Consider the following 56,155-nt stretch of genomic DNA (forward strand, 5'->3'; position numbering starts at 1 on the left):
GAGTCCGATGACACGGCGCCGGATCCCCTCGGGCAACGGGCGGTCGAGCACCTCGCCGACGCCGCCGGCGCGGCCATCGTCGTCACCGGCCGTCTCCTCGCCGTCCGTGTGCTCCACCACGCGTGTCCGCTCCGTTCCTCAGCTCGTCCCCGGACGGTCCACCGGCCCGGTCTCCGGCCCCGCTTCCCGTCCCGCTCCGGCCGGGCGGCTCACGCGGGGGCGTGGGGGGTGCCCGCACGGGGTGCGGCGCCACCGGGCGGTGGCGGTCGGCCGGGGAACGTCCATGGTGCCGTCCGTCCTGTTCGTGGCGTGCGGGGTGCGGGGCGTTCGTCGTAACCCTACGGCCTGCCCGCCCCGTGGCGGGTTGGGACCGGCACGAGCCGGAACGACCGGCGAGGCTCTCCGTACCGCTTGCCCCGGTACGCCATGATCTGCCCATGATCGTAAAGGCAGTGCGGCGGGAGCGGCCCCGCACCCCCTGGGTCACCCGTACCGTTCTGGCCACCTGCTGCGCGGTCTTCCTGATCGGTCCGGCGTCCGGCCTCGATCCCTCGTACGGCACCGGCGCCGACCTGGTCGCCGCGCAGACGGCCTACTTCGAGCGGTGGGGAGTGGTGCCGGACGAGCTCTGGCACGGGCTGCCGGCGTCCCTCGCCACCCCGTTCACCGCCCTCTTCGTGCACGGCAACTGGCTGCATCTGCTCGGCAACATGCTCTTCCTCCACGTCTTCGGGGCGATGACGGAGGAGCGCATGGGCCGCCTCTCCTTCGCCCTGTGCTACGTCGTCACCGGCTTCCTCGCCCTGCTCGGCTACGCGGCCGTGCACGCCGGATCCACCCAGTCGCTCGTCGGTGCCTCCGGGGCCATTTCCGGGATCCTCGGAGCCTTCCTCCATCTCTTCCCACGGGCCCGGGTGACCAGCCTCTTCCCGTTCCTCTTCTTCCTCCCGCTGCGCTTCCCCGCCTGGGCCGTCCTCCTCTTCTGGTTCGCCCTCCAGTGGCCCGGCGTCGGCGCCCCCGACGACCGGCCCGGAGTCGCCTACCTCGCCCACGTCATGGGCTTCGCCCTCGGCTTCGGCTTCGCATGGGTGTGCCGGGAACGGCCGGTTAGAGTGAAATCCCCCGTGAACGACGCGGCCGGGTCCGCCGAAGGAGACAAACCGACGTGATCACCTCGATCGTGCTCATCAAGACCGACGTGGACCGGATCCCCGAGATCGCCGAACAGATCGCGGCTCTGGAGGGGGTGAGCGAGGTGTTCTCCGTGACCGGGGCCTACGACCTCATCGCGATGGTGCGGGTGGCTCGGCACGACGATCTCGCGGAGGTCATTCCGGGGCGGATCAGCAAGGTGCCCGGGGTCGCGTCGACCGAGACGCACATCGCGTTCCGCACGTACTCGCAGCACGATCTGGAGGCGGCGTTCGCGATCGGGCTGGACAGCTAGGCGCTCCGCAGGGGCGCCTGCGGCGGGGGTGTGCCCCGGTCCCGCCCCTTCGCCGATTCCTGGGGCTGCGCCCCAGACCCCCTTGTCGCGGCTCCGCCGCTTGTCCTCAAACGCCGGACGGGCTGAATTCAGCCCGTCCGGCGTTTGAGGACAAGGGGGTCCGGGGGCTTGCCCCCGGGAATCGGCGAAGGGGCGGGACCGGGGCAGACCCCCGGAGGGACTACCGCCGCACCAACTCCCCCACCGCCCCCGCAAACCGCTCGATGTGCTCATCAGGCGTCCCGACGCCAAAGCTCACCCGCACGGCCGAGCCCCCCGCGGGAAGCAGCGCCCGCACCAGGGGATGCGCGCAGAACAGCCCATCCCGCACCCCGATCCCGTACTCCGCCGAAAGAGCCGCGGCGAACGCCGAACTCTCCCACCCGTCGACGACGAACGACACCACCCCCACCCGCGGGGCGTCGTCCCCGAACAGGGACAGGACCCGCACCTCCGGCACCGCCGCGAGCCCCGCGCGCAACCGCGCGAGCAGCGCCTCCTCCCGTGCGGCGAGCCGCTCGAACCCCGCCTCGGTCAGCGCCCGGCACGCGGAGGCGACCGCGTGCGCGCCGATGACGTTCGGGGATCCGGCCTCGTGCCGGGCGACGGTGTCGAACCACTCGACCGCGGGCGCGCCGGACGCGTCCCGGATGACGCTGCGGGTGGCGCCGCCGCCCGCCAGATACGGCGCGGCCGCCCGCAGCCAGTCCGCGCGCCCCGCCAACACCCCCGCGCCGAACGGCGCGTACAGCTTGTGGCCGGAGAAGGCGACCCAGTCGACGTCCAGTTCGCCGATGTCCACCGCGCGGTGCGGCGCGAGCTGTGCCGCGTCGAGGACGACACGGGCGCCGTGCGCGTGCGCGGCGGCGGCGAGTTCGCGGACGGGCCATACCTCCCCGGTCACATTGGACGCGCCCGTCACGCACACCAGCGCGGGGCCGTACGGTTCCCGCGCCGCCAGCGCCCGTTCCAGCGTCTCGACGGCCTCCGCGGGGCTGCGCGGCGCGTCCAGCCAGGTGACGGGCGTCTCGCCGGTCCCGGCGCGGCGGGCCCAGGGCAGCAGGGCGGCGTGGTGCTCGGTCTCGAAGACGAACACCCGGGTGCCGGTGGGCAGGGCCGCGGCCAGGAGGTTGAGCGAGTCGGTGGTCGAGCGGGTGAAGACCACCTGGTCGTCCGCCCGGCAGCCGAGGAACGCCGCGACGGTCGCGCGGCTGTTCTCGAACAGCTCGGTGGAGAGCCGCGAGAGGTACCCGGCCCCCCGGTGCACGCTGCCGTAGTACGGCGCGTAGGCGGCGACGTCGTCCCACACCCGCTGCAGGGCGGGCGCGCTCGCCGCGTAGTCGAGGGCGGCGTAGGCGACTTCGCCACCCCCGGCGACGGGAACGCGGACGTCCCGCCCGAGGACGGGCAGCGGCAGGGACGGCGCGGGGCCGGCGGCGACGGCGGTGGGGGCGGGGGCTGAAACGGTGGAGGACATGACGAACTCCCGTGGAAGGCAGGCGAGATCACTGCGCGGCGGCACGGCGGCGGCGCAGGAGAAGGGGAACGTGCGGGCGCGGAGAAGGGGCTCTCGGCCCTAACGCATTCGCTGGATCACGGAAGGAACTCCCTCGACGACCAGGATCCCTGGCGAGGGATCCGCGCTTGCCGCAGACCTCGCTGCCTGCGGCCCGGTCATCACCCGGGGCACCCCGCCACGGAAGGAGGGTTGCCGGACAGCGGGCCGGGGCCTGTGTCGCTGTCACTCGTGACCTGGCGGCGAGTATGGCATAGCGGATCACGGCGGCGAAAGCGTGGTCCGTGATACGGACGGCTTACGGCCGGGGGGTGGTGCCCCGGTCCCGCCCTCTCACCGTTTCTCGCGGGGGCCGGCCCCCGCACCCCCGAAGCGCCCTGCGGGCGCTGTCCTCAAGCGCCGGACGGGCTGAATTCAGCCCGTCCGGCGCTTGAGGACAAGGGGGTCTGGGGCGCAGCCCCAGGAAACGGCGAAAGGGCGGGACCGGGGCACCCTCACCCCCCGTTGCTCACCCGCACCCACCGCTCCAACGCCCCCCGAGCAGCCCCGCTGTCGATCGACTCCGCCGCCCGCGCCATCCCCGCCGCGATCCGCCCGACGAGCGGCTCGTCGGAAGGCTCCAGAGCCACGAGAGCCGCCGCCGAGTTCAGCAGCACCGCATCCCGCACCGGCCCGGTCTCCCCCGCCAGTACCCGCCGCGCCACATCCGCGTTGTACGACGCGTCCGCACCCCGCAGCGCCTCCACCGGCACCAGGTCGATCCCGACGTCCCGGGGGTCGAAGTGCTCCTCCCGCACCACACCGTCCCGTACGACCCACACCCGCGACGTGGCCGTGGTCGTCAGCTCGTCCAGCCCGTCGTCGCCCCGGAACACCAGCGCGGACGAGCCCCGTTCGGCGAGGACCCCGGCCAGGATGGGTGCCATCCGCGCGTCGGCGACGCCGGTGGCCTGGGCGCGGACGCGGGCCGGGTTGGTGAGCGGGCCGAGGATGTTGAAGGTGGTGCGGACGCCGAGTTCGCGGCGGGCGGCGGCGACGTGCCGCAGCGCGGGGTGGAACTTCACGGCGAAGCAGAAGGTGATGCCGGCCTCGTGGGCGACCTCCACCACCCGCTCCGGGGAGAGGTCCAGGTTGACGCCCAGCTTCTCCAGGACGTCGGAGGCGCCGCTCGCGGAGGACGCGGCCCGGTTGCCGTGTTTGACGACCTTCACGCCCGTCCCCGCGACGACGATCGACGACATCGTCGAGATGTTCACCGTCTTGGCGCCGTCGCCGCCCGTGCCGACGATGTCCACGCTGGGGCCGGGCACCTCGATGAGGTTGGCGTGCGCGTACATGGCCCGCACGAGGCCGGAGATCTCGGCGACCGTCTCGCCCTTGGCGCGCAGGGCCACGGCGAAGCCGGCGATCTGGGCGTCGGTGGCGGCCCCGCGCATGATGCGGTCCATGGCCCAGGCGGTGTCGTCCGCGCCCAGGTCCCGTCCGCCGAGCAGCGCCTCCAGGATGCCGGGCCAGGACCGGGACACCGTGCCGTCGCCGCCTGTCGGGGTCGCAACGTTCATGGTCCACGCTCCTGGTGGTCGGTACGGGGCCCTGTCCTCGCAGGGCACGTGCCCAGCCTAACCAGGTCCCGGGACGGCGAAGAGCCCCGTCCATGCGTTGGACGGGGCTCCTGCCGTGGCGATCAGCTGTGATCAGTCTGCGGTGCTCAGGGGATCAGTGGTGGCCGTGGCCGCTCGTGATCTCCTGGAACTCCTCCGCCGTGGCCTTGGGGACGAACTTGTCCTCCCCGTACATGCTCTTGGAGAGCCGGACCTTCATCTTCTGGCCCATGGACGCCTTGCGCGCGACGCCGTTCTTGTCGACCTCGGGCTCCAGCTCCAGCGGCTTCGGCTGCTCGTGCGCGGTGAGCGTGTGCAGCTGCTCCTGCGTGAGGGGCTCGTGGACCTCCACGAACTCACCGTGCGGCAGGCGCTTGATGATGCCGGACTCGCGGCCGTGCAGGACCTTCTCCCGGTCGCGCCGCTGGAGACCCATGCAGATCCGGCGGGTGGCGATGAACGACAGCACGGGGACCGCGAAGAACCCGATGCGGACGAACCAGGTGATCGCGTTGAGCGACAGGTGGAAGTGCGTGGCCCAGAGGTCGTTTCCACCGCCGATCAGCATCACGAAGTACGCGGCGATCCAGGCGACACCGAAGGCGGTGCGCGTCGGAGCGTTGCGCGGACGGTCCAGCAGGTGGTGCTCCCGCTTGTCGCCGGTCGCCCAGGACTCCAGGAACGGCCAGAAGGCGATGGCGAAGAGCACCAGCGGGAAGATGACCAGCGGGATGAACACGCCCAGGACCAGGGTGTGGCCCCAGACGTTGATCTCCCAGCCCGGCATGACGCGGATCAGACCCTCGGCGAAGCCCATGTACCAGTCGGGCTGGGCGCCGGTGGACACCTGGTCCGGCCGGTAGGGGCCGATCTCCCAGATGGGGTTGATCGTGGCGATCGCCGCGATGGCCGCGATGGCACCGAAGACCAGGAAGAAGAAGCCTCCCGCCTTGGCCATGTAGACCGGCAGCAGCGGCATGCCGACGACGTTCTTCTCGGTGCGGCCCGGACCCGGGTACTGGGTGTGCTTGTGGTAGATGACCAGGATCAGGTGGGCCACCACGAGACCGAGCATGATGCCCGGCAGCAGCAGGATGTGGACCGAGTAGAACCGCGCCACGAAGTCCCCGCCGGGGAACTCCCCGCCGAACACGAACATCGACAGGTAGGTGCCGATGACCGGGACGGACAGGATCGCGCCGTCCACGAAGCGCACACCGGTGCCGGAGAGCAGGTCGTCCGGCAGCGAGTAACCGGTGAAGCCGGTGAACATGCCGAGGAAGAACAGCAGGAACCCGAACAGCCAGTTGATCTCACGCGGCTTGCGGAACGCGCCCGTGAAGAAGACGCGCATCATGTGCACGAACATGCCGGCGAGGAAGATCAGCGCGGCCCAGTGGTGGATCTGCCGGATGAGCAGACCACCGCGGACGTCGAAGCTGATGTGCAGCGTCGAGGAGAACGCCTCGGACATCCGCTGTCCCTGGAGCGGGACGTAGGAGCCGTGGTAGACGACCTCGTTCATGCTCGGGTGGAAGAACAGCGTCAGATACACACCCGTGAGGATGATGATCAGGAAGCTGTAGAGGCAGACCTCGCCCAGCATGAAGGACCAGTGGTCCGGGAAGATCTTCCGCATGTTGGCCTTGGCCAGGCTGTAGATCCCCAGCCGGCCGTCGGCCCAGTCGGCGACCCGCTCACCCGCGGGTGCCTTGCGGCCGGGCTTGCCGGCCGCGTTCGTCTCTGCAGTACTCATCCGCGCTCCCAGAAGGCAGGACCGACGGGCTCGGCGAAGTCGCCCATCGCCTCGAGGTAGCCCTTGTCATTGACCTTGATCCGCAGCTGCGGAAGGGCGTGCCCGGCCGGACCGAAGACCACGCGACCGCCGTCGGAGAGGTCGAAGGTGGACTGGTGGCACGGGCAGAGCACGTGGTGGGTCTGCTGCTCGTAGAGGCTGATCGGGCAGCCCACGTGCGTGCAGATCTTGGAGAACGCGACGATGCCGTCGACCGACCAGTCCAGTTCCTTCTTGTCCTTGATGTCCTCCGGACGGAGCCGGACGATCATCAGGGCCGCCTTGGCGATCTGGACCTGGAAGTCGTGGTCCTCCTCCGACATGCCCTGCGGCATGGCGAAGGTGAGGGAGCCGACCTGGACGTCCTCGGGACGCAGCGGCTGCATCGTGTTCTGGTTGACCAGCAGCTTGCCGGGCGCCCACTTGGACTTGCGGAGCTTGGTGCCCGGCTTGGGACCCAGGCCGCCGAAGAGGAAGAGAGCGGAGAGCGGCATCAGCGCCAGGGCGCCGAACATCGTGTTGCGGATCAGCGGGCGGCGGCCCATCGCCGACTCTTTGGCACCCTCGGCGAAGTCGGCCATGACCTTGGCCTTGACCTCGGGGGACGCCTGGATCGGGTGGCGCTCGTCGATGCGCTCCTCGTCGGACATCAGGGTGCGGGCCCAGTGGACCGCGCCCGCGCCGATGCAGAACAGGGCGACGCCGAGGGTGAGCCCCAGCGTGAAGTTCATGGCGCTGATGTGACCGAGCGGGAACACATAGATGTTCTTGTCGATCGGGATGGCCAGGTAGGCGGCGATGAAGCCGACGGTGGCCAGCATGGACAGCGTGAACATGAACGCCACGGCGCGCTCGGAGCGCCTGGCGGCCCGGTCGTCGACGTCCTGGATGCGGTGCTCGTGCGGCGGCAGGCCCGGGTCGGCGAAGGGGTCGCCCTTGACCGTCACCGCGCCCTCGCGCGTGTCGCCCTGCTTGCTCGGCAGGGTCTCTTCTGGAATGTCTTGGCTACTCATGACTTCTTGGCCTTTGCGGTCCGGGCGGCGACCCAGATGGCGAGGGCGATCAGCGCGCCGAGGCCGAAGATCCACCCGAACAGACCCTCACTGACCGGGCCGAGCCCGCCCAGGTTGAGGCCGCCCGGGCTCTCCGACTTGCTGGTGTTGACCTCGTCGAGGTACGCGATGATGTCCTTCTTGTTCTTCTGGGACATCGTGGTGTCGGGGAAGGACGGCATGTTCTGCGGGCCGGTCTGCATGGCCTCGTAGATGTGCTTGGGGTCGACGTCCTCCAGGCTGGGCGCGAACTTGCCGTTCGACAGCGCGCCGCCCTTGCCCGTGAAGTTGTGGCACTGGGCGCAGTTCGTACGGAACAGTTCGCCGCCCTTGGCGATGTCGCCGCCGTCGGGGCTGTACTGGTCCTTCGAGGGAACCGCCGGACCCGCGCCGAGCGAGGAGATGTACGCGGCGAGCTGGTCGATCTGCGCCTGCGTGTACACCGGCTTCTTGCGGGGCGCCTGGGCGCCCTGCTGCTGCATCGGCATACGGCCGGTGGCGACCTGGAAGTCCACGGCCGCGGAACCCACGCCGACCAGGCTCGGCCCGTCGGAGGTGCCCTGAGCGCCGGTGCCGTGGCAGCTGGCACAGCCGACGGAGTAGAGCTTCTTGCCCTCCTCGATGGCCAGGGACTGGGCGGTGTCATCGGCCTTGGCCGACTCGGCCGGCGCGAAAGCGGCGTACAGCCCCCCGGTTACCGCCAGCGCGAAGAGTAGGACGACGACCGCCGCCAGCGGATGGCGTCGTCGTGCGGAGAGCTTTTTCACGGATTACCCCGGTGTCAGGATCTTCTGCGTCGATGCTGGACTGTTGGTCCGGTGCGGGACGGGACCGATTACTTGATCAAGTAGATCGTGGCGAAGAGGCCGATCCACACCACGTCGACGAAGTGCCAGTAGTAGGAGACGACGATGGCCGCCGTCGCCTGGTGGTGGGTGAACCTCTTGGCCGCGTACGTCCTGCCCAGGACCAGCAGGAAGGCGATGAGTCCGCCCGTCACGTGCAGGCCGTGGAAGCCGGTCGTCAGGTAGAAGGCCGAGCCGTACGCGTCGGAAGACAGCGAGAGGCCCGCCTCCTTGACCAGGTCGGTGTACTCGAAGATCTGGCCACCGATGAAGATGGCACCCATCACGAAGGTGATCGTGAACCAGGTGCGCAGCTTCTTCACGTCACCGCGCTCGGCCGCGAACACGCCCAGCTGACAGGTGAGCGAGGAGAGCACCAGGATCGTGGTGTTCCCCGCCGAGAACGGGACGTTCAGATGCGACGCCATATCCGACCAGTGGTCGGTGCCCGTCACCGAACGCAGGGTGAAGTACATCGCGAAGAGGGCCGCGAAGAACATCAGCTCGGAACTCAGCCAGATGATGGTTCCGACGCTGGTGAGGTTCGGTCGGTTGACCGAGGGGTGCGCGTGCCCGGTATCTACTGCTGTTGCTGTCGCCACGACCGACATTATGTCGGTCGCTTATCTCGCGCTCACTCCGGGGGGTGCCGTTCGGTGTGTCAAGGACGTGTGCCCTGCTCGTACGGCCGAATCCGACAGTCACCCGACAAGCACCGAGTCGTCCCCCGAAGGGGGGAAGGAGTCCTTCCGCGGGGCTCCCGGGGCGGTGACGCACCGGGTGGTGACGGGCCGTCGGCGCCCGTACGGGACGGCCGGACGGTGTTCGCGGTGATCGCGCCCTCCTCCGCGGCCCCTCCCGCGGAGTAGCATCCGCGCCAGCGGTCCCCTCGTTCCACAGCTGTGCCCGAGACACCCCTGTCATGAGCGTGGAGGTAACGATGCAGCCGACGGCCACGGTGCTGGTCTACAGCGACGACGCGCGCACCCGCGAACAGGTGCGGCTGGCCGGCGGCCGGCGGCCGGCGGCGGACCTGCCGCCGGTGGAGTACCTGGAGTGCGCCACCCTTCCGGCGCTGCTGCGGACGCTGGCGGAACACCGCGTCGACGTCTGCGTCCTGGACGGCGAGACGGCCCCCGCGGGCGGCATGGGCGTCTGCCGGCAGCTCAAGGACGAGGTGTTCCGGTGCCCGCCGGTGCTGCTGCTGATGGGCCGCCCGCAGGACGCCTGGCTGGCCACCTGGAGCCGGGCGGACGCGGCGGTGACGCACCCGGTGGACCCGGTGGCCTTCGCCACCGCGCTGGCCGGTCTGCTGCGCGACCGGGCGGGGACGCAGGCCACCGCGGACGCCTGAGTCAGACGCGGGGCCGCAGCCGGGCCGCGTCGGCCGGGGTGGCCCCCTCGCGCGTCCCGGCCGCCAGGGCGCTGCCCTTGCGCCAGTCCTCCCACGACAGGTTCCAGTCGCCGAAGCCGTTGTCGAAGGGCGTCATGGTGGCGCCCGCGCTGCCGACGACCTTGACGATGTCACCCACCCGGACGGTGTCGAAGAACCATTTGGCGTTCTCGGTGGACATGCCGGTGCAGCCGTGGCTGACGTTGTCGGCGCCCTGCGAGCCGACGGACCAGGGCGCGGCGTGCACGTACTCGCCGCTCCAGGTCACCCGCGTGGCCCAGTAGACGGGCAGGTCGTAGGAGTCCGCGCTGCCCTCGGCGATGCCGATGGTGTCCCCGCGCATCCGTACGAAGGATTCCTGGCCCAGGATCACCTTGACCCCGTTGCGCGTGTCGTAGCCCGGTTTGCCGGTGGTGACCGGGATGGAGCGGATCTCCTGGCCGTTCTTCAGGACGCTCATGTAGTGCCCGGAGGCGTCCGTGACGGCCTCCACCCGGTCGCCCGTGTCGAGGTGCAGCGGCTTGGACGGGCCGCCGTACATGCCGCCGCCGACCTTGATGCCGTCGAGGGTGGCGTGGACGTCGATGGACGCGTGGGCGGGCCAGTACTCCTTGGGGCGGTAGTGCAGCACCCGGTTGTTCACCCAGTACCAGGAGCCCTGGACGGCGGGGCGCGACTCCACCCGCAGGGTGCGTTCGACGACGGCCCGCGCGGCGGGCGTCTGGACGGGGGTGCTCAGCTCCGCGGTGATGGGCTGTCCGACGCCGTAGGTGCCGGTCTTGGGGCCGAACGCGACGGTCAGCAGCCGGGTGGCCGGGCCGGTGTCGAAACCGATCGTACGGCGGCCCTGGGCCCCGTCCTCGTCCTCGGTGCTCACCCGGACGGTGTAGTGCGCGCCGGCCGCGAGGGAGCCGGTGCTGCGCCAGGACGAGCCGTCGGGGGCCAGTTCGCCGCCCACGTAGCGGCCGGCGGCGTCGGTGGCGATGACGTCGGTGATGCGGTCGTCGCCGGTGGCCGTCACTTCGAGGGGCACGCTCGGGTCGACCTTGCGGCCGTCCTCGGCGCCCTTCAGCACGACCTGGCCGGCGGCGTCGTAGGGCGCGTCGGCCAGCGGGTTGGACGAGCTGCACCCGGTGCCCCCCAGCGCCAGGGGGACCAGCAGCAGCGCGCCGCCGAGCACCGTGCGGCGTCGAGGAGAGTGGCTCATGGTCACACCGTAGGAAGAATCGCCTCCTTCGGCCCCCGGGGAGGGGCAAACGGGTGGGCGTGCACGAACCGCCGGCACGCCAAAGGCCGGGCCCCGCACACCGAGTGGTGTGCGGGGCCCGGCCCGTGCGACGGGGAACCTACTGGTTCTGGTTCTCGCCGCGGTAGAACTCGAACACCCAGCCGAAGAGGCCGACCGCGATCAGGGGGGCGGAGAAGTACATCAGCCACCAGCCGATCGCGATGGACGCGAAGGCGAGGGCGCCACCGACCGCCAGGGACAGCGGCTGCCAGCTGTGCGGGGCGAAGAAGCCCAGCTCACCGGCGTCGTCCGCGACGTCCGCGTTCTTGTTGTCCTGTGCCCCGGCGTCCACCCGGCGTGCGGTGAACGCCAGGTAGTAGCCGACCATGATGCACAGGCCGAAGGCGAGGAACAGCGCGGTCGTGCCCGCCGGCTCCTTCGACCACACGCCGTACACGACGGCCATGGCCAGGATGAAGACGGAGAGCCAGATGAACATCCGGCCTTGGATCTTCACTTGCCGGCCTCCTTGCCACCCACGAGGGCCTTGTCAGCGAGGTTCTCCTCCAGCTCCAGCGCCGCGATCTCCGGGTGGTGCAGGTCGAACGCCGGGGATTCGGAGCGGATGCGCGGCAGCGTGAGGAAGTTGTGCCGCGGCGGCGGGCAGGAGGTCGCCCACTCCAGGGAGCGGCCGTAGCCCCAGGGGTCGTCGACCTCGACCTTCTTGCCGTACTTGGCGGTCTTCCAGACGTTGTAGAAGAACGGCAGGATCGACAGGCCGAGCAGGAACGAGCTGATGGTGGAGATGGTGTTCAGCGTGGTCCAGCCGTCGGCCGCCAGGTAGTCGGCGTACCGGCGGGGCATGCCCTCCGCGCCCAGCCAGTGCTGGACGAGGAACGTGCCGTGGAAGCCCACGAACAGCGTCCAGAAGGTGATCTTGCCGAGCCGCTCGTCCAGCATCTTGCCGGTGAACTTCGGCCACCAGAAGTGGAATCCGGCGAACATCGCGAACACCACGGTGCCGAAGATGACGTAGTGGAAGTGCGCGACGACGAAGTACGAGTCGGAGACGTGGAAGTCCATCGGCGGCGAGGCCAGGATGACGCCGGTCAGACCACCGAAGGTGAAGGTGATCAGGAAGCCGACGGCCCAGAGCATCGGTGTCTCGAAGGACAGCGAGCCCTTCCACATGGTGCCGATCCAGTTGAAGAACTTCACACCGGTCGGGACCGCGATCAGGAAGGTCATGAAGGAGAAGAACGGCAGCAGCACACCGCCGGTCACGTACATGTGGTGCGCCCACACCGTCACCGAGAGGCCGGCGATGGAGATGGTGGCCGCGATCAGACCCCAGTAACCGAACATCGGCTTGCGGGAGAAGACCGGGATGACCTCGGAGATGATGCCGAAGAACGGCAGGGCGATGATGTACACCTCGGGGTGGCCGAAGAACCAGAAGAGGTGCTGCCACAGCAGGGCGCCGCCGTTGGCCGCGTCGAAGATGTGGGCCCCGAACTTGCGGTCCGCCTCCAGCGCGAAGAGCGCGGCGGCCAGCACCGGGAAGGCCAGCAGGACCAGGACACCGGTCAGCAGGACGTTCCAGGTGAAGATCGGCATCCGGAACATCGTCATGCCGGGCGCGCGCATGCAGATGATCGTGGTGATGAAGTTGACCGAGCCGAGGATCGTACCGAAGCCGGAGAAGGCCAGACCCATGATCCACAGGTCACCGCCGACGCCCGGGGAGTGGGCGGCGTCGGTCAGCGGCGCGTAGGCGAACCAGCCGAAGTCGGCCGCACCCTGCGGGGTGAGGAAGCCGGCCACGGCGATGAGCGAGCCGAACAGGTACAGCCAGTAGGCGAACATGTTCAGTCGCGGGAACGCCACGTCGGGCGCGCCGATCTGCAGCGGCATGATCCAGTTCGCGAAGCCCGCGAACAGCGGCGTCGCGAACATCAGCAGCATGATCGTGCCGTGCATCGTGAACGCCTGGTTGAACTGCTCGTTCGACATGATCTGCGTGCCGGGGCGAGCGAGTTCGGCGCGCATCAGCAGCGCCATGATGCCGCCGATGCAGAAGAACACGAACGACGTGACCAGGTACAGGGTCCCGATCGTCTTGTGGTCGGTGGTGGTCAGCCACTTGATCACCTGGTTGCCTGGCGCCTTGGCGCGAACAGGCGGTGCTGCCGGGGCTGATGCGGCGGCACCCTGGGGTTCGTTGAGGATGCTCACTTGTTCTTGGTCTCCGCGTTCTTCGCGTGATCCGTCTGCGCGATGCCCGCCGGCAGGTAGCCGGTCTGCCCCTTCTCGGCCAGCTCCTTGAGGTGCTTCTGGTACCGCTCAGGAGAGACGACCTTGACGTTGAAGAGCATCCGCGAGTGGTCCTGCCCACAGAGCTCAGCGCACTTGCCCCGGAAGGTGCCCTCCCGGTTGGGGGTCACCGTGAAGCTGTTGGTGTGGCCCGGGATGACGTCCTGCTTCATCAGGAACGGCAGCACCCAGAAGGAGTGGTTGACGTCGCGGGAGGTCAGGACGAACTCGACCGACTCCCCCTTGGGCAGCCACAGCGTGGGGCCGGGCATGCCGTTCTGCGGGTTCCGGGTGCCCGGGATGCCCGTGTCGTAGACGCCCGCCGCGTCCGCCGGAGCCTTCTTCAGGAACCGGTCGGGGATGGCGTCGAGCTCCTTGATGCCACGCAGCGCCTTGCCCGGCTTCTGGCCCTGGGCGGTCTCCATGTAGTTGAAGGCCCAGTTCCACTGGAAGCCGATCACGTTCACGACGTGCTTCGGCTTGTCCGGGTTGGCGATGAGCTTGTTCTCGTCACGGGCCGTGAAGTAGAAGAGCACCGAGACGATGATGATCGGGACCACGGTGTACAGCGCCTCGAGAGGCAAGTTGTACCGGGTCTGGTTAGGAACCTCGATCTTGCTCCGGCTGCGCCGGTGGAAGATGACGCTCCAGAGGATCAGGCCCCACACCAGGACACCGACCGCGAGGGCCGCGGCCCACGAGCCCTGCCACAGGGAGAGGATCCGCGGCGCCTCCTCCGTGACGGGAGTGGGCATTCCGAGGCGGGGAAAGTCCTTCGATGTGCAACCGGTGGCGGTCGCCAGAACAGCGCCCGCGGCCAGCGCCTGCAGCAGCTTCCGCCGCACCGGGCGCCGCGACGAGCGGTCGGAGCCGTTGGGACTCACGTAGCGCCTTCCCGAGAGTCTCGCCCGCGCGGCCGGCTGCGGCCGTCTCGGTCGGTCGCCGGCCCGCTGCGGGCAGGGTTTGGATGTTTATGCGGACCAAACCCTACTGGACGCTATTTGGGGCCGCGCGGGGAGGGTGCCCAACGCGCCGGGGGGCCGGGTCACAACTCACCGAAGGGATGGAACCACCGGCTCCGGGCGGGATCTGGGAGGGCGTCAGCCCAGGCCCGCGCGGGGGCGGGGCGCGCGCTAGGTTCGATGACGTGCCCTACTTCGACGCCGCCTCCGCCGCTCCCCCGCATCCCGTCGCCCGTCAGGCGCTGCTCGCCGCCCTCGACGAGGGCTGGGCCGACCCCGCCCGGCTCCACCGGGAGGGCCGACGGGCCCGGTTGCTGCTCGACGCGGCCCGGGAGACCGCGGCCGAGGCGGTCGGCTGCCGCCCGGACGAACTCTCCTTCACCCCTTCGGGTACCCGCGCGCTGCACGACGGCATCGCCGGCGCGCTCGGCGGCCGCCGCCGGACCGGCCGCCATCTGGTGGTGTCCTCCGTCGAGCACTCCGCCGTCCTCCACGCGGCCGACGCCCTGGAGGCGGACGGCGGGAACATCACCCGGGTGGGTGTGGACCGGACCGGTCTCGTCGACCCCGCCGAGTACGCGGCGGCCCTGCGCCCCGACACCGCGCTGGCCGCCCTCCAGTCGGCCAACCACGAGACCGGCACGGAACAGCCGCTGGCCGAGGTGGCGGCGGTGTGCCGGGCGGCGGGGGTGCCGCTGCTGGTGGACGCGGCGCAGTCGCTCGGCTGGGGGCCGGTCCCGGAGGGCTGGTCGCTGCTGACCGCGAGCGCGCACAAGTGGGGCGGCCCGGCGGGCGTCGGCCTGCTGGCCGTCCGCAAGGGCACGCGCTTCTCCCCGCCCGGCCCGGCGGACGAACGGGAGGCGGGGCGCGCGCCCGGCTTCCCCGCGCTCCCCGCGATCGTCGCCGCGGCGGCCTCCCTGCGGGCGGTACGGGCGGAGGCCGACGCGGAGGCGGCCCGGCTGCGCGCCCTCGTCGACCGGATCCGCGCCCGGGTCCCCGCCCTCGTCCCCGACGTCGAGGTCGTCGGCCACCCCGCCCGGCGCCTGCCGCACATCGTCACCTTCTCCTGTCTCTACGCCGACGGCGAGGCCCTCCTCCACGCCCTCGACCGCGAGGGCTTCTCCGTCTCCTCCGGCTCCTCCTGCACGTCCAGCACGCTGGAACCGAGCCATGTGCTGCGGGCGATGGGGGTGCTGTCGGAGGGGAACGTACGGGTTTCGCTGCCGCGGGGGGCTCTGGAAGCCGACGTGGAGCGGTTTCTGGAGGTGCTGCCGGGGGTGGTGGAGGGGGTGCGACGGCATCTCGGGGCGCCTTCGGAGGCGCCGGCCCCGGCCGAGGGGGCCCCTGAGGTCGTCGTGGACGCGCTCGGGAAACGGTGTCCGATTCCGGTGATCGAGCTGGCGAAGGTGTTCGACCGGGTACCGGTCGGGGGCTTGGTGACCGTGCTGTCGGATGACGAGGCTGCGCGGCTGGATGTTCCTGCTTGGTGCGATATGCGGGGGCAGGAGTATGTGGGGGAACGGGTGATGGAGGGTGGGGTGGGGTATACGGTGCGGCGGGTGTCGTAGGGGGTGGTGCCCCGGTCCCGCCCTTTCACCGTTTCTTGCGGGGGCTCCGCCCCCGCACCCCCGAAGCGCCCTGCGGGCGCTGTCCTCAAACGCCGGACGGGCTGACTGGTCAGCCCGTCCGGCGTTTGAGGACAAGGGGGGTCTGGGGCACAGCGCCCGCAGGGGTCACCCCAAGCTCACCCCAGGTGCGCCTGGACCTCCGCCGCCGCCTCATGCCCGTACGCCTTCGCGAACCGCTCCATGAAGTGCCCGCGCCGCAGCTCGTACTCCTGAGTGCCCAGCGTCTCGATCACGAGAGTGGCCAGCATGCACCCCAGCTGAGCGGACCGCTCCAGGGGCAGCTCCCAGGTCAGGCCTGCGAGGAAGCCCGCGCGGAAGGCGTCGCCGACGCCCGTCGGGTCGACCTTCGCCTGCTCCTCGGCGCAGCCGACCTCGATCACCGGCTCCCCGGTCCGCTCGATGCGCACCCCGCGGGAGCCGAGCGTGGTGACGCGGGTGCCGACCTTGGCGAGGATCTCGTCGCCGGTCCAGCCGGTCTTGGACTCGATGAGCGCCTTCTCGTACTCGTTGGTGAAGAGGTACGTGGCGCCCTCGACGAGCTGCCGGATGTCGTCGCCGTCCATGCGGGCGAGCTGCTGGGAGGGGTCGGCGGCGAAGGGGATGCCGCGGGTGCGGCACTCCTCCGTGTGGCGGAGCATCGCCTCGGGGTCGTCGGCGCCGATCAGCACCAGGTCGAGGCCGCCGACGCGGTCGGCGACCGGCTGGAGCTCGATGAGGCGGGCCTCGCTCATGGCGCCGGTGTAGAAGGACGCGATCTGGTTGTGGTCGGTGTCCGTGGTGCAGACGAAACGGGCGGTGTGCAGGACCTCGGAGATGTGCACCGACTCCGTGTCGACGCCGTGCCGGTCCAGCCAGGCCCGGTAGTCCGCGAAGTCCTCACCGGCCGCGCCGACGAGGATCGGGCGCAGGCCCAGGACGCCCATGCCGAAGCAGATGTTGGGGGCGACGCCGCCGCGGCGCACGTCGAGCTCGTCGACGAGGAAGGACAGGGAGACCGTGTGCAGCTGGTCCGCCACGAGCTGGTCGGCGAATCGGCCGGGGAACGTCATCAGGTGGTCGGTGGCGATGGAGCCGGTGACAGCGATACGCACGGCGAATCTGCTCCTTGCGGGGCGAGGCGGTGAAGGGTGATGGCGCTACGGGAGAAAGCGGGCCGAACAGTAAAAGGCCGTACCACGCTATCGGCTCCCGCTCGGGACGCCAGTCCCGATCTCGCCACGAGCGGCTGAATTTACCTGATGACCGGCCTTTCTCCGCGGCCGTGGCGGTCGGTACGGTGCCTGTATGGCGACTCCTGTGAACCACGTCACTCCGGTCGGCTCGTCCGCCGCCGACGGTGACACCCTCGCCGCGCTGCGCAGGGACTGCGCCGGGATGCTGCCGCACTGGCGGGTTCCGGTGGCCGACGGGCCGGCCGGTGAGGCGCCCGCGGCGCGGCCGCTGCACGGGGTGTCGGTGCCGGAGCGCACGGTGCGGCTGCTGCGCGGTATGTCCGAGTACGGGGACTGAGCCCCCGGGCCGCCGGCCCCCGCCGTGGAACCGCCCGCTCCCGTGCCCCGTCCCACCGGCGCCTCACCCCGGCCGGGGCGGGGACCGGATCACCGGTGGAAGCGGAGCGAAGGAGCGATGCGGTGGGCACCGAGGGCGACACCTCCGGCAAGCGGCGGCGGAAGCACTCGCCGCCGGTGGTCGCGTCGGTCGCGGCGGCCGTGCTGCTGGCCGGGGGCGGCGGCGCGTACTGGGCCGCGACGGCGGGCGGCGGTTCGTCCGGGCCGGCCGCGGAGGAGCGGGCGGTGCCCCCGCCGCCGCTGGCGCTGGACGACGACGGGAGCGCCGGCGGTTCGGGCGGGCCGCCGCCGGGCATCGCGGTGGGCGAGCCGGACCCCAACGGCGGCGGCACCCGCTACCGGGCCGAGGGCAGGCTGCCCGACGGCCCGGCCAAGGCCCCCGTGTACACGGCGGGCCGGGCGCCGACGGCCGCCGAGGTGGCGGCGCTGGCCCGGGCGCTGGGCGTCCAGGGCGAGCCGCGGAAGGCGGACGGCGTCTGGACCGTCGGGCCGGGGGCCGGGCCGACGCTGCGGGTGGGGGCGGACGCGCCCGGCGACTGGACGTACGCGCTGCACGGGATCGCCGGCGGGAAGCCGTGCGTCCACCCGCCGGGCGCGGGGCCGGAGAAAGACGGCCCGGACGACGCCCCCGCCTGCCCGTCCTTCCGGGACCGGCCCGGCGGTTCCGACCCGGCGGCGGCGCGCCCGGTGTCGGAGGAGCGCGCGCGGGCGGCGGCCCGGCCGGTGCTCGCGGCCCTGGGCCTGGGCGACGCGAAGGTGGACGCGAGCCGGGTGTTCGGTGCCGTACGGACGGTCGCGGCCGATCCCGTGCTGGGCGGAGTGCCCACGTACGGCCGGCAGACCGCCCTGCGGGTCGGCGCCGACGGCCGGGTGACGGACGGCGCGGGAGCGGTGGTGGCGCCGGTGAAGGGCGCGGAGTATCCGCTGGTCAGCGCCGCGCGGGCGCTCGACGGGCGCAACCGGCGGGCCGGGAAGGCCGGGGTGGGGATCGGGGGCTGTGCGACGCCGGTGCCGGCGGGCGAAGGGGCGGGGAGCGCCCCGGGGCCGGCCTCGCCCCCGTGCTCGGGCGGCACGCTGCCGCGCGCGTCGGTGCCGATACGCGGGGCCACGTTCGCGCTGGCCGCGCGGTCGGTGGGGGGCCGTCCCGCGCTGGTGCCGTCGTGGCTGTTCGAGGCGGCGGTGCCGGGCGGCGGGAAGGCGACGGTGACGGTCGTCGAGCCGGCGGTGGACCCGAAGTACCTGACCTCCGCGCGGGGCACGCGGCCGGCTCCGGGCGGCGGGCCGGGGCGGACGGTCCCCGCCCAGGTGACGTCGTACAGCGCCGACGGGACGCGGCTCACCCTGCACTTCTGGGGCGGGGTGTGCAGCGACTACGCGGCGTCGGCGCCGGGCCAGTCGTCGGCGGCGGTGACGGTGAAGATCACGGGCGTCGAGCGGGAGCCCGGTCGGCCGTGTGTGCTGATGGCCCGGCGGTTCGACCGGAAGGTGGCGCTGGACCGGCCGCTGGACGGGCGGAAGGTGGTGGACGTGGTGACGGGCGAGCCGGTGCCGCGGGGCTGACCGCGCCGGGATACGCGGAAGGCGGGCGCCCCTTTCGCGAGGGGTGCCCGCCTTCCGTACGCGGTGCCGGTGACCGTCAGCTGAAGGAGTCGCCGCAGGCGCAGGAGCCCGTGGCGTTGGGGTTGTCGATCGTGAAGCCCTGCTTCTCGATGGTGTCGACGAAGTCGATGGAGGCGCCGCCCAGGTACGGGGCGCTCATCCGGTCGGTGACGACCTTGACGCCGTCGAAGTCCTTCACGACATCGCCGTCGAGCGAGCGCTCGTCGAAGAAGAGCTGGTAGCGCAGGCCGGAGCAGCCGCCGGGCTGGACGGCGACGCGCAGCGCGAGGTCGTCCCGGCCTTCCTGCTCCAGCAGGCTCTTGACCTTCGCTGCCGCGGCGTCGGACAGGAGGATGCCGTCGCTCACAGTGGTCTTCTCGTCCTGAACGGACATCTGCTTCACTCCCGGGTTTTATGCGGACTGCTTGCCCTCGGCTGAACCGACGGAGCCCGGGATTCATTCCGGGTCCGGCCGTGTGTTCCTGGCTTTCATGCTCGCACATCCACCGCGCACCCGGGAATGCGTCACATCGACGCAATGGGCATCGTCAAAGTGACACGAAGCAGTTATGATAGATAGCGTCAAATTGACGACAAGGCCGGTGCAGCTCAGTCCGGTCGTCCGCAGAACAGAAAGGGTGCGTGTCGTGACCACCGCCCAGTCCCTGGATTTCCAGGACCCCGCCCCGTCGCCCCTCGCCCTGCTGCTGCTCGGCCGCGAGTCCGACCCGCGCAGCGAGCGCGGCGTCGAGTGCCCCGGCGACCTGCCCGCGCCCTCCGACCCGGACCTGGTGGAGCGGGCGCGTGCCGCGAAGGCGAAGCTGGGTGACCGGGTCTTCGTCCTCGGCCACCACTACCAGCGCGACGAGGTGATCGAGTTCGCGGACGTCACCGGCGACTCCTTCAAGCTCGCCCGGGACGCGGCGGCCCGTCCGGACGCGGAGTACATCGTCTTCTGCGGCGTGCACTTCATGGCCGAGTCGGCCGACATCCTCACCACCGACGCCCAGCAGGTCGTCCTTCCGGACCTGGCCGCCGGCTGCTCGATGGCCGACATGGCCACCGCCGAGCAGGTAGCCGAGTGCTGGGACGTGCTCACCGAGGCGGGCGTGGCCGAGACCACCGTCCCCGTCTCGTACATGAACTCCTCCGCCGACATCAAGGCCTTCACCGGCAAGCACGGCGGCACCATCTGCACCTCCTCCAACGCGGAGCGGGCGCTCAACTGGGCGTTCGAGCAGGGCGAGAAGGTCCTCTTCCTCCCGGACCAGCACCTGGGCCGCAACACCGCCGTCCGCGACCTCGGCATGTCCCTCGACGACTGCGTCCTCTACAACCCGCACAAGCCGAACGGCGGCCTCACCGCCGAGGAGCTGCGCGGCGCGAAGATGATCCTCTGGCGCGGGCACTGCTCCGTCCACGGCCGCTTCTCCCTGGACTCCGTCCGCGAGGTCCGCGAGCGCATCCCCGGCGTCAACGTGCTCGTGCACCCCGAGTGCAAGCACGAGGTCGTGGCCGCCGCCGACTACGTCGGCTCGACGGAGTACATCATCAAGACCCTGGAGGCCGCCCCGGCCGGGTCCAAGTGGGCCATCGGAACGGAACTCAACCTGGTCCGGCGGCTGGCGAACCGTTTCGCGGCGGACGGCAAGGAGATCGTCTTCCTGGACCGGACGGTGTGCTTCTGCTCGACCATGAACCGGATCGACCTCCCGCACCTGGTGTGGGCGCTGGAGTCGCTCGCCGAGGGCAAGGTCGTGAACCGGATCGAGGTGGATCCGGAGGTGGCGGCGTTCTCGAAGCTGGCGCTGGAACGGATGCTCGCGCTGCCGTAGGCAGCGGTTGGTTTGGGGGTGGTGCCCCGGTCCCGCCCCTTCGCCGATTCCTGGGGGCCAGCCCCCAGCCCCCGAAACCGCGCTCCGCGCGGTTGTCCTCAAACGCCGGACGGGCTGTGTCAGCCCGTCCGGCGTTTGAGGACGCGCACCGCAGGTGCGCTCGGGGGTGCGGGGGCCCGCGCCCGCAAGAAACGGCGAAAGGGCGGGGCCGGGGCCTACTCCCCCCGCGGCCGCACCAGCCCCGTCTCATACGCGATCACGACGAGCTGCGCCCGATCCCGCGCCCCCAACTTCGCCATCGCCCGATTGACATGCGTCTTCACCGTCAACGGGCTGACAGCCAACCGCTCCCCTATCTCGTCGTTCGACAGCCCGCCGGCCACCTGCACCAGCACCTCCCGCTCCCGCCCGGTCAGCGCGTCCAGCGCCTCCGCGCCCCGCCGGGCCGGCCCCCCGCCGTAGGAGCCGCCGCCCTGGGCGAGGAAGGTGGCGATGAGGCCCTTCGTCGCCGCGGGCGACAGCAGGGCCTCGCCGGCCGCGGCGATGCGGATGGCGGCGAGCAGTTCCTCGGGCTCGGCGCCCTTGCCGAGGAAGCCGGAGGCGCCGGCGTGCAGGGACTGCACCACGTAGTCGTCGACCTCGAAGGTCGTGAGCATCACCACCCGTACCCCGTCGAGCGTCGGGTCCGAGCAGATCTCGCGGGTGGCGGCGAGGCCGTCCACGCCGGGCATCCGGATGTCCATGAGCACCACGTCGGGGCGCACCTCGCGGGCCAGGCGCACCGCCTCGGCGCCGTCCGCCGCCTCGCCGACCACGCGCATGCCGGGTTCGGAGTCGACGAGCACCCGGAAGGCGCTGCGCAGCAGGGCCTGGTCGTCGGCGAGGAGAACGCTGATGGAGGACTCGTCCGTCATGGGGTCAGCGTAGGCGGCGCGCGCAGGCGGGGACGGGCAGCCGGACGCGGACGCGGAAACCGGCCGTCCCCTGCCGGGGTCCGGTCTCGATCGTGCCGCCGAGCGCGGTCACCCGCTCCCGCATGCCGACCAGCCCGTGCCCGCCGGCCGGCCCGCCGTCGCCCGGGACACCGTCGCCCGAGGCGTCGTCCTCCGGGCCGTCGTCCAGGACGGTGAGCACCAGGCTCCCGGGAGCCCGCAGTATGACGACCTCGGCGCGGGCCCCCGGCCCGGCGTGCTTGTGCACGTTGGTCAGCGCCTCCTGGAGGACCCGGTACGCGGTGAGGTCGACGGCGGCCGGCAGCCTGCCGGCGACGGACGCGGCGGGGTCCTCGGCACCGGCCCCCGGCGCGTCGGCCGGGGCACCGGTCACGGTGACGGCCACGCGCAGTCCGGCCCGGGTGAAGCCGTCCACGAGCTGGTCGAAGGCGCCCAGGCCGGGGGCCGGCTCGGTGGGCGCCTCCGGGTCGCCGTACTGCCGCAACAGGCCGACGGTGGACCGGAGTTCGTCCAGCGCGGACCGGCTGGCCTCCCGGACGTGGGCCAGCGCCTGCTTCGCCTGGTCCGGGCGGCTGTCCATGACGTGCGAGGCGACCCCGGCCTGCACGTTGACCAGCGCGATGTGGTGGGCGACGACGTCGTGCAGCTCGCGGGCGATGCGCAGCCGCTCCTCCGCGACCCGGCGGCGCGCCTCCTCCTCCCGGGAGCGCTCGGCGCGCAGCGCCCGTTCCTCGATCGCGGCGATGTAGGCGCGCCGGCTGCGGACCGCGTCGCCCGCGGCGGCGGCCATGCCGGCCCAGGCGAGCATCCCCACGTTCTCCTGCGCGTACCAGGGCGGCGGGCCCAGCAGCATCACCGCGCCCGTGAGGGCGGTGATCGTCACCGCGGCCATGCGGAGGGCCGCGGCGCGCTCGGTGCGGGAGACGACCGTGTAGAGCGCCACGACCGCCGACAGCGCGACCTGGATGCGCGGGATCCCGTCCCCGGCGTCCGCGGCGCCCACCGCCGTCAGGACGGACGTCACCACCAGGACCGTGCGCGGCGCCCGGCGCCGGACGGCGAGGGCCGCGGCGGCGAGGACGGCGCAGGTGACGAAGAGGGGGGAGAGGGGGTGGGCGGCCACTCGGTGACCGACGAAGACGCTGCCGATCATCAGGGCGAGGACGATCACGGCGACGGCCGCGTCGGCGGCCGCCGGGTGGCCGCGGAGCCGGCCGCAGACGGCGGGGGTGGTCATCGGTCCCCTCGGGGGCGGAGTGCGTTCTACTGCGGGCGCCTGCGGCGGGCTGTGCCCCGGTCCCTCCCCCAGAGGGGGCACCCCCACTTCGCCGATTCCTGGGGGCTGCGCCCCCAGACCCCCCTTGTCGCGGCTTCGCCGCTCGTCCTCAAACGCCGGACGGGCTGAAATCAGCCCGTCCGGCGTTTGAGGACAACCGCGCGGAGCGCGGTTTCGGGGGTGCGGGGGCAGCGCCCCCGCAAGAAACGGTGAATGGGGGTACCCCCTCTGGGGGAGGGACCGGGGCACCACCCCCCGCAGGGGTCACCCCGGGATGAGCCCGTCGTCGCTGAGCATCTCGCGAACCTCCGCGAGCGACGCGTCCGGCGCGGGCAGGATCAGCTCGGAAGGCTCGAGAGCGTCGTCGGGCAGCGGACCGCCCAGCCGCCGCACCGCGTCGAGCAGAGCCCCGAGCGTCCGCCGGAACCCCTCCTCGTCCCCGCTCTCCATCTCATCGAGCAGCTCGTCGTCCAGCGCGTTGAGCTCGGCGAAGTGGCTGTCGGCCAGCTTCCACTGGCCCTCCCCCATGATGCGAACGATCACGGCGCCTCCTCTCGTTCCGCGGCCCGCGCGTCAGCGCTTGTGGAAGTCGGGCCGGTCCTGCGGCTGGGCGGACTGCGACGGGGCGCCGCCCTCGATGGCCGGCTTGGCGGTGCCGCCGGAGAGCTCGGCCTTCATCCGCTGGAGCTCCAGCTCGACGTCCGATCCGCTGGACAGGCGGTCCAGCTCGGCCGTGATGTCGTCCTTCGCCATGCCCGTGGGGTCGTCGAGGGCGCCGGAGGCGAGGAGCTCGTCGATGGCGCCGGCCCGGGCCTGGAGCTGGGCCGTCTTGTCCTCGGCGCGCTGGATGGCCATGCCGACGTCGCCCATCTCCTCCGAGATGCCGGAGAAGGCCTCGCCGATGCGGGTCTGGGCCTGGGCGGCGGTGTAGGTGGCCTTGATGGTCTCCTTCTTGGTGCGGAAGGCGTCGACCTTGGCCTGGAGCCGCTGGGAGGCGAGGGTGAGCTTCTCCTCCTCGCCCTGGAGCGTCCGGTGCTGCGTCTCCAGGTCGCTGACCTGCTGCTGGAGGGCGGACCGCCGGGTCAGCGCCTCCCGCGCGAGGTCCTCGCGGCCGAGGGCGAGCGCCTTGCGGCCCTGCTCCTCCAGCTTCGCGGACTGCCCCTGGAGCTGGGTGAGCTGGAGCTCCAGGCGCTTGCGGGAGGTGGCCACGTCGGCCACGCCCCGGCGCACCTTCTGCAGCAGCTCGACCTGCTTCTGGTACGAGTAGTCGAGGGTCTCGCGCGGATCCTCGGCCCGGTCCAGGGCCTTGTTGGCCTTCGCGCGGAAAATCATCCCCATACGCTTCATGACACCGCTCATGGGCCTCGCGCGCCCCCTTCTGACCGACTAGCTCGGGCTTCGGCTCCATCACACCTACAGAACCCACAGTACGGGGCCTGTCCCCATTACCGCACTGTCCGGACCCGGATGCGCTCCTCCTGCAGGACGATCAGGGGGGCGCCTTCCTCCGGCAGGAGGAGGAGACCGCCCACCGGGCGGGGTCCGGGGCGCCCGCGGGCGGGGCGTCCCGCGGAGGCCATCCCGGGATCATTCCCCAGAACGCTGGGGTCCACCCCCGGGACCCCGTACCCTTGGGTCCCGTGTTCCGAAGCCGTTCGAAGGAAGAGCAGTCCGCCAAGGCCGCCGACGCCAAGGTGACCGCGGACCAGCCCCAGCAGCCCCGTCATCCGGAGGCCCCCAAGGGCCGCCCCACGCCCAAGCGCAGCGAGGCCGCGGCCCAGCGCCGCAGCCTGGCCAGTACGCCGGCCAACCGCAAGGAGGCCGCGAAGCGGCAGCGCGAGACCCGCCGGACCGACATGGCCCGGCAGCGGGAGGCGCTGGCCAACGGCGACGAGCGGTTCCTGCCCGCCCGTGACAAGGGGCCCGTCCGCCGCTTCGCGCGGGACTTCGTGGACTCCCGGTTCACCGTCATGGAGTTCTTCCTGCCGCTCGCGGTGGTCATCCTCGTCATGAGCATGTTCAACCGCGGGAAGTTCCAGCAGTACGTGCTGCTGGCGTGGATGGTCGTCATCCTGGTGATCGTCCTCAACTCGGTCGTCCTCGCGGTCGGCCTGCGCAAGGGGCTCAAGGAGCGCTTCGCCGGCGAGAGCACCCGGGGCGCCGTCCCGTACGCGCTGATGCGCTCCCTGCAGATGCGGCGGCTGCGGCTGCCCAAGCCGAAGGTCGCGCGCGGGGAGAAGCCCTGAGCGGCTCCCCGTGGGGCCCGGCCGGCACGCTGTCGGACGGGCCCGGAGCGGTACCGGGCTCCGAAGAGTCCGGTGTGTCCGAGGAGTACGTCTGGACGTACCCCGGCACGGCCCCCGGAGGCGCTTTCGGGGCCGCACCCGTGATGGCCCCCGGGCCGGCCTGGGGGGATGTCCCCGGGCCTCGCCCCCACGACGGTGGCGCCTGGCCCGGGACGCCCGGGACGTTCCCCGGCGCGGCGCGGTCCGGAAGCCCGGCCGCCGTGTTCACCGCGCCGGCCGGGTACGCCGGGGCCGTGGAGGCCGCCGACGAGGGCCTGTGGGAAGGCCTGCGGAACACCGTCCGGCACGAGCTGGTCGCCCGGCAGATCGACGAGCAGATGGCCGCGCGCTTCCCGGCCGGGCAGCGCCTGCGCGTCCTCGACGTGGGCCTCGCCCACGGCACCCAGGCGCTGCGGCTCGCCCGCGCGGGACACGAGGTGACCGCGCTGGAGTCCGACCCGTCGACGGTGGCCGCCGTCCGCAAGGTGCTCGCCGCCGGGCCCGCGGAGGTCCGGGAGCGCGTCCGGCTCCTGGAGGGCGACGGCCGGGACACCGGCGCGCACTTCACGCCGGGCGCCTTCGACCTCGTCCTCTGCCACGGCGTGCTGATGTACGTACCGGAGCCCGACCCCCTGCTGGCCGGGCTCGCCCGCGTCCTGGCCCCCGGCGGCCTGCTGTCGCTGCTCGTCCGCAACGCGGACGCGCTGGCCCTGCGGCCCGCCCTGGCCGGCGACTGGGACCGGGCGCTCGCCGCCTTCGACTCCCCCTACGACACCGACCGCACCGGCGCCCCCGTCCGCGCCGACCGGCGCGAGACCCTGACCGCCACCCTGGCCGGCATCGGCGCCCCACTGCGCGCCTGGTACGGCGTCCGCGTCTTCACCGACCCGCCGGCCCGCCCCCGCCCGGCCGACCTCGACCGCCTGCTGGCCGCCGAGGACCGGGCCGGACGGACGGACCCGTACCGCGCGGTGGCGGCGCTGCTGCATCTGTGCGGAGTGCGGGGCGGATAGGGCCGGGCGGGGTGCGGACCCGACGCCCGGCCGCGCCGGCCGGCTGCCGGGGCCCTGGCCACCGGCCGCTCCGGACCGGGCGGGCAGAGAAGACCACGGGTCCTGCGCCCGGCCGCGGACGCCGGCCGCGCGACCGTCAGCCGGGCCCTTGGCCGCCGGCCGCTCCGGACCAGGTGGCCGGGCCGCCCGCGACGGGGTGCACGACGTCGGCCGGGTCTGCGAGGCATCGCCGCCCTTGAAGCTGGGCCAGGCCCGGGACCGTCGGGGCTCGTCGGGGCCACAACGGTCGCCGGGCGCAGAGGCCGTCAGCCCTCAAGGAGCAGCCTCGCCCCGCGGCCGTTGCCCGTAAGAACGGCCACGCCGTAAGAGAACCCCCGTAAGAAGTCCCCCAGGACGCGACAACGGCCGGCAGCCCGGCCCGGAGTTTCCCAGGCGGCCGCCGGCCTCGCCGCGGTCCCGTGGGGCGGGCGCCGTGCCGCCCGGGGCGTCAGCTCTCCGCCGCCGCCCGGAGGCTCATCGGGGAGTCGTAGATCTCCTGGCCGTCCTCGAAGAGGCGTACCTGTTCCACGCCGCCCTCCAGCAGTGCCCGCCACTCCTCGCCGAGCCAGGACTCCGCGTCCCCCTGCGTCGAGAACTCCTCCGGCTCGACGGCCGGGGCCGTCTCCGTCCCGTCCGCCTTCTCGAACCGCCACACCCACGCCATGCCAGCCTCCAAAGGCTCGTGGTTCGCTGCCGGAACGCAGCCTAACTCCCGGCCGGGCGCGCGGTCCCGGGGCGAGAAAGGGTGATCCCGGCGCGCCCGCCGCGCACGGACGCGAGACGATCGGGGCGTGGAACTGACTCTGCTCGGCACCGGGGCCCCCGAAGGGCTGCCGCGCCCCGGCTGCCCCTGTGCCGCCTGCGCCACCGCCGTGGGCGAGAACGCCCGGGCGGCGACCGCCCTGCTCGTCGACGGCGAGCTGCTGCTCGATCTCACGCCCGGGCCCGCGTTCGCGGCCGCGCGGGCGGGCCGGAGCGTCGCCGGAGTGCGGCAGGTGCTGCTCTCCCACCCGCACGACGGCCCGGCCGTCGAGCTGCCGCCCGGCCTGCCGGCGCCGGTGCGGGTGCCGGACGGCCGCGACCTGTCGGTGATCAGCGGGCACCGGGTGCGGGCGGTGGCCCTGGACGCGCCGGGCACGGGCTACGAGGTGACGGGCCCCGACGGCGACCGCCTGCTCTACCTGCCGCCCGGCGGCGCCCCGGCCGGGCTCTCCGCCGCGTCCGGCCCGTACGACATCGTCCTCCTCGACGTCGTGGACCGGCCCGACGCCCTGGCCCGGCTGCGCGAGACGGGCGCGGTCACCGCGACGACGGACGTGATCGCCGTCCACCTCGGACACGAGGTGCCCCCGGGGCGGGAGTTGCACCGCCAACTGGCCGCGGCCGGGGCGCGGGCCGTCCCGGACGGCAGCACGCTCACCGTCGGGGACTACCACGCCGTTCCCGACGTGCCCCGGCGAACGCTCGTCCTCGGCGGGGCGCGCTCGGGGAAGTCCGTGGAGGCCGAGCGGCGGCTGGAGTCGTTCCCCGAGGTCACCTACGTCGCCACCGGCGGCACGCGGGACGGCGACTCCGACTGGGCGGCCCGCGTCGCCCTGCACCGCGAACGCCGCCCGTCCTCCTGGCGCACGGCCGAGACCTGCGACCTCGTCCCCCTGCTCGCCGCCGACGGACCGCCGCTGCTGATCGACTGCCTCTCGCTGTGGCTTACCCATGCGATGGACGCCGTGTCGGCGTGGGACGACGCGGCGTGGGCGAACGGGGGGTCGTCGGCGTTGGCGCAGCGGGTCGCTTCGCTCGTCCGTGCCGTTCGGGAGACGCGGCGCACCGTTGTCGCCGTCAGCAACGAGGTCGGGTCCGGGGTGGTGCCCGCGACCGCTTCCGGGCGGCGGTTCCGGGATGAGCTCGGGCGGTTGAACGCGGCGTGGGCGGCGGAGTGTGAGCATGTGCTGGTGGTGGTGGCGGGGCAGGCGATGCGGTTGCGGTAGGGAGGGGGTGTGCCCCGGTCCCACCCCTTCGCCGATTCCTGGGGGCAAGCCCCCAGACCCCCTTTTCGCGGCTTCGCCGCTCGTCCTCAAACGCCGGACGGGCTGATACAGCCCGTCCGGCGTTTGAGGACAGCGCCCGCAGCGTGCTTCGGGGGTGCGGGGGCCCTCCCCCGCAAGAAACGGTGAAAGGGCGGGACCGGGGCACAGCCCCGCGCAGCGGTAGTGTGTCGCGGATGAGCGGTCTGAATCTTGACGAGTTCGCCACGCTGATCGAGCGCCCCGACCCGGACACCCGCCGCGAAGCGGAAGAGCGGCGCGAACGGCTGGCCCCCCGCCCGGGTGCCTTCGGCCGCCTGGACGAGCTCGGCGAGTGGCTCGCCGCCGCGCAGGGCGGGGTGCCGGTGAAGCCGGTGGAGCGGCCGAAGGCGATCCTGTTCGCGGGCGACCACGGGGTCGCCTCGCTCGGCGTCTCCGCCGGCCCCGCCGAGGGCGCGTACGCGCTCGTGCGCGCCACCCTCGACGGGGAGAGCGCCCCGGCCGTCCTGGCCCGCCGCTCCGGCGTGGAGCTGCGGATCGTCGACATGGCGCTGGACTGCGATCCGGAGCTGCTGCCGGCGGAGGTCACCCGGCACCGGGTGCGCCGCGGCTCGGGCCGGATCGACGTCGAGGACGCGCTGACCGTGGAGGAGGCGGAGGCCGCGTTCCGGGCGGGGATGGCGGTCGCCGACGAGGAGGCCGACTCCGGCACGGACCTCGTCGTCCTCGGCGACCTGAGCGTGGGCGGTACGACCGCCGCGGGCGCGCTGATCGGCGCGCTGTGCGGGACGGACGCGTCGGTGGTGACCGGCCGGGGCGGCGCGGGCATCGACGACCTGGCGTGGATGCGCAAGTGCGCGGCGATCCGGGACGCGCTGCGCCGGGCCCGGCCGGTCCTGGGCGACCAGTTGCGGCTGCTGGCGACGACCGGTGGCGCGGACCTGACCGCGACGACCGGGTTCCTGCTGCAGAGCGCGGTGCGCCGGACGCCGGTGATCCTGGACGGCGTGGTCTCCGCCGCGTGCGCCCTCGTCGCGCAGCGTGTCGCCTTCCGTGCCCCGGACTGGTGGCTGGCCGGGCAGAGCAGCGGTGATCCGGCCCAGGCGAAGGCGCTCGACCGGATCGCGCTCAACCCTCTGCTCGATCACGGCGTCACACTGGGCGAGGGAACGGGGGCGCTGCTCGCTCTGCCGCTGGTGCGGGCCGCGGCGTCCCTGGCGGCGGAGCTTCCCGAACGTTCCTGAGGCCGACGCACGGCCGACGCGGAGCCGACGGGGGGCCGACACGGGCCGGAAGGTCTCGACAGCGGTCACCGGCAGCGGAAACGTGGGGGCCACGCCGTCCGCCACGTCCCCTCGCCCACCGTTCCGTCGCCTTCTCGGGAGAAGTCCGCTTGACTCCGGATGACGAGACGCGCCCGGGCCCCTGGCCCCGGCGCGCCGCAGCCTTCGCCGTGTGGTACCTGCGTGCCGCCGCCTTCGTCAATCTGCTCAGCGCGGTGTGGGTGTCCTTCGGGGCCAGCATCCGGCGGCACAGCGTCGACGACTACTTCACGCCGTACCTGCTGGAGGCCAGCTTCACCTCGGCCGTGGTGTCGCTGTTCATGGCGGTCACCCTGCGGCGCCGCAAGCGGGCGGCGTGGATCCTCAACCTGGCGCTGGCCGGGGTGCTCCTGCTGCTGCTGGCGCTGCTGATGTGGTTCCCGGAGTTCCGGGCGCACGGCCAGAACTGGTTCTCGGTGGTGATCACGGCGCTGTTCGTGGCCGCCCTGGTGGTGGGCCGGCGGGAGTTCTACGCGGTCGGCGACCGCTCCAACCCCAAGCTGGCGGCGGCCGTCGCGGCCGGGGGCCTGCTGGTCTGCTCGCTGATCGCGGCGTTCCTGGTGACGGTCACCAACCAGGCGGGGGACGCGTACCGGTCGACCTTCTGGGAGCGCTGGCGCTACGGCGTGCGGCGGCTGGTCTTCCTGGCGAGCGACGACAGCCCGTTCCCGGCGATCGACACCCCGGACTGGGTCAACGTCACCATCAACGTGATGAGCACGGTGCTGCTGGTGCTGGTGGTGTGGGCGGCGTTCCGCTCCCGCCGGGCCACCGACCCGTTGACGCCGGAGGACGAGGCGCGGCTGCGGGCGCTGCTCGACAAGTACGGCGACCGGGACTCGCTGGGCTACTTCGCGCTGCGCCGCGAGAAGAGCGTGGTGTGGTCGCCGTCCGGGAAGGCGGCGGTCACCTACCGGGTGGTCGGCGGGGTCTCGCTGGCCTCGGGCGATCCGCTCGGCGACCCCGAGGCGTGGCCGGGGGCCATCGAACCCTGGCTGGCCGAGGCCCGGGCGCACGGCTGGATCCCGGCCGTGATGGGGGCGAGCGAGGAGGGCGGCACCGTCTACGCCCGGCACGGCATGGACGCCCTGGAGCTCGGCGACGAGGCGATCGTCGACACCGCGGAGTTCACCCTGGAGGGCCGGGCCATGCGGACCGTCCGGCAGGCGTTCAACCGGGTGAAGCGGGCCGGGTACACGGTCCGCATCCGGCGGCACGAGGACATCCCCGAGGAGGAGATGGCCGAGCTGCTGCGGCGCGCGGACGACTGGCGCGACGGCGCGACCGAGCGCGGCTTCTCGATGGCGCTGGGCCGGCTGGGCGACCCGGACGACGGCCGCTGCGTGATGCTGGAGTGCCACGACGGCGAGGGCGAACTGCGGGCGCTGCTGAGCTTCGTGCCATGGGGGCCCAAGGGGCTCTCGCTGGACCTGATGCGCCGGGACCGGGAGTCCGAGAACGGCCTGATGGAGTTCATGGTGATCGAGCTCCTCCAGCGGGCGAAGGAGCTGCGCATCGCCCAGGTATCGCTGAACTTCGCGATGTTCCGCTCGGTCTTCGAGCGCGGCTCCCGGCTCGGCGCGGGACCGGTGCTGCGGGCCTGGCGCTCGCTGCTCAGCTTCTTCTCGCGCTGGTGGCAGATCGAGTCGTTGTACCGCGCGAATGCGAAGTACCGGCCGATCTGGGAGCCTCGTTTCATGCTGTTCGAGAAGAGCAGTGACCTGCTGCGGATCGGCGTCGCCAGTGCCCGCGCGGAGGGCTTCCTGGAGGCCCCGGGGCTGCCGAAGTGGCTGAACCGCAAGCATTTGGAGAGCCGGCGATGAACCGTGCGGCGCTCCGACGCGCCGCGCGTACCGAATGGGGACCGCTCCTCACCCAGGTGACCGAAGCGCTCGCCCGCGACCGGCTCCGCGCCATCCCGCTGACGCTCTCGGCGGTCGGCCTCATCGTCGTCTTCCAGCTGGTGCAGAACCAGCCGTGGGGCTACGGCCCCGTCCAGGCGGTCGGCTCGGTACGGGCCGAGGTGCCCTGGTGGCTGGCGCTGCTGCGGACGCCGCTGTCGCTGTTCGTCCCGGCGCTGGACCTGCCGGTCTGGGGGTCGCTCGTCCAGGTCCTGCTCGTCTTCGGGATCGCCGAGATCTGCCTGGGCCGCCGGCGGACGCTGGCCATCGCCTACGCCGCCACGCTGACCGGGACGATGTACGCGCGGGTGGCCATCGCCCTGGGCCCGGGCTTCTGGGGACTGCCGGCGCACGCGGCCAAGGTGGTCGACACCGGCCCGTCGGCGGCCGTGGTGGGGCTGGCGGTGTACGTGTCCTGGCGCTACCGGGCCTGGGTCACCTGCGGGGTGGTGGTGCTGGCGATGGTGGCCGAGGTGGCCGTCAAGCCGAACCTGGCGGGCAAGGAGCACATCGCGGCCGTCGCGGCGATACTGGTCCTGAGCGGGGCGGACGAGCTGCGCAGACGCCGCCGCAAGCCGCGGGACGACCGCTTCCGGGGCGGGCCCGGAAGCGGGGATCAGCGGTCGGGGGCGCCCGCGACGAGGTCGTGAAGCCGGTTGCGGACGGCGTTCCAGCGGGCGTCGTGGCGGTAGGCCCGCACCCGGGCCCGGCGGCGGGCGCGCGGGCGGTTGCGGTAGAAGCGGCGGGCCCACGGCGAGCCGGGCCGGGCCAGCCGCACCGCGCCGATCAGCGCGACCAGCGGCACGACCGCGCCGATGAGGGCTATCCGCGGCTTGCCCTTGGCCAGGGCGAACAGCGCGATCAGGAAGTTGATCAGTATGTTCGAGACGAGGATGCTGCGGCTGCGCAGCTCCTCGGGGGTCAGTTCGTTCACCCCGAAGGGGGAGAACCCGAAGAGGACCAGGGCGACGAGGGCGGCCGTCAGCACCACGATCTCCACGCTCTTGCGGCCCTGTTCGGTCCAGTAGACGTCGTCGAGGTGCAGGATCAGCGCGAACTCGTCCAGCACCAGCCCGGCGCCCATCCCGAAGAGGACCGCCGCGACCACCGCGCTCAGCCCGTGCCGGCCCGCCGCCACCGCGCCGAAGCCGCCGACCACCATCAGCACCACGCCGGGGACGACGTGGTGGACGTGCAGGCCGCCGGGGCGGATGTTGCGGAAGGGGCCCTTGCCCGCGCGGATGAGCCGGGTGATCACCCGGGTGACGAGGAACGTCAGCACGAACGAGGCCAGGGCCGCCAGCAGCGGCAGCTTGCCCGGCTCGACGATATTGCGGTCAAGCCAGTGTTCCATCGGACTCCCGCACTTCCGAACTCCGCCCTGACGTGCAGTTTATCGACAACCGGGCGCGTTCCCCCGTTCCTCCGCGGGCCCCGCGCGGCCGCCGCCCGGCCACCGCCTGACCGCCGCCCGGCCGTCCGTCACCGCCGGGATACCCTGCCCGCGATGACCGACACGCCCGCTCCCGGCACCCCCCGCGTGACCACCGGCGACGCCCTCCGGTTCGCCTTCGGCACGTTGACCGTACTGCCCGTCCGCCTCACCCGCTGGGACCGCCCGGCGGCGCGCGGGGGCATGCTCGCCGCCCCGCTCGCCGGCCTCGTCGTCGGCGTGTGCGCCGGTGCGGCGGGCTGGCTCCTGCTGCTGCTCGGCGCGAGCCCCCTCGTCGCGGCGGTGGCCGCCGCCGCCGTACCCGCCGTGCTCACCCGCGGGCTGCACCTGGACGGGCTGGCCGACGTGGCCGACGGGCTGGGCAGCGGCAAGCCCGCCGAGGACGCGCTGCGGATCATGAAGCAGTCGGACATCGGCCCGTTCGGCGTCGTCACCCTGGTGTTCGTGCTGCTCGGCCAGGCCGCCGCGCTCGCCGGCCAGTACGCCGCCGGCGGGGCGCGCGGCGCCCTCGCCGCCCTGGTCGCGGCCGTCGCCGCGCGCTGCGCCCTCACCCTCGCCGCCCGCCGCGGCGTCCCGGCGGCCCGCCCCGGCGGGCTGGGCGCCGCGGTCGCCGGGGTGGTGCCCGTTCCCGCCGCCCTGGCCGTGACCGCCGCGGCCTGCTGCGCGGCGGCCGGCGCCGGCGCGCTCCTGGGCCCGGGCGCGGCCGTCCGCGCGGGAGCCGCCGTGCCGCTCGCCGTCGCGGCGGCCGAACTCCTCCTGTTCCACTGCCGGCGCCGCTTCGGCGGGGTCACCGGGGACGTCTTCGGGGCCCTGGCGGAGACCGCGGCCACCACCGCGTTGATCGTCACGGCCCTGGGCTGAACGACCGCGCGGGGATAGGCTCGTGCCCGCCCGAAGGCCCGGAACCCGGCGGCGCACGCGCGGCGCATACGATGCGCGGTGGCGGCCGGCACGGCCTCGCTGTGCTTCCAAGCCGTGGAAACTCAACGGAAGTAGGGACACCCACCACCGTGACTGCTCTCACTCTCAGCACCTCCGGCGCGGCGACGCTGCGCGCGGACGCCCTCGTCGTCGGTGTCGCCAAGGGCCCGAAGGGACCCGTCCTCGCGCCCGGCGCCGAGGCCGTCGACCAGGCCTTCGACGGCAAGCTGGCCGCCGTCCTGGAGACCCTCGGCGCCTCCGGCGAGGAGGGCGAGGTCACCAAGCTCCCGGCCCCGGCGGGCGTCAAGGCCGCCGTCGTGGTCGCGGCCGGCCTCGGCGGGGTCCCCGCCAAGGGCGACGGCTACGAGGGTGAGGCGCTGCGCCGCGCCGCGGGCGCCGCCGCCCGTGCCCTCACCGGGACGAAGAAGGCGGCCTTCGCGCTGCCCGTGACCGACGCGGACGACGCCGCGGCCATCGCCGAGGGCGCCCTGCTGGGCGCGTACTCCTTCACCGCCTTCCGCAGCAACGGCGGCGGCAAGGGCGCGTCGAAGAAGGGCGAGCCGCTGGCCGACGCGGTGATCCTGGGCGGCAAGCCGCGTGACAAGGCGTTCAAGGCCGCCGTCGAGCGCGCCACCGTCGTGGCCGCCGAGGTCAACCGCGCCCGCGACCTGATCAACACCCCGTCGAACGCCCTCCACCCGGCCGCGTTCGCCGCCCTCGCCCAGGAGGCCGCCAAGGAGCACGGCCTCACGATCGAGGTGCTGGACGAGAAGGCGCTGCTCAAGGGCGGTTACGGCGGTCTGATGGGCGTCGGCCAGGGCTCGGCCAACCCGCCGCGGCTGGTCCGCCTCGGCTACACCCACCCCAAGGCGGAGAAGACCCTCGCCCTGGTCGGCAAGGGCATCACCTACGACTCGGGCGGCATCTCGCTCAAGCCGGCCGGCCACAACGAGACCATGAAGTGCGACATGAGCGGCGCCGCCGCCGTGTTCTCCGCCGTGCTGGCCGCCGCCCAGCTGGGCCTGCGCGTCAACGTCACCGGCTGGCTGGCCCTCGCGGAGAACATGCCGTCCGGCACGGCCACCCGTCCGGGCGACGTGCTGACCATGTACAGCGGCAAGACCGTCGAGGTCCTCAACACCGACGCCGAGGGCCGGCTGGTGCTCGCCGACGCCCTGACCCGGGCCTCGGAGGAGAACCCCGACGCGATCGTGGACGTGGCCACCCTGACGGGGGCCATGGTCCTCGCTCTGGGCGACCGCACCTTCGGTGTCATGGCCAACGACGACGCGTTCCGCACCGCCGTGTACGAGATCGCCGAGTCGGCCGGTGAGCAGGCGTGGCCCATGCCGATGCCCGCCGAGCTGCGCAAGACCATGGACTCCCCTGTCGCGGACATCGCCAACATGGGCGTCCGCAACGGCGGCGGCCTGATCGCCGGCCTGTTCCTCCAGGAGTTCGTGGGCGAGGGCATCACCTGGGCGCACCTGGACATCGCCGGCCCGGCCTTCCACGAGACCGCCCCCTACGGGTACACCCCCAAGGGCGGCACCGGCTCCGCCGTCCGTACGCTCGTCCGGCTGGCCGAGCACACCGCCGAGGGCGACCTGGGCTGAGCCCGGGCCGCGTCGGCCCCTCTGTGCGAAACCGCCGCGCGGCCCCGGGAATGCGTCCGGGGCCGCGCGGCGTTCGCTCAGGACGAACGCCCCGTGACATCGCGCCGGCGGACATCCCTACGCGCGAGTAACCCCTCGAAGGTGACGCATCAGTCGTCCCTCAGCCCGGCCCGGCGTCCCGCCGTCCGTCAACAAGTGCGAAGATGTTGTCTCGGCAGGACAGGGCCCCCAGTAATCACAGGGCCGAAGCAAAAGCGGCCGAACGACAGCCGCCGCCCGGTCATCGACGACCGGCAACGGCGTACCCATGCATGGAGGACGTGACGTGGCGAACGACGCCAGCACCGTTTTCGACCTAGTGATCCTCGGAGGCGGTAGCGGCGGTTACGCCGCTGCCCTGCGTGGAGCGCAGCTGGGTCTCGACGTCGCCCTGATCGAGAAGGACAAGCTGGGCGGCACCTGCCTGCACCGCGGCTGCATCCCCACCAAGGCTCTGCTGCACGCCGGCGAGGTCGCCGACTCCGCCCGCGAGAGCGAGCAGTTCGGCGTCAAGGCGTCCTTCGAGGGCATCGACATCGCGGGCGTCCACAAGTACAAGGACGACGTGATCTCGGGCCTGTACAAGGGTCTGCAGGGCCTGGTCGCCTCGCGCAAGGTCACCTACATCACCGGTGAGGGCCGCCTGTCCTCCCCCACGTCCGTCGACGTGAACGGGCAGCGCGTCGAGGGCCGCCACGTCCTGCTGGCGACCGGCTCCGTGCCGAAGTCCCTGCCGGGCCTGACCATCGACGGCAACCGCGTGATCTCCTCGGACCACGCGCTGGTCCTGGACCGCGTCCCGAAGTCCGCGATCGTGCTGGGCGGCGGCGTCATCGGCGTCGAGTTCGCCTCCGCGTGGAAGTCCTTCGGCACCGACGTCACCATCGTCGAGGCGCTCCCCCACCTCGTCCCGGTCGAGGACGAGAACAGCTCGAAGCTGCTGGAGCGCGCCTTCCGCAAGCGCGGCATCAACTTCTCCCTGGGCTCCCGCTTCTCCGGCGTGGAGTACACCGCCGAGGGCGTCAAGGTCTCGCTGGAGAACGGCAAGACCTTCGAGGCCGAGCTGCTGCTCGTCGCCGTCGGCCGCGGCCCGGTCTCCCAGGGCCTCGGCTACGAGGAGGCCGGGGTCGCGATGGACCGCGGCTACGTCCTCGTGGACGAGTACATGCGCACCAACGTGCCGACCATCTCGGCCGTCGGCGACCTCGTCCCGACCCTCCAGCTCGCGCACGTCGGCTTCGCGGAGGGCATCCTGGTGGCGGAGCGGCTGGCCGGGCTCAAGCCCGTCCCGGTCGACTACGACGGCGTGCCGCGCGTCACGTACTGCCACCCGGAGGTCGCCTCCGTCGGTATCACCGAGGCGAAGGCCAAGGAGCTGTACGGCGCCGACAAGGTCGTCGCCCTGAAGTACAACCTCGCGGGCAACGGCAAGAGCAAGATCCTCAAGACCGCGGGCGAGATCAAGCTCGTCCAGGTCAAGGACGGTGCCGTGGTCGGCGTCCACATGGTCGGCGACCGCATGGGCGAGCAGGTCGGTGAGGCCCAGCTGATCTACAACTGGGAGGCCCTGCCCGCCGAGGTCGCGCAGCTCATCCACGCGCACCCGACGCAGAACGAGGCCCTCGGCGAGGCCCACCTGGCCCTGGCCGGCAAGCCGCTGCACTCGCACGACTGAGTCCCGAGCGCACCCCTATCCCACTACTCGTAAGGAGCAACCGCACCATGGCGGTTTCCGTAACCCTGCCGGCGCTCGGCGAGAGCGTGTCCGAGGGCACCGTCACTCGCTGGCTCAAGGCCGAAGGTGACCGTGTGGAGGTCGACGAGCCGCTGCTCGAGGTCTCCACCGACAAGGTCGACACCGAGATCCCGGCGCCCGCGTCCGGCATCCTCGCCTCCATCAAGGTCGCCGAGGACGAGACGGTCGAGGTCGGCTCCGAGCTGGCCATCATCGACGACGGCTCCGGCGCCCCCGCCGCTGCCCCGGCCGCCGCCGAGGCTGCGTCTTCCGAGGCCGCCGAGCCCGCCCCGGCGCCCGCCGCCGAGGCCCCCGCCGCGCCGGCTCCGGCCGCCGAGGCCCCCGCCGCCGCTGCCCCGGCGGGCGGCGCCACCGGTACCGACGTCGTGCTGCCCGCGCTGGGCGAGTCGGTCACCGAGGGCACCGTCACCCGCTGGCTGAAGGAGGTCGGCGAGGAGGTCTCCGAGGACGAGCCGCTGCTCGAGGTCTCGACCGACAAGGTCGACACCGAGATCCCGGCCCCGGCCTCCGGCGTCCTGCTGGAGATCGTCGTCGGCGAGGACGAGGTCGCCGAGGTCGGCGCCAAGCTGGCCGTGATCGGTGCCGCGGGTGCCGCTCCGGCTCCCGCCGCCGCCCCCGCGCCGGCCGCCCCGGCCGCTGCTCCGGCTCCGGCCGCTCCGGCTGCCGCTCCGGCCGCCCCCGCGGCTCCGGCTGCCCCCGCGGCCCCCGCCGCGCCGGCTCCGGCCGCCGCCCCGGCCCCGGCCCCGGCCCCGCAGGCTCCGGCCGCTCCGGCTCCGGCCGCCCCGGCTGCTCCGGCCGCCCAGGCCCCGGCCGCCGCCGTGGCCAACGCCGAGGGCGCCTACGTGACCCCGCTCGTCCGCAAGCTCGCCGCCGAGAGCGGCGTCAACCTCGCGGGCGTCCAGGGCACCGGCGTCGGCGGTCGCATCCGCAAGCAGGACGTCCTGGCCGCCGCCGAGGCCGCCAAGGCCGCGCCGGCCCCGGCCGCTCCCGCTGCCGCCGCTCCCAAGGCCCCGGCCCTGGAGGCGTCCCCGCTGCGTGGTCAGACGGTCAAGATGCCGCGCATGCGCAAGGTCATCGCCGACAACATGATGAAGGCGCTGCACGGCCAGGCCCAGCTCAGCTCCGTGATCGAGGTGGACATCACCAAGATCATGCGGATGCGCGCCAAGGCCAAGGACGGCTTCGCCGCCCGCGAGGGCGTCAAGCTCTCCCCGATGCCGTTCTTCGTCAAGGCCGCCGTCCAGGCGCTGAAGGCCCACCCGGTCGTCAACGCCCGGATCAACGAGGACGAGGGCACCATCACCTACTTCGACTCCGAGAACGTCGGCATCGCCGTCGACTCGGAGAAGGGCCTGATGACCCCGGTCATCAAGGGTGCGGGTGACCTCAACATCGCGGGCCTCGCCAAGAAGACGGCGGAGCTGGCGGGCAAGGTCCGTACCGGCAAGATCAGCCCGGACGAGATGTCCGGCGCGACCTTCACGATCAGCAACACCGGCTCGCGCGGTGCGCTGTTCGACACGGTCATCGTGCCCCCGAACCAGGTCGCGATCCTGGGCATCGGCGCCACGGTGAAGCGTCCGGTCGTCATCGAGACCGCCGAGGGCACCACCATCGGCGTCCGCGACATGACGTACGTGACGCTCTCCTACGACCACCGCCTGGTGGACGGTGCCGACGCGGCCCGTTACCTGACGACGGTCAAGGCGATCCTCGAGGCCGCCGAGTTCGAGACCGAGATCGGTCTCTGATCCCGGCTCCCGCCCAGGGCGCGGCCCCGGCTCCGTACTCCGGTACGGGCCGGGGCCGCGCCGTTTCGCCCACCGGGATAATGGCCGGGCGAACGTCCGGCCGCCGAGGAGCGCCCATGTCACCACCCGCCGTCCCCGTCGTCCATTCGCTGCGCGAGCAGATCCGCGAACACATCCTGGAAGGGATCGTCAGCGGCCGGTGGCAGCCGGGCGAGCGCATCGTCGAGCGGCGGATCGCCTCCGAGCTGCTGGTCAGCCAGACGCCGGTACGCGAGGCGCTGCGCGAGCTGGAGTCGCTGCGGCTGATCGAGTCGTCCCCGAACAAGGGCGTCCGGGTCCGCGAGCTCACCGCCGCCGACCTCAAGGAGAGCTACCCGGTCCGCGCGGGCCTGGAGCAGGTCGCCGCCGAGCTGGCGGCCGAGGCGCTGGCCGAGGACGCGTCGGCGCTCGACCGGGAGGTCGAGCCGCTGTACGAGGCGGACCGCCGCGGCGACCGCGAGGCCCAGGTGCGGCACACGGTGGCCTTCCACCGGGAGATCGTGCTGGCCTCCGGCAACTCCGTGCTGTTGCACACCTGGGAGTCGCTGGGCATCGAGGTGTGGACCACCCTGTCGATCCGCTGGCTGAGCCCGCGCCCGACGGCACACGCGGAGGACCACGCGGAGCTGGTGGCGGCGTTCCGCAGGCGGGATCCGCGGATCGGGGAGCTGCTGCGGACCCACGTGCTGGGCTGCGCACCGCAAATCTGACGGAGCACCCCCGTCCGGTTGATCGATCATCGATCAGGGCGTATCGTCTCCGCGGAGCCGCGCCGCGCGCCCTGTCCTGTGTCGCGGAGCGGCTCAGGGGTGACGACAGGTCCTCGTCCGTCGACCGATGCCCTGGCTGGGCGTACGGGTACCTGTCGTCGTCCCCTGATGACTTCCTTTCCGTCACGGCATCATGGGCGCATGCGAGCGGCCCGCCTGATCAAACTCGTCCTGCTGCTGCAGTCCCGCGCGTCCATGACGGGCGCGGAACTGGCCCGGCGGCTGGAGGTCTCCGAGCGCACGGTCGCCCGGGACGTCCTCGCCCTCTCCGAGGCCGGCATCCCCGTCTACGCCGACCGTGGCCGCACCGGCGGCTACCGCCTCGTCGGTGGCTACCGCACCCGGCTGACCGGCCTCGGCCGCACCGAGGCCGAAGCCCTCTTCCTCTCCGGGGTGCCGTCCGCCCTCCGCGAGATGGGCCTCGCCGACGCCGCCTCCGCCGCCCGCCTCAAGGTCTCCGCGGCGCTCCTGCCCGAGCTCGGCGACGCCCCGGCGACCGCCGCCCAGCGCTTCCACCTGGACGCGCCCGGCTGGTGGCAGCCGGCCGGTCCCCCGCCCCTGCTCCCCGCCGTCGCGGAAGCCGTCTGGGACGACCGCCGGCTGACCGCCCGCTACGGGCGGCGCGACGGCACGGAGGCGGAACGGGAGCTGGAACCGTACGGCCTCGTCCTCAAGGCAGGCGTCTGGTACCTGATCGCGCACGTCGCCGCGGACCGCCCCGGCCACCGCGTCTACCGGGTGGACCGCTTCACCGCGGTCGCGGCGGGCACCGGGCACTTCGACCGGGACGATTCCTTCGACCTGCCCGCCTTCTGGGAGGAGCGGGCCGCGCTGTTCGCGCGTTCGCTGCTGCGCGAGACCGTCGTCCTGCGGCTGACCCCGGAGGGCGCGCGCCGGCTCCCGTACGTCACGGACCGGCGGGCCGGGCGGGACGCGCTGGAAGGGGCGGGGCCGCCGGACGCGGCGGGGCGGGTCACGGTGACGTTGGCCGTCGAGTCGCTGGACGTCGCCCAGGAGCAGTTGCTGGCGCTGGGGCCGGAGGGGGAGGTGCTGGAGCCGGCGGAGTTGCGGGGGCGGTTCGCGGAGGCGGCTCGGAGGAGTGCGGCGTTGTATGGGGTGGGGTGAGGTGCCCCGGTCCCTCCCCCAGAGGGGGCACCCCCATTCGCCGTTTCCTGGGGGCTGCGCCCCCAGACCCCCTTGTCGCGGCTCCGCCGCTCGTCCTCAAACGCCGGACAGGCTGAAAAATCAGCCTGTCCGGCGTTTGAGGACAGCGCCCGCAGGGCGCTTCGGGGGTGCGGGGGCGCAGCCCCCGCAAGAAACGGTAAAGGGCGGGACCGGGGCACAGCCCGCCGCAGGCGCCTACCGATACGCCTCCGCCGTCGCCTCCCTCCCCCCGAACACGACGTCCAGGAAGTACCCCCGCGCATCCGGCCGCGACCCGTCCACATCCGTCACCCCGTAGTGAGCCGCCAGCTCCCCACTGAACCGCGACTGCCCGTTCCACCGCCCCCGCTCCGGGTCAGCGGCCAGCGCGGCCACCGCCCGCCCGATATAGGCCGGCGACTCCGCGACAGCGAAGTGCGGCTCCTTGGCGACAGCGTCGCGCCAGTTCGCCTCGGTCACCCCGAAATGCTCGAGCATCTCCTCGGAGCGCAGGAACCCCGGGCTGACGCAGACCGCCGTCCCGCCATACGGCTCCAGCTCCTGGGCGAGCGCCCACGTCAGCCGGATCGGCCCCCACTTGGCCAGGTCGAAGACCATGTTCTCCCGGTACCGGGCGTTGTTGAACTCCTCCGTCCCGTCCGTGATCTCCACGACCAGCCCGCCCGGCCGCCGGATGAGCAGCGGCAGCGCACAGTGGCTGGTGATCAGGTGCGCGTCCTGGGCGAGGCGCAGCATCCGCAGCGCCCGTTCCATCTTCAGGTCCCACACCCGGGTCCCGAACTCCAGCAGGTGGTCGCCGCCCCAGACGTCGTTGACGAGCACGTCGAGCCGGCCGTGGTCCCGGTCGATGCGTTCGACGAGCGCCGTGACCTGTTCGATCTCCAGGTGGTCGACCCGGACGGCGATGCCGGTGCCGCCCGCCGCCGTGACCAGTTCGGCCGTCTCCTCGATGGTCTCGGGCCGGCCGACCTCGCTGCGCTGCTCGCGCGTGGTGCGGCCGGTGACGTAGACCACGGCTCCGGCCCGACCGAGTTCGACGGCCATGGCCCGGCCCGCTCCCCGCGTGGCGCCCGCGACCAGTGCGACCTTGCCTTCGAGTGCCCTCGTTCCGGCGTTCACGTTCGTGTCGTCCCTTTCCGATCCGTCCCGTCGTCACGGCGCCCGCCGCGCGACGGGAGGAACGGTGCCACGAATACCCGACACCTCCTGTCGTATTTTCTCGCCCGCCCCACAAGAGCCGCTCCGCGTGCGTCCCGACAGGCCAGGACGGATGCTGTTGCCGTGATGGACGAGACGGAGTTCTGGCAGCTGATCGACGAGACGCGGGCCGAGGCCGGCGGCGATCCCGAGGAACACGCCGACCTGCTGGTCGAGCGGCTGATGCGGCTCGATCCGGACCGCGTCACGGACTTCGCCCGGCACTTCGAGGTGCGCTACAACCGCGCCTACCAGTGGGACCTGTGGGGTGCGGCGGCCGTGCTGCTCGGTGGGGCGGGCGACGACGCGTTCGACTACTTCCGCTGCTGGCTGATCGGCCAGGGCCGGCATGTCTTCGAGGGTGCCCTGCACGATCCCGACCGGCTCGCCGAGTTGCTCGACGGCTTCGACGAGGAGACGGACGGGGACGGCGAGGACCTCGGTTACGCGGCCGAGGAGGCGTACGAGCAGCTCACCGGCGCCGAACTGCCCGACCTGGCGCTGCCGCCGGCACCGGCCGAGCCGCAGGGGGCCCCGCTCGACCTGGCGGACGAGGACGCGCTGGCGGAACGCTTCCCCGCGCTGTGGGAGCGTTTTCGGTCGTGACGGCCGTTCGGTCCGCTCACAACGGCCCGTTCGCCCCGCCCCGTCGGGCGTGAACCCGACCCGCCTTCGTCGGGTACGACCCCGACCCGCCCCCGTCGGGCGTGGACCCGGAACACCCGGGAAAGGTGTGACGGGACGCCCCTCAAGGCGGGACGCCCCTGAAGACGGACGCCCCGCACAACGGGACGCCCCGGAAAGGTGTGACCCATGCGCATCGCCCTCACCGGCTCGACCGGCCTCATCGGTACGGCGCTCACCCGCTCGCTGGAGGCGGACGGCCACCGCGTCACGCGGTTCGTACGCCGCGCGCCCCGGAGTGAGGACGAGGCCGAGTGGGACCCGAAGCGGCAGCGGGTGGACACCCGCGCGCTGGCCGGCTGCGACGCGGTGGTGCACCTCGCGGGCGCCGGCGTGGGGGCGCACCGTTGGACGGAGGCGTACAAGCGGGAGATCCGCGAGAGCCGGGTGCTCGGCACGGCGGCGGTCGCCGAGGCGATCGCGTGCCTCGACACCCCGCCGCGGGTGCTGGTGAGCGCGAGCGCCACCGGCTTCTACGGCGACGCGGGCGACCGCGTCCTGGACGAGGACTCCCCGCCCGGCCGCGGCTTCCTGGCCGGGGTCTGCCAGGAGTGGGAGGCGGCCACGGCCCCCGCCGCCGAGGCGGGCGTACGGACGGTGCTGATCCGGACCGGGCTGGTGGTGAGCCGCAGCGGTGGCGCCTGGGGCCGGATGTTCCCGCTGTTCCGGCTGGGGCTGGGCGGGCCCCTCGGGAACGGCCGCCAGTACTGGAGCTTCATCTCCCTGCGCGACCACATCGCCGCCGTGCGCCATCTGCTGGACACCCCGGAACTGTCCGGTCCGGTGAACCTGACCGCGCCCGAGCCGGTCACCAACCACGAGGTGGCCCGGACGATGGGGCGCGTACTGCGCCGCCCCGCGCTGTTCCCCGCGCCCGCCCCGGCGCTGCGGCTGGTGCTGGGGGAGCTCGCGTCGGACGTGCTGTCCAGCCAACGGGCCGTGCCCCGGCGGCTGCTGGACTCGGGCTTCCGGTTCGCGCACCCGGACGTCGAGAGCGCCGTCCGCGCGGCACTCACCCCCGAGGGCCACGCTTCCGCCCGATGATTGACCGCCCCGGAACCGTAACCGTGCGACCGCCGTGCGACCGTGCTCTATCCGTGCGCGACTGTTATTGACCGGAATTCTCTCTACGGTCGAGGCGAACTCGCGCATTGCGCCAGCCGGTTGGGGGCATCACGCCCCCGAGCGAGCGGACCGACCCCGGGAGGCCACGTGGCCAGCAGCGCACGCCACACCGCACACCACGCCGATGTCGTCATCGTCGGAGCCGGCCTCGCCGGGCTCTCGGCAGCACACCAACTGGCCAACGCCGGCGTCGGCGTCACCGTCCTGGAGGCCGCGGACCGGCCGGGCGGCCGGATGGCGACGGACCGGATCGACGGCTTCCGGCTGGACCGCTCCGGCCAGCTGCTCAACACCGCCTTCCCCGACCTGCGGCGCACCCCCGGCCTCGGTGCCCTCACCCTGCGGCCCTTCCTGCCGGGTGTCCTGGTCCACGCCGACGGCCGCAACCACCGGATCGGCGGCGAGGCGCGCGGCGCCAAGAGGGCGTTCACCACCGCCCGCGCCCTGGCCACGGCCGCCCGCGCCTCCCGGGCCACCGGCCTCGACCAGGCCCGGCTCGACGCGGCGCTCGCCCGGCTCGCCGCGCTGCCCACCGACCGGCTGCTGGCCCGCCCGGACCGCCCGACGGCCGCCACCCTCGCCGGCCGCGGCCTGCCGGCCCGTACGATCGAGGGCTTCCTCCGCCCGCTGCTGGCCTCCCTGCTGTCCGACCCCGAACTCACCACGTCCAGCCGCTGTGCCGACCTCGTCCTGCGCGGCTTCGCCCGCGGCCGGCTCTGCCTCCCGGCGGGCGGGGCGGGCACGATGGCCGAGCTGCTGGCGGGACTGCTGCCGCCGGGGACGGTCCGGACGGGCGTCCGGGCCACCTCCGCGGACATCACCTCCGTCACCACCGCCGGCCACGGCGAGATCGGCTGCCGCTCGGTGATCATCGCCACCGGCGCCCGGGCCGCCGCCGGCCTGCTGCCCGGCCTCCGGCTGCCCGGCTTCCACCCGGTGACGGTGCTTCACCACACGGCCGCCGAGGCCCCGCCGTGCGACGCCGCCCTGATCGTGACGGGCGGCCGGGGCGGGCCCGTCGCCCACACCACCGTCGCCAGCGAGGTCGACCCCGACCGGGCCCCCGCCGGCCGCGTCCTCATCACCTCCACCGTCCTCGGCCGCGCGGCGGGCACCCCGGTGCCCGAACTCGACCGCACGGCGCGGACGCAGCTGGCGCGGGTGTACGGCCTCGCCCCCGACGACCTCGAGCTGCTGACCGCCCACCACGACGCGGACGCCGTTCCGGCCATGCCGGCGCCGCATGATGTGCGGCGGCCGGTGCGGTTGTTGTCCGGGTTGTACGTGTGCGGCGATCACCGCGACACGAGTACGGTCCAGGGGGCCCTGTTCTCGGGGCGACGGGCGGCACACGCGCTGCTGCGGGATCTGGGGATCCGCCCGGAGCAGGACGCTCAGGCGCTGCGCGTGGCGTAGGGGGTGTTCCTTGCGGGGGCTGCGCCCCCGCACCCCGCGCGGTTGTCCTCAAACGCCGGACAGGCTGATACAGCCTGTCCGGCGTTTGAGGACGAGCGGCGAAGCCGCGATCAGGGGGGTCTGGGGCGGCAGCCCCAGGAAGCGGCGAAGGGGCGGGACTGGGGCGCACCCCCTACAACACCGCCACCTTCTCCCGATACCCCCGCACCGCCGCCGCATCCCGATAGGGATCAAGCCGCCGCTCGAACTCCCGCACATACTCCACGGCCCGAACGGACCGCATCTCGGCGGCGGCCTGCGCCGCCTCCGCCCCCAGCGCGCAAGCCTGCTCCAGCTCCCCGAGCCCCAGCCGCGCAGCGGCCAGCACCACCCGGCAGAAGAGCCTGCTCCGCGCGTACGCGGGCGCCCGCAGCTGCAACGACCGCTCCGCGTGCTGCGCGGCCGCCCGCCACTGCTGCAAATCCCGATGGCAGTGCGCGAACTCGTCCGCGAGCTCCGCCTCGTCGAAGAAGCGGATCCAGTACGGCACGTCGTCCGAGGGCCTGGCCGTCTCCAGTGCCCGTTCGGCGCGGGCGAGGGAGGCGGAGCAGGCCCGTACCTCGCCGAGCACCGCGTGCCCGCGCGCCTCCACCGCGTGCAGCAGGGACTGCACGACGGGGGGTGCGCCGGACCCGACGCCCTGCTGGGCGACGCGGGCGAGCTGGACCGCCTCCCGGCCGTGGCCGAGGTAGACGGCCTGGCGGCTCATGGTCACCAGGACATAGCTGCCGTACGCCCGGTCGCCCGCGGCCTGTGCCAGGCGCAGCGCCTGCACGTAGTACCGCTGGGCGAGCCCGTGGGCGGCGATGTCGTACGAGGTCCACCCGGCGAGCCGGGTGAGGTCCGCGGCGGCGCCGAACAGCCGGCGTCCCGTGGTCTCGCCGTACGTGCCGCGCAGCATCGGCTCGGCCTCGTGCTCCAGGTAGCGGACGAGCGCCTGCCGCGCGTGCCCGCCGCCGTACGCGTGGTCGAGCGTGCGGAAGAGCTCGCCGACGGAGCGCAGGGCCGCGATGTCGCCCATGGAGACGCGGCTCCCGGGCGCCCGTTCGGCGCGCTGCCGGGGGACCAGCGTCCGGCCCGTCGGTCTCTCGCCGATCCGGCCGCCGCCCTCGCCGGGAGGCGGGGGCCCGCCCGTACCCGGCCCCTGGGCGCCGGGTGCGCCCGGTGCACCGGGTGCGCCGGGGGGTCCGGCGGCCCCGGGGGGCGGGGCGGGTGTACGGGCCACCCGGTCGTCGGCGCGTCCGATCAGCCAGTCGCGGCTGGGCACCACCAGCCCCGCGGGCGTGAACGCGATCTTGCGCAGCTCGGTGTGGCTGCCGGAGTCCTTGCGCCACAAGCCGCTCACGATGTCAATGGCCTCCGCCGGCGACGCGGCGAATTCCAGCCCCGCGTACACCGGCGCACACGCGTCGAGCCCGAGGTCCTGCGCGGACAGCCGCCGTCCCAGCCGCCGGGTGAAGACCTCGGCGATCAACGCCGGTGTCGTGCCGCGCGGCTGCTGGCCGCGGAGCCACCGGGTGACGGAGGTCTTGTCGTAGCGCAGGTCGAGGCCGTGCTCCAGCCCTAATTGATCGACGCGACGTGCGAGCCCCGCGTTGGAGAAGCCGGCCTCCGCGATGAGCGCGGCTAGCTGGCGGTTGGGAATGCGCTGTGGGGGTCGTTCCGTCATCAACCTGCCCGGTCTCCCTGATCGCCATTCTGGGAACGGCGTGAATTTAGCGGTCCCCGCCGCCCTGAACGCCACCTTCGCCCCGCATTCATCCGATCGTGTGAGGACAGATCAGAGACAGATCAAATAGGCACGGAAAAGCGCCGCCAGACGATCTTGTAAGGGGCTCGACCGCAGCCCATTCGGAGGCCGCCGTACAGTGGCTTGGGCACGGCGCGCGCGTCCGGGACGTACGCGCCCGCCGGTGCCAGGGGTTCGGAGCGGACCCGCGAGGACGGGAAGACGGGAACAGGAGCTGCCGTGAGTGAGCTGCGCTTTGTCCATCTGGGCTTCGGGGCGGACGCCGTCGAGTACCAGGAGGCGTGGCAGGAGCAGCGCCGCGTCCACGCGGCCCGGTTCGCGGACGAGATCCCGGACACCTGCCTGATGCTGGAGCACCCGGCGGTCTACACCGCCGGACGGCGCACGGAGGACAGCGAGCGCCCCCTGGACGGGACGCCGGTCGTCGACGTGGACCGCGGCGGAAAGATCACCTGGCACGGCCCGGGCCAGCTCGTCGGCTACCCGATCCTCAAGCTCCCGCGCCCGGTGGACGTCATCGCGCACGTCCGCCGGCTGGAGGAGGCCCTGATCCGGGCCTGCGCGGAATTCGGACTGGCCACCACCCGGGTCGAGGGCCGCAGCGGCGTCTGGGTCCTCGGCGAGGCCGGCGAGCGGCCCGCGACCGGCGCCCTCCAGCTCGACCTGGCGGCTCCCCGCTCGGCGGACGACGAGTTCGACCCGCGCCTCAGCGGCCCCGAGTACGCCCCCTCCAACGCCGGCCAGCGCGGCGAGGACCGCAAGCTCGCCGCGATCGGCATCCGCATCGCCAAGGGCGTCACCATGCACGGCTTCTCCCTGAACTGCGACCCCGACAACACCTGGTTCGACCGCATCGTGCCGTGCGGCATCCGGGACGCCGGAGTGACGTCGCTCTCGAACGAGCTGGGCCGGCGGGTCACCGTCGGCGAGGTGCTGCCCGTCGTGGAGAAGCACCTGCGGGAGGTCCTGGAGACGGCCGAGCCGCTGCCGCGGGCCGTCTGACGGGCCACGCGGGGGGCTGTGGGGGCCGGTTTCGGCCACCCGACGCCACTGTCGCGCCCACGCCCCTCGGGGCCTCCGCCTCACACCCCTCCGGGAATGCCACCGCCGTCTCGCCGGTTCCCCGGGCGTAAGAACATCAGAACGAACGGGCGTACCCTGGTGTCCGCCGAAGAATCGAAGTCATAGGGAGCCGGAGTGTCCGCTGTCGCACCCGACGGACGCAAGATGCTGCGCCTTGAGGTCCGGAACGCCCAGACCCCCATCGAACGCAAGCCCGAGTGGATCAAGACCCGGGCGAAGATGGGCCCCGAGTACACCGAGCTCCAGGGTCTGGTGAAGCGCGAGGGCCTGCACACGGTGTGCCAGGAAGCGGGCTGTCCCAACATCTACGAGTGCTGGGAGGACCGCGAGGCGACGTTCCTCATCGGCGGCGACCAGTGCACCCGGCGCTGTGACTTCTGCCAGATCGACACCGGCAAGCCGCAGGCCCTGGACCGCGACGAGCCCCGCCGCGTGGCCGAATCCGTGCGGTCCATGGAGCTCAAGTACGCGACGATCACCGGTGTGGCCCGCGACGACCTGGAGGACGGCGGCGCCTGGCTGTACGCCGAGACCGTCCGCCAGATCCACGGCCTGATGCCGGACACCGGCGTCGAGCTGCTGATCCCCGACTTCAACGCCAAGCCCGACCAGCTGGCCGAGGTCTTCTCGTCCCGCCCCGAGGTGCTGGCGCACAACGTCGAGACGGTCCCCCGGATCTTCAAGCGGATCCGCCCCGGCTTCCGCTACGAGCGCTCGCTGGAGGTCATCACGAAGGCCCGCGAGGCCGGCCTGGTGACGAAGTCCAACCTGATCCTCGGCATGGGCGAGGACCGCGAGGAGATCACCCAGGCCCTCCGCGACCTCCACGAGGCGGGTTGCGAACTCATCACGATCACCCAGTACCTGCGCCCGTCGCCGCGCCACCACCCGGTGGAGCGGTGGGTGAAGCCGCAGGAGTTCGTGGAGCTCCAGCAGGAGGCCGAGGAGATCGGCTACGCCGGCGTGATGTCGGGCCCGCTGGTCCGCTCGTCGTACCGGGCGGGACGGCTGTACCGCCAGGCGATCGAGAAGCGGAACGAAGCGGCGGCGTAAGCGCGCCGCCGGCCCCCTTGTTCGTCCGACGCGGCCCGACCGGCCCCCCTTCCCACCCGGGAGGCCCCGGTCGGGCCGCGTCAACGTTTCATAGTCTTTGACCAGTCCGTCACGCGCCGGTAACACCGGTGGGTAACGATGTGCGCACGAACAGTCGTACACACATCAGACTTGTGCACGAGCACAACCGCGCACGAAAGCACCGCCCGCTCCCCCACCTCTCACCCTTCCGCCCACGAGAGGACACGACATGCAGGCCGCGCCCGCCCGCGCGACGACGGCGACCGCCGCACACGCCTTCTCCGCCCTGCCTTCCACGCTGGCCGTCCGGCCGCCCTCGGTGACGGGTGCGCTGCTGGCCCTGGAACGCCTGCTGCTGCGCGGCGGCCAGCGCACCGCCCGCCGCAACGCGTGGACCGCGGTCCTGGAGGACCGCCGCCGGGCCAAGGACCGGCGCGAGGCCCAGCACCTCCTGGAGACCGCGGTCCTGGAGGCCGCGGCGGCCCCCGGCCCGCAGGACACGTAAACTTCGCCATATGGCGAGGAAGGAAACATCCGAGAACCCCGGGCGACTGAAGCAGATCGCCCTGACCTACAAGATGACCAAGAAGGTCGATTCGAAGGTCGGTCTTGTCGTCGCGGGCGTGGGCATTGTCACCTTCGGTGTCCTCCTCGCCATCGGCTTCTTGATCGACCACCCGATCTACCTGGGCATCCTGGGCTTCCTGCTGGCCTTCCTCGCGATGGCGATCGTCTTCGGCCGCCGTGCCGAGCGTGCCGCCTTCGGGCAGATGGAGGGCCAGCCGGGCGCCGCGGCCGCGGTGCTGGACAACATCGGCCGCGGCTGGACGACGACGCCCGCGGTGGCGATGAACCGCAACCAGGACGTCGTCCACCGCTCGGTCGGCAAGGCCGGCATCGTCCTGGTCGGCGAGGGCAACCCGAACCGGCTGAAGGGCCTGCTGGCCGCCGAGAAGAAGCGGATGGCGCGCATCGTCGCGGACGTGCCGGTGCACGACGTCGTGGTGGGCAACGGCGAGGGCCAGGTGCCGCTGAAGAAGCTGCGCACCACCCTGCTGAAGCTGCCGCGGGTGCTGCCGGGCGCGCAGGTGACGGTCGTCAACGACCGGCTGCGGGCGCTGGGCGACCTGATGAGCAACATGCCGATCCCGAAGGGTCCGATGCCGAAGGGCATGCGGATGCCGAAGGGTCGCTGACGCCACTGACACGGCCGCAGCGAAAGGCGCGGACGGAGTGAGGGCGGGGCGGGACCGACACGGTCCCGCCCCGCCCTCGTTCCATTGTCACCTGCCGACCGTTCGGCTAGAACCGCACCTGAACGGCCTTGGCGAGCCGGTCGTGCAGCCCGCGGGTGTCCCGGTCCCAGATGACGGCCGGGATGACGATCACGAGGAGCACGCTGCGCAGCAGGGCCTTGGGGAACGTCAGCCGGTCACCGCTCTCCCCGATGACCCGGATGCGGAGCAGCCGCTTCCCGGGGGTGAAGCCGACCGTGCCGACGGTGAGCACGCTGAGCAGGAAGAAGACCAGCAGCGCCCAGTTGCCGGCCCGGTGGATCTCCCCCCGGGCGAAGAGGCCGTAGGCGATGAGCATGCTCAGGCCCCAGTCGATGAAGATGGCGGCGAACCGCCGTCCGAGCGGGGCGACGGAGCCCGGCCCGTGCTCCGGCAGCCCGAGTTGCTCCCCGCGATAGCCGAAGTCGATGCCCATCTGCTCCGCCGCCGCGCGGGGTCCGGAGAGCCACGAGCCGATTGCCTGCCTTTTGTCCACCCGTCCACGGTACTGGGGAGGCTTGCGATCACTGCGGGCCGGGTAGGCGTCGACGCGATTCGATGATCATTGCGCGGCGCTCCGGTTAACCTCGGCGAAACAAATGGGTCATGCTTGGGAAATCCGGTCTCTCTAGGGTCGGCCGCAGCACCACCGAAGCAATCCCCGACCGCTGGCGGCCGGGCTAGGAGGGTTGGATGTTCCAGAACGGCGACGACGCCAAGAAGTTCATCAAGGACGAGGACGTCAAGTTCGTCGATGTCCGTTTCTGTGACCTGCCGGGTGTGATGCAGCACTTCACCATTCCGGCGGCGGCGTTCGACCCCGAGGAGGAGCTGGCCTTCGACGGCTCGTCGATCCGCGGCTTCCAGGCCATCCACGAGTCCGACATGGCCCTGCGCGCCGACCTCTCCACCGCGCGCGTGGACCCGTTCCGCCGGGACAAGACCCTCAACATCAACTTCTTCATCCACGACCCGATCACCGGCGAGCAGTACAGCCGCGACCCGCGGAACGTGGCGAAGAAGGCCGAGGCGTACCTCGCGTCCACCGGTATCGCGGACACCGCGTTCTTCGGCCCCGAGGCCGAGTTCTACGTCTTCGACAACGTCCGTTTCGAGACGTCGGCGAACCAGTCCTTCTACCACATCGACTCCGAGGCGGGCGCCTGGAACACCGGTGCGGTGGAGAACAACCGCGGTTACAAGGTCCGCTACAAGGGCGGCTACTTCCCGGCCCCGCCGGTCGACCACTTCGCCGACCTCCGTGCCGAGATCTCCCTGGAGCTGGACAAGGCCGGCCTCCAGGTCGAGCGCCAGCACCACGAGGTGGGCACCGCCGGCCAGGCGGAGATCAACTACAAGTTCAACACCCTCCTCGCCGCCGCCGACGACCTGATGCTCTTCAAGTACATCGTGAAGAACGTCGCCTGGCGCAACGGCAAGACCGCCACCTTCATGCCCAAGCCGATCTTCGGCGACAACGGCTCCGGCATGCACGTCCACCAGTCCCTGTGGACCGGCGGCGAGCCCCTCTTCTACGACGAGCAGGGCTACGCGGGCCTCTCCGACACCGCCCGCTACTACATCGGCGGCATCCTCAAGCACGCCCCGTCGCTGCTGGCCTTCACCAACCCGACGGTGAACTCCTACCACCGCCTGGTCCCCGGCTTCGAGGCCCCGGTCAACCTGGTCTACTCGCAGCGCAACCGCTCCGCCGCGATGCGCATCCCGATCACGGGCTCCAACCCGAAGGCCAAGCGCGTCGAGTTCCGCGCCCCGGACCCGTCCTCCAACCCGTACCTCGCCTTCTCGGCCCTCCTCCTGGCCGGCCTCGACGGCGTCAAGAACAAGATCGAGCCCGCCGAGCCGATCGACAAGGACCTCTACGAGCTCGCCCCCGACGAGCACGCCAACGTCCCCCAGGTCCCCACCTCCCTCCCCGCCGTCCTCGAGGCCCTCGAGGCCGACAACGAGTACCTCCAGGCCGGCGGCGTCTTCACGTCCGACCTGATCGAGACCTGGATCGACTACAAGCGCACCAACGAAATCGCCCCGATGCAGCTGCGGCCGCACCCGCACGAGTTCGAGCTGTACTTCGACCTCTAAGAGGCGGGGCCGGGCGCGCACCGCCCGGCTCCTTTCTTGGCGCAAGGCCACTGCGAGGGCCGCTACCCGATAGCCGGGTAGCGGCCCTCGGCCGGTTATCGGTACAGCGGTCGGCTTCCCGCCCGGGGCGGCACGGGTCGAGCGGGCCTTTCGTCGAGCAGGCCCTGTTCGGCAAGGTCTCATCGGTGGGCTGCCGCTGATGTCGCCAAGGTGAAGGCCGACCGGCGCGACGACGACATCGGGGCCACCCCCGCCCGAGGGCCATGCTTGTCGCACGCGCGCCTCGTACAGCTCGTCGCTGCGGCCCGATCAGCACTCGGTGTTCACGATCGGCACAGCACCCGATGTCAGAGCCTTCTGGTATCCCTAGAGGCAATGGATCACTTGTTCGATGCTCGGGGCGTGCTTGTGAGCCCGCCAGGCGGCATCGCCACCATGGAGGTCAGTCACTTCGGACCGGACCGCTCTCTGGGGACGGACGCATGAGCTCAGGGCTCGGCTCCTGCCGACGGCACACCATGTTCGCCGGAATGCGCCGAGCCAGGCAGGGAAGCGTGATTCCACTGGTCAGAAGGCTCTGCCGCCTCAACCTCTAGGGAGCGAGGCAGCGCTCTGAGCGCGCGACGAGGGCCGCTTCCCGTGGTCGGGGAGCGGCCCTTCGTCGTTGGTGCGGTGGGGCGGGACGGTCAGACCGGTTCCGGTGCGGGCTGGGGTTCTGCGCGCTGGGGTTCCGCCACGGGTTTCGGGTCCGGGAGGGGGGTGAGGGGGTTCGCGTCCCACTGTCGGGTGGTGCGGAGGTAGGCGTAGATGACCGAGAGGGTGGCCAGGATGAGGAGGGGGCCGAAGAGCCAGGGGGTTTCGGCCATCTCCAGCGGGAGGAAGCGGTAGGCCAGGAGGAACGCGGTGAAGACCGTCGTGCCGTAGGCGATCAGCAGGATGCCCGAGCGGTCCGGGCCGCGGTCGTAGAGGCGCATGCCCGCTTCGATGGTGAGGGCGAAGACCACGCCGGCGATGACGTCCGAGCCGTAGTGGTAGCCGAAGCCCAGGGTGGCGCTGATGGTGGCGACCAGCCAGAACGCGCCGCCGTACCGCACCCAGCGGGGGCCCTTGCGGGAGTGGATGAAGATCGCGGTGGCCCAGGCCGTGTGCAGGCTGGGCATGCAGTTGCGCGGGGTGAGGTCGTCGTACGTGAAGGCGTGCGGGATGCCGATCACCGGCGGGGTGTGCGGCCAGATGTTGGCCGTCGCCCACTCCACGCCGCCGGTGCCGGAGGCGCCCGGGCCGTAGGCGAACACCGGGCCGACCACGGGGAAGAGCATGTAGAAGGCCGGGCCGACGAGGCCGATCACCAGGAAGGTGCGGACCAGGTGGTGGCGCGGGAAGCGGCGCTCGGCGGCCACGTTGCGGAGCTGGTACAGCGCGAAGACGATCGCGGCCACGGCGAGGTGCGCGTAGACGAGGTCGAGGATGTGCGGGCCGATCGGCTCCGTGGCCTTGAGGATGCGGCCCGCCGCCCACGACGGGTTGCCGAGGGCGTGGTCGGCGGTCGCCACGTACTGGTCGAGCACCTTCGGGCGGGTCTTCCAGGTGATCATGAGCCAGGAGTCGCCGACCTTGCGGCCGGCCACCAGCAGCAGGCCCAGTCCGACGCCCTTGAGCAGCAGGGTGCGTTCCCGGCCGGTGCGGCGTGTGAACGCGATGACCGCGACGCCCAGCATCACCCACAGCGCGCCGTTGCCGAAGTAGCGGCCGTCGGTCACCTTGACGTCGGCCGCCCACCGCCCCAGGACGAAGACGAGGTCGATGCCGATCGCCCAGGCCGCCGCGATGAGCCGTTGCCGCCAGGTGAGCACCACCATCGTCAGCGCCAGACCGGCGTACAGCGGGCCCGGCTTGGGCGGGAAGACGAGCTCCTTCGCCTGGGTGACCAGCGGGCCCGGCTCGCCGCCTACGCGGCGCGCGACGATCTCCAGCACGATGAAGAACGCGAGCGTCGCCACGCCCGCCACGGTCCACAGGATCACCCGTGGTTGCCGCCACGCGGCGAGCTTGTCTCTGCTGCTTATTCGCGCGAACACTCAGGACACTATAGACGTCAACTGTTGCGATGATTTGTTCGGATCTGTGACGTTCTGGCGCGGTCGGCCACTCTCCGTGACGGGGGGTGCGTGACCTCGGCCGATGACGGGCACGTCGGGTGGACGCGCCGGAGGGCGGCGGCACCGAAAACCGGATGCCGCCGCCCTCCGGCGGTGCGTTTTTCGCTCTCCGTCAGTACGCGGAGTTGACGTTGTCCATCGAGCCGTACTTGTCGGCCGCGTAGTTGCAGGACGCGACGATGTTGGCCACCGGGTCGTAGATGTCCCAGGACGTGCCCTCGACGTGGTACGCCTTGAACGTCGGGTCGATGATCTGCAGCAGACCCTTCGACGGCACACCGTTGACCGCGTTGACGTCCCAGTCGTTGATCGCACGCGGGTTACCCGTCGACTCGCGCATGATGTTGCGCTTGACGCCGTCGTAAGAGGCCGGGATGCCCTTGGCCTTCATGATGTCCAGAGCCTGCGAGATCCAGCCCTCCAGGTCGTTCCCGTACGCCTTCGGCGCCGGAGCGGCCGGGGCCGCGGCGGGCTTCTCCACGGGCTTCCGCAGCGGCTCGCGGGCGGTGGAACGGTTCGCGGCCTGCTTCGCGGCCCGCTCCTTGTCCGCCTTGACCTTCGCCGCGGCGTCGGCCTTCGCCTGCTCGGCGGCCTTGTCGGCGGCGTCCGCCCGCTCGGCACCCTGCGTCTGGGCGAGGCTCTTCGCGTTCCAGGCCACCGGCTTGACCGGCGCCGGGGCGGCCTCGGCGTGCGAGGCGGCACCGAACGCCAGGGCGGCGGCACCGGCGGCGGTCAGCGCCGCGGCGGAGAACTTGTGGGCCTTGGTCAGACGGGTATAGCCGGAGTGAGTGGAACGCATGAGGAAGCTGAACCCTTTCGGATCGGGAAACCGCACAGGCCAGGACCGGCGCAAAGAAAAGCGCCGTTCTCGGTCGGACGGCGCCGTGCGGTCCAGCAATTGTTAGCGGCCCGGAAAACCCCCGACAAGCACTGTGACCTACTCCCCCGCATCGTTCATCCCGCCTCGAAACGCCGGGAATCCCCGGGAAATCGGGAACGCACAGCACTAAAGAAACCCGTATGTGATCGAGGCCCTATGCGCGGCCTCACAGCAGCCGCTCCGCGCCGTCACCGTCCCCTCACTCAGAGGGGAGCGCGGAAAGCGGGT

At 72.4% G+C, this 56,155-nt stretch carries 51 protein-coding genes and 1 riboswitch (1 of these 52 cut by a window edge); of the genes, 27 read left to right on the forward strand and 24 right to left on the reverse strand.

Features of this window, described 5'->3' with window-relative positions:
- On the reverse strand, window positions 1-51 hold the 5' portion of the coding sequence (locus tag ACH4PU_RS24980) for an NYN domain-containing protein (protein WP_398276303.1). 1,254 nt of this gene lie to the left of the window's left edge; only the first 51 of its 1,305 coding nucleotides appear in the window; it begins with the start codon at window positions 49-51; its stop codon lies beyond the left edge, outside the window.
- A 386-nt stretch (window positions 52-437) separates the two neighbouring features.
- Between ACH4PU_RS24980 and ACH4PU_RS24985 the strand changes: the two genes are divergently transcribed.
- Window positions 438-1,169, forward strand: coding sequence for a rhomboid family intramembrane serine protease (locus ACH4PU_RS24985; protein WP_398276098.1), 732 nt, complete (start codon window positions 438-440; stop codon window positions 1,167-1,169).
- On the forward strand, window positions 1,166-1,447 hold the full coding sequence (locus tag ACH4PU_RS24990; protein ID WP_004949419.1) for an Lrp/AsnC family transcriptional regulator: 282 nt from the start codon (window positions 1,166-1,168) through the stop codon (window positions 1,445-1,447). The genes ACH4PU_RS24985 and ACH4PU_RS24990 overlap by 4 nt, the downstream gene beginning before the upstream one ends.
- 220 nt (window positions 1,448-1,667) lie before the next feature.
- Here ACH4PU_RS24990 and ACH4PU_RS24995 read toward each other — a convergent pair whose 3' ends face one another.
- The 6 genes from ACH4PU_RS24995 to ACH4PU_RS25020 form a co-directional block, all read right to left on the reverse strand.
- Window positions 1,668-2,963, reverse strand: a complete 1,296-nt coding sequence (locus ACH4PU_RS24995) for an aminotransferase class V-fold PLP-dependent enzyme (RefSeq protein WP_398276102.1) — start codon at window positions 2,961-2,963, stop codon at window positions 1,668-1,670.
- 158 nt (window positions 2,964-3,121) lie between these two features.
- A riboswitch (SAM riboswitch) is annotated at window positions 3,122-3,239 on the reverse strand.
- Window positions 3,240-3,496: 257 nt separating this feature from the next.
- Window positions 3,497-4,564 (reverse strand): anthranilate phosphoribosyltransferase, encoded by a 1,068-nt coding sequence (gene trpD, locus ACH4PU_RS25000; RefSeq protein WP_398276105.1) that lies wholly within the window; start codon window positions 4,562-4,564, stop codon window positions 3,497-3,499.
- A 154-nt stretch (window positions 4,565-4,718) separates the two neighbouring features.
- A complete protein-coding gene (locus ACH4PU_RS25005; protein WP_398276108.1) occupies window positions 4,719-6,359 on the reverse strand; it encodes a cytochrome bc complex cytochrome b subunit in 1,641 nt (546 codons plus the stop codon).
- The gene (locus ACH4PU_RS25010) at window positions 6,356-7,411 is read right to left on the reverse strand and encodes a Rieske 2Fe-2S domain-containing protein (protein ID WP_398276111.1); all 1,056 of its coding nucleotides are present in this window, start codon (window positions 7,409-7,411) and stop codon (window positions 6,356-6,358) included. The genes ACH4PU_RS25005 and ACH4PU_RS25010 overlap by 4 nt, the downstream gene beginning before the upstream one ends.
- Complete coding sequence (locus tag ACH4PU_RS25015) at window positions 7,408-8,217, reverse strand: c-type cytochrome (protein ID WP_398276114.1); 810 nt, start codon at window positions 8,215-8,217, stop codon at window positions 7,408-7,410. Before ACH4PU_RS25015 ends, ACH4PU_RS25010 begins: the two co-directional genes overlap by 4 nt.
- A gap of 68 nt (window positions 8,218-8,285) precedes the next feature.
- Window positions 8,286-8,906 carry a heme-copper oxidase subunit III gene (locus tag ACH4PU_RS25020; protein WP_398276117.1) on the reverse strand — a complete coding sequence of 207 codons (621 nt, stop codon included), beginning with the start codon at window positions 8,904-8,906 and terminating at the stop codon, window positions 8,286-8,288.
- A gap of 329 nt (window positions 8,907-9,235) precedes the next feature.
- Between ACH4PU_RS25020 and ACH4PU_RS25025 the strand changes: the two genes are divergently transcribed.
- Window positions 9,236-9,649: a hypothetical protein gene (locus ACH4PU_RS25025; protein WP_398276306.1), complete on the forward strand. Its 414-nt coding sequence runs from the start codon at window positions 9,236-9,238 to the stop codon at window positions 9,647-9,649.
- A gap of 1 nt (window position 9,650) precedes the next feature.
- Here the strand turns inward: ACH4PU_RS25025 and ACH4PU_RS25030 are convergent, their stop codons facing one another.
- From ACH4PU_RS25030 to coxB, 4 genes are all read right to left on the reverse strand, one after another.
- On the reverse strand, window positions 9,651-10,895 hold the full coding sequence (locus tag ACH4PU_RS25030; RefSeq protein WP_398276120.1) for an Ig-like domain-containing protein: 1,245 nt from the start codon (window positions 10,893-10,895) through the stop codon (window positions 9,651-9,653).
- 139 nt (window positions 10,896-11,034) lie between these two features.
- Window positions 11,035-11,433: a cytochrome c oxidase subunit 4 gene (locus ACH4PU_RS25035; RefSeq protein ID WP_004954088.1), complete on the reverse strand. Its 399-nt coding sequence runs from the start codon at window positions 11,431-11,433 to the stop codon at window positions 11,035-11,037.
- On the reverse strand, window positions 11,430-13,151 hold the full coding sequence (ctaD, locus tag ACH4PU_RS25040) for a cytochrome c oxidase subunit I (protein ID WP_398276124.1): 1,722 nt from the start codon (window positions 13,149-13,151) through the stop codon (window positions 11,430-11,432). The genes ACH4PU_RS25035 and ctaD overlap by 4 nt, the downstream gene beginning before the upstream one ends.
- The gene (coxB, locus tag ACH4PU_RS25045; RefSeq protein ID WP_398276127.1) at window positions 13,148-14,113 is read right to left on the reverse strand and encodes a cytochrome c oxidase subunit II; all 966 of its coding nucleotides are present in this window, start codon (window positions 14,111-14,113) and stop codon (window positions 13,148-13,150) included. Before coxB ends, ctaD begins: the two co-directional genes overlap by 4 nt.
- A gap of 263 nt (window positions 14,114-14,376) precedes the next feature.
- Between coxB and ACH4PU_RS25050 the strand changes: the two genes are divergently transcribed.
- On the forward strand, window positions 14,377-15,759 hold the full coding sequence (locus ACH4PU_RS25050) for a cysteine desulfurase/sulfurtransferase TusA family protein (RefSeq protein ID WP_398276130.1): 1,383 nt from the start codon (window positions 14,377-14,379) through the stop codon (window positions 15,757-15,759).
- A 176-nt stretch (window positions 15,760-15,935) separates the two neighbouring features.
- Here ACH4PU_RS25050 and ACH4PU_RS25055 read toward each other — a convergent pair whose 3' ends face one another.
- Entirely contained in the window at window positions 15,936-16,910 is a 975-nt protein-coding gene (locus ACH4PU_RS25055; RefSeq protein ID WP_398276133.1) for a carbohydrate kinase family protein, read from the reverse strand.
- Between the two features lie 193 nt (window positions 16,911-17,103).
- Here ACH4PU_RS25055 and ACH4PU_RS25060 point away from each other — a divergent pair, with 193 nt between their 5' ends.
- Window positions 17,104-17,328 (forward strand): hypothetical protein, encoded by a 225-nt coding sequence (locus ACH4PU_RS25060; RefSeq protein ID WP_398276136.1) that lies wholly within the window; start codon window positions 17,104-17,106, stop codon window positions 17,326-17,328.
- 122 nt (window positions 17,329-17,450) lie between these two features.
- Entirely contained in the window at window positions 17,451-18,947 is a 1,497-nt protein-coding gene (locus ACH4PU_RS25065; protein ID WP_398276138.1) for a hypothetical protein, read from the forward strand.
- Between the two features lie 76 nt (window positions 18,948-19,023).
- Here ACH4PU_RS25065 and erpA read toward each other — a convergent pair whose 3' ends face one another.
- Entirely contained in the window at window positions 19,024-19,380 is a 357-nt protein-coding gene (gene erpA / locus ACH4PU_RS25070) for an iron-sulfur cluster insertion protein ErpA (RefSeq protein ID WP_004946545.1), read from the reverse strand.
- A 244-nt stretch (window positions 19,381-19,624) separates the two neighbouring features.
- Between erpA and nadA the strand changes: the two genes are divergently transcribed.
- The gene (nadA, locus tag ACH4PU_RS25075) at window positions 19,625-20,821 is read left to right on the forward strand and encodes a quinolinate synthase NadA (RefSeq protein ID WP_152264360.1); all 1,197 of its coding nucleotides are present in this window, start codon (window positions 19,625-19,627) and stop codon (window positions 20,819-20,821) included.
- Between the two features lie 215 nt (window positions 20,822-21,036).
- Here the strand turns inward: nadA and ACH4PU_RS25080 are convergent, their stop codons facing one another.
- The 4 genes from ACH4PU_RS25080 to ACH4PU_RS25095 form a co-directional block, all read right to left on the reverse strand.
- Window positions 21,037-21,735, reverse strand: coding sequence for a response regulator (locus ACH4PU_RS25080; RefSeq protein WP_398276143.1), 699 nt, complete (start codon window positions 21,733-21,735; stop codon window positions 21,037-21,039).
- Between the two features lie 4 nt (window positions 21,736-21,739).
- On the reverse strand, window positions 21,740-23,011 hold the full coding sequence (locus ACH4PU_RS25085) for a sensor histidine kinase (RefSeq protein ID WP_398276146.1): 1,272 nt from the start codon (window positions 23,009-23,011) through the stop codon (window positions 21,740-21,742).
- 303 nt (window positions 23,012-23,314) lie between these two features.
- Window positions 23,315-23,593 (reverse strand): hypothetical protein, encoded by a 279-nt coding sequence (locus ACH4PU_RS25090; protein WP_398276149.1) that lies wholly within the window; start codon window positions 23,591-23,593, stop codon window positions 23,315-23,317.
- Between the two features lie 30 nt (window positions 23,594-23,623).
- Window positions 23,624-24,409: a PspA/IM30 family protein gene (locus ACH4PU_RS25095; RefSeq protein WP_398276152.1), complete on the reverse strand. Its 786-nt coding sequence runs from the start codon at window positions 24,407-24,409 to the stop codon at window positions 23,624-23,626.
- Window positions 24,410-24,690: 281 nt separating this feature from the next.
- On the opposite strand from ACH4PU_RS25095, the gene ACH4PU_RS25100 reads away from it, so the two are divergent.
- Window positions 24,691-25,296 (forward strand): DUF3043 domain-containing protein, encoded by a 606-nt coding sequence (locus ACH4PU_RS25100; protein WP_398276155.1) that lies wholly within the window; start codon window positions 24,691-24,693, stop codon window positions 25,294-25,296.
- 377 nt (window positions 25,297-25,673) lie between these two features.
- Entirely contained in the window at window positions 25,674-26,348 is a 675-nt protein-coding gene (locus tag ACH4PU_RS25105; RefSeq protein ID WP_398276309.1) for a class I SAM-dependent methyltransferase, read from the forward strand.
- A 487-nt stretch (window positions 26,349-26,835) separates the two neighbouring features.
- Here ACH4PU_RS25105 and ACH4PU_RS25110 read toward each other — a convergent pair whose 3' ends face one another.
- Complete coding sequence (locus ACH4PU_RS25110) at window positions 26,836-27,051, reverse strand: hypothetical protein (protein WP_185940156.1); 216 nt, start codon at window positions 27,049-27,051, stop codon at window positions 26,836-26,838.
- Between the two features lie 127 nt (window positions 27,052-27,178).
- Here ACH4PU_RS25110 and ACH4PU_RS25115 point away from each other — a divergent pair, with 127 nt between their 5' ends.
- From ACH4PU_RS25115 to ACH4PU_RS25130, 4 genes are all read left to right on the forward strand, one after another.
- The gene (locus ACH4PU_RS25115) at window positions 27,179-28,375 is read left to right on the forward strand and encodes a bifunctional adenosylcobinamide kinase/adenosylcobinamide-phosphate guanylyltransferase (protein WP_398276158.1); all 1,197 of its coding nucleotides are present in this window, start codon (window positions 27,179-27,181) and stop codon (window positions 28,373-28,375) included.
- A gap of 233 nt (window positions 28,376-28,608) precedes the next feature.
- Window positions 28,609-29,655, forward strand: a complete 1,047-nt coding sequence (locus ACH4PU_RS25120; protein ID WP_398276161.1) for a nicotinate-nucleotide--dimethylbenzimidazole phosphoribosyltransferase — start codon at window positions 28,609-28,611, stop codon at window positions 29,653-29,655.
- A 149-nt stretch (window positions 29,656-29,804) separates the two neighbouring features.
- Window positions 29,805-31,556, forward strand: coding sequence for a phosphatidylglycerol lysyltransferase domain-containing protein (locus ACH4PU_RS25125; RefSeq protein ID WP_398276164.1), 1,752 nt, complete (start codon window positions 29,805-29,807; stop codon window positions 31,554-31,556).
- Window positions 31,553-32,284 carry a hypothetical protein gene (locus ACH4PU_RS25130; RefSeq protein ID WP_398276167.1) on the forward strand — a complete coding sequence of 244 codons (732 nt, stop codon included), beginning with the start codon at window positions 31,553-31,555 and terminating at the stop codon, window positions 32,282-32,284. The genes ACH4PU_RS25125 and ACH4PU_RS25130 overlap by 4 nt, the downstream gene beginning before the upstream one ends.
- Here ACH4PU_RS25130 and ACH4PU_RS25135 read toward each other — a convergent pair.
- The gene (locus ACH4PU_RS25135; RefSeq protein ID WP_398276170.1) at window positions 32,251-32,988 is read right to left on the reverse strand and encodes a hypothetical protein; all 738 of its coding nucleotides are present in this window, start codon (window positions 32,986-32,988) and stop codon (window positions 32,251-32,253) included. The genes ACH4PU_RS25130 and ACH4PU_RS25135 overlap by 34 nt on opposite strands.
- A 153-nt stretch (window positions 32,989-33,141) precedes the next feature.
- Here ACH4PU_RS25135 and ACH4PU_RS25140 point away from each other — a divergent pair, with 153 nt between their 5' ends.
- The 6 genes from ACH4PU_RS25140 (at window position 33,142) to ACH4PU_RS25165 (ending at window position 41,104) form a co-directional block, all read left to right on the forward strand.
- Window positions 33,142-33,948 (forward strand): adenosylcobinamide-GDP ribazoletransferase, encoded by an 807-nt coding sequence (locus tag ACH4PU_RS25140; RefSeq protein WP_398276173.1) that lies wholly within the window; start codon window positions 33,142-33,144, stop codon window positions 33,946-33,948.
- Window positions 33,949-34,097: 149 nt separating this feature from the next.
- The gene (locus tag ACH4PU_RS25145; protein WP_398276176.1) at window positions 34,098-35,624 is read left to right on the forward strand and encodes a leucyl aminopeptidase; all 1,527 of its coding nucleotides are present in this window, start codon (window positions 34,098-34,100) and stop codon (window positions 35,622-35,624) included.
- Window positions 35,625-35,949: 325 nt separating this feature from the next.
- Complete coding sequence (gene lpdA / locus ACH4PU_RS25150) at window positions 35,950-37,338, forward strand: dihydrolipoyl dehydrogenase (RefSeq protein ID WP_398276179.1); 1,389 nt, start codon at window positions 35,950-35,952, stop codon at window positions 37,336-37,338.
- Window positions 37,339-37,385: 47 nt separating this feature from the next.
- On the forward strand, window positions 37,386-39,170 hold the full coding sequence (gene sucB, locus ACH4PU_RS25155; RefSeq protein ID WP_398276182.1) for a 2-oxoglutarate dehydrogenase, E2 component, dihydrolipoamide succinyltransferase: 1,785 nt from the start codon (window positions 37,386-37,388) through the stop codon (window positions 39,168-39,170).
- A gap of 116 nt (window positions 39,171-39,286) precedes the next feature.
- Window positions 39,287-39,919 (forward strand): GntR family transcriptional regulator, encoded by a 633-nt coding sequence (locus ACH4PU_RS25160; protein WP_398276185.1) that lies wholly within the window; start codon window positions 39,287-39,289, stop codon window positions 39,917-39,919.
- Between the two features lie 201 nt (window positions 39,920-40,120).
- Window positions 40,121-41,104 carry a helix-turn-helix transcriptional regulator gene (locus tag ACH4PU_RS25165; RefSeq protein ID WP_398276188.1) on the forward strand — a complete coding sequence of 328 codons (984 nt, stop codon included), beginning with the start codon at window positions 40,121-40,123 and terminating at the stop codon, window positions 41,102-41,104.
- Window positions 41,105-41,338: 234 nt separating this feature from the next.
- Here ACH4PU_RS25165 and ACH4PU_RS25170 read toward each other — a convergent pair whose 3' ends face one another.
- Window positions 41,339-42,262, reverse strand: coding sequence for an SDR family oxidoreductase (locus ACH4PU_RS25170; protein WP_398276191.1), 924 nt, complete (start codon window positions 42,260-42,262; stop codon window positions 41,339-41,341).
- 165 nt (window positions 42,263-42,427) lie between these two features.
- Here ACH4PU_RS25170 and ACH4PU_RS25175 point away from each other — a divergent pair, with 165 nt between their 5' ends.
- From ACH4PU_RS25175 to ACH4PU_RS25185, 3 genes are all read left to right on the forward strand, one after another.
- The gene (locus tag ACH4PU_RS25175) at window positions 42,428-42,946 is read left to right on the forward strand and encodes a DUF4240 domain-containing protein (protein ID WP_398276312.1); all 519 of its coding nucleotides are present in this window, start codon (window positions 42,428-42,430) and stop codon (window positions 42,944-42,946) included.
- Window positions 42,947-43,153: 207 nt separating this feature from the next.
- On the forward strand, window positions 43,154-44,068 hold the full coding sequence (locus ACH4PU_RS25180; protein ID WP_398276194.1) for a TIGR01777 family oxidoreductase: 915 nt from the start codon (window positions 43,154-43,156) through the stop codon (window positions 44,066-44,068).
- 168 nt (window positions 44,069-44,236) lie between these two features.
- The gene (locus ACH4PU_RS25185) at window positions 44,237-45,565 is read left to right on the forward strand and encodes an NAD(P)/FAD-dependent oxidoreductase (protein ID WP_398276197.1); all 1,329 of its coding nucleotides are present in this window, start codon (window positions 44,237-44,239) and stop codon (window positions 45,563-45,565) included.
- 172 nt (window positions 45,566-45,737) lie between these two features.
- Here ACH4PU_RS25185 and ACH4PU_RS25190 read toward each other — a convergent pair whose 3' ends face one another.
- Entirely contained in the window at window positions 45,738-47,273 is a 1,536-nt protein-coding gene (locus ACH4PU_RS25190; RefSeq protein ID WP_398276200.1) for a regulator, read from the reverse strand.
- A gap of 300 nt (window positions 47,274-47,573) precedes the next feature.
- Here ACH4PU_RS25190 and lipB point away from each other — a divergent pair, with 300 nt between their 5' ends.
- From lipB to ACH4PU_RS25210, 4 genes are all read left to right on the forward strand, one after another.
- A complete protein-coding gene (gene lipB / locus ACH4PU_RS25195; protein WP_398276203.1) occupies window positions 47,574-48,356 on the forward strand; it encodes a lipoyl(octanoyl) transferase LipB in 783 nt (260 codons plus the stop codon).
- Between the two features lie 195 nt (window positions 48,357-48,551).
- On the forward strand, window positions 48,552-49,490 hold the full coding sequence (lipA, locus tag ACH4PU_RS25200; RefSeq protein ID WP_398276205.1) for a lipoyl synthase: 939 nt from the start codon (window positions 48,552-48,554) through the stop codon (window positions 49,488-49,490).
- 250 nt (window positions 49,491-49,740) lie between these two features.
- Window positions 49,741-50,016, forward strand: a complete 276-nt coding sequence (locus ACH4PU_RS25205; protein ID WP_398276208.1) for a hypothetical protein — start codon at window positions 49,741-49,743, stop codon at window positions 50,014-50,016.
- 10 nt (window positions 50,017-50,026) lie between these two features.
- A complete protein-coding gene (locus ACH4PU_RS25210) occupies window positions 50,027-50,707 on the forward strand; it encodes a DUF4191 domain-containing protein (protein ID WP_185940472.1) in 681 nt (226 codons plus the stop codon).
- A 106-nt stretch (window positions 50,708-50,813) separates the two neighbouring features.
- On the opposite strand, the gene ACH4PU_RS25215 is transcribed toward ACH4PU_RS25210, so the two are convergent.
- Window positions 50,814-51,281 (reverse strand): RDD family protein, encoded by a 468-nt coding sequence (locus tag ACH4PU_RS25215; protein WP_398276212.1) that lies wholly within the window; start codon window positions 51,279-51,281, stop codon window positions 50,814-50,816.
- Between the two features lie 197 nt (window positions 51,282-51,478).
- Between ACH4PU_RS25215 and glnA the strand changes: the two genes are divergently transcribed.
- Window positions 51,479-52,888, forward strand: a complete 1,410-nt coding sequence (gene glnA / locus ACH4PU_RS25220) for a type I glutamate--ammonia ligase (protein ID WP_223771588.1) — start codon at window positions 51,479-51,481, stop codon at window positions 52,886-52,888.
- A gap of 686 nt (window positions 52,889-53,574) precedes the next feature.
- Here the strand turns inward: glnA and ACH4PU_RS25225 are convergent.
- Window positions 53,575-54,966 carry a phosphatase PAP2 family protein gene (locus ACH4PU_RS25225; protein WP_398276215.1) on the reverse strand — a complete coding sequence of 464 codons (1,392 nt, stop codon included), beginning with the start codon at window positions 54,964-54,966 and terminating at the stop codon, window positions 53,575-53,577.
- A 193-nt stretch (window positions 54,967-55,159) separates the two neighbouring features.
- Window positions 55,160-55,846, reverse strand: a complete 687-nt coding sequence (locus tag ACH4PU_RS25230; RefSeq protein WP_398276218.1) for a transglycosylase SLT domain-containing protein — start codon at window positions 55,844-55,846, stop codon at window positions 55,160-55,162.
- Window positions 55,847-56,155: the final 309 nt, after the last annotated feature.

The sequence above is a fragment of the Streptomyces sp. NPDC021100 genome, assembly GCF_044333095.1.
Classification (GTDB): domain Bacteria; phylum Actinomycetota; class Actinomycetes; order Streptomycetales; family Streptomycetaceae; genus Streptomyces.

Bases quoted from the DNA above. Each gene is read 5' to 3' on its own strand.
- ACH4PU_RS24985 (WP_398276098.1), top strand. From the start codon at position 438: ATGATCGTAAAGGCAGTGCGGCGGGAGCGGCCCCGCACCCCCTGGGTC.
- ACH4PU_RS24995 (WP_398276102.1), bottom strand. From the start codon at position 2,963: ATGTCCTCCACCGTTTCAGCCCCCGCCCCCACCGCCGTCGCCGCCGGC.
- trpD (WP_398276105.1), bottom strand. From the start codon at position 4,564: ATGAACGTTGCGACCCCGACAGGCGGCGACGGCACGGTGTCCCGGTCC.
- ACH4PU_RS25005 (WP_398276108.1), bottom strand. From the start codon at position 6,359: ATGAGTACTGCAGAGACGAACGCGGCCGGCAAGCCCGGCCGCAAGGCA.
- ACH4PU_RS25010 (WP_398276111.1), bottom strand. From the start codon at position 7,411: ATGAGTAGCCAAGACATTCCAGAAGAGACCCTGCCGAGCAAGCAGGGC.
- ACH4PU_RS25020 (WP_398276117.1), bottom strand. From the start codon at position 8,906: ATGTCGGTCGTGGCGACAGCAACAGCAGTAGATACCGGGCACGCGCAC.
- ACH4PU_RS25025 (WP_398276306.1), top strand. From the start codon at position 9,236: ATGCAGCCGACGGCCACGGTGCTGGTCTACAGCGACGACGCGCGCACC.
- ACH4PU_RS25030 (WP_398276120.1), bottom strand. From the start codon at position 10,895: ATGAGCCACTCTCCTCGACGCCGCACGGTGCTCGGCGGCGCGCTGCTG.
- ACH4PU_RS25060 (WP_398276136.1), top strand. From the start codon at position 17,104: ATGGCGACTCCTGTGAACCACGTCACTCCGGTCGGCTCGTCCGCCGCC.
- erpA (WP_004946545.1), bottom strand. From the start codon at position 19,380: ATGTCCGTTCAGGACGAGAAGACCACTGTGAGCGACGGCATCCTCCTG.
- ACH4PU_RS25080 (WP_398276143.1), bottom strand. From the start codon at position 21,735: ATGACGGACGAGTCCTCCATCAGCGTTCTCCTCGCCGACGACCAGGCC.
- ACH4PU_RS25085 (WP_398276146.1), bottom strand. From the start codon at position 23,011: ATGACCACCCCCGCCGTCTGCGGCCGGCTCCGCGGCCACCCGGCGGCC.
- ACH4PU_RS25095 (WP_398276152.1), bottom strand. From the start codon at position 24,409: ATGAGCGGTGTCATGAAGCGTATGGGGATGATTTTCCGCGCGAAGGCC.
- ACH4PU_RS25105 (WP_398276309.1), top strand. From the start codon at position 25,674: ATGGCCGCGCGCTTCCCGGCCGGGCAGCGCCTGCGCGTCCTCGACGTG.
- ACH4PU_RS25110 (WP_185940156.1), bottom strand. From the start codon at position 27,051: ATGGCGTGGGTGTGGCGGTTCGAGAAGGCGGACGGGACGGAGACGGCC.
- ACH4PU_RS25120 (WP_398276161.1), top strand. From the start codon at position 28,609: ATGAGCGGTCTGAATCTTGACGAGTTCGCCACGCTGATCGAGCGCCCC.
- ACH4PU_RS25130 (WP_398276167.1), top strand. From the start codon at position 31,553: ATGAACCGTGCGGCGCTCCGACGCGCCGCGCGTACCGAATGGGGACCG.
- ACH4PU_RS25135 (WP_398276170.1), bottom strand. From the start codon at position 32,988: ATGGAACACTGGCTTGACCGCAATATCGTCGAGCCGGGCAAGCTGCCG.
- ACH4PU_RS25140 (WP_398276173.1), top strand. From the start codon at position 33,142: ATGACCGACACGCCCGCTCCCGGCACCCCCCGCGTGACCACCGGCGAC.
- sucB (WP_398276182.1), top strand. From the start codon at position 37,386: ATGGCGGTTTCCGTAACCCTGCCGGCGCTCGGCGAGAGCGTGTCCGAG.
- ACH4PU_RS25160 (WP_398276185.1), top strand. From the start codon at position 39,287: ATGTCACCACCCGCCGTCCCCGTCGTCCATTCGCTGCGCGAGCAGATC.
- ACH4PU_RS25165 (WP_398276188.1), top strand. From the start codon at position 40,121: ATGCGAGCGGCCCGCCTGATCAAACTCGTCCTGCTGCTGCAGTCCCGC.
- ACH4PU_RS25175 (WP_398276312.1), top strand. From the start codon at position 42,428: ATGGACGAGACGGAGTTCTGGCAGCTGATCGACGAGACGCGGGCCGAG.
- ACH4PU_RS25180 (WP_398276194.1), top strand. From the start codon at position 43,154: ATGCGCATCGCCCTCACCGGCTCGACCGGCCTCATCGGTACGGCGCTC.
- ACH4PU_RS25190 (WP_398276200.1), bottom strand. From the start codon at position 47,273: ATGACGGAACGACCCCCACAGCGCATTCCCAACCGCCAGCTAGCCGCG.
- ACH4PU_RS25205 (WP_398276208.1), top strand. From the start codon at position 49,741: ATGCAGGCCGCGCCCGCCCGCGCGACGACGGCGACCGCCGCACACGCC.
- ACH4PU_RS25210 (WP_185940472.1), top strand. From the start codon at position 50,027: ATGGCGAGGAAGGAAACATCCGAGAACCCCGGGCGACTGAAGCAGATC.
- glnA (WP_223771588.1), top strand. From the start codon at position 51,479: ATGTTCCAGAACGGCGACGACGCCAAGAAGTTCATCAAGGACGAGGAC.
- ACH4PU_RS25230 (WP_398276218.1), bottom strand. From the start codon at position 55,846: ATGCGTTCCACTCACTCCGGCTATACCCGTCTGACCAAGGCCCACAAG.